This window comes from Rhodococcus sp. IEGM 1318 (assembly GCF_033142465.1).
Lineage (GTDB): Bacteria > Actinomycetota > Actinomycetes > Mycobacteriales > Mycobacteriaceae > Rhodococcus_F > Rhodococcus_F qingshengii_B.
Genome location: NZ_JAWLSC010000012.1, coordinates 1 through 55,544, shown reverse-complemented (window position 1 = coordinate 55,544; position 55,544 = coordinate 1). Strand labels below are relative to the sequence as shown.

Genomic DNA, 55,544 nt, shown 5'->3' with positions numbered 1-55,544 from the left:
AGGGTTACGCCGGGACGGGACGGGTTGGAACGTCGATCCGCTCGGCAGCGTCGACGCGGTCATTCTGGCGGTCCCGGCGCCGCGTGCAGCGACGCTGTTGGCCGGAGTTGATCCGAAGATCGCGAGGATCGCTGCGCGGATCGAACTGGCATCGTCCGCGGTGGTGGCGCTCCGGCTGTCCGGCAAGGTCGATCTTCCGCAGAATTCGGGGATTCTTGTTGCCACCGACGCCGACCTGACCGCCAAGGCGTTCACGTTGTCGAGTCGAAAATGGACGCACCTCGCTGATCGCCGAGAGCATCTCGTTCGGGTGTCGTTCGGCCGATTCGGCGCATCGGAGGTCGTCGACCGGCCGGACGGGGAACTGATCGATCTCGCGCGGGCCGATCTCGAGGTCGTGACCGGAATCACCGAGAGGCCAGGAGCCAGCTTCGTCCAGCGGTGGCACGGAGGTCTTCCCCAGTACGCCCCAGGTCACACGGAAATCGTGGCTGAAATCGAGTCCGAGATGACGCAGTTCGACGGTCTCGAAGTGGCCGGGTCATGGCTGCACGGCGTCGGGGTTCCGGCGTGTGTCGCAGTCGGCACGACGGCGGCTACACGGATATTCGAGCGAGTGGCACGATGGACGCATGGCACGCCTTGATTTCGACAAACTGAACTCTGAAATCCGATACCTCATGTTCTCCGTGTTCCAGGTGGAACCCGGTGTGCTGGGCGATGATCGGGAAGCTGCGGTCAAGGACGCCCGCTTGTTCTTCGAGGGTCTCGAAGACAAGGGCGTCGTGGTTCGCGGCATCTACGACGTCGCCGGCTTGCGCGCCGACGCGGACTTCATGATCTGGACCCACGCGGCCAGCATCGAGGAGCTGCAGGCCGCGTACGCGGATTTCCGTCGCACCACGGTCCTCGGACAGGCGAGTGCCCCGATCTGGAGTAACTCGGCGGTGCACCGCCCCGCGGAGTTCAACAAGAGCCACGTGCCCTCCTTCATCGCGGGTGAGGATCCGGGCGACTACATCTGCGTCTACCCGTTCGTCCGCTCGTACGAGTGGTACCTGCTCCCCGACGAGGAGCGTCGCAAGATGCTCGCCGATCACGGTATGGCTGCTCGTTCGTACAAGGACGTTCGCGCCAACACGGTCCCCGCCTTCGCTCTGGGGGACTACGAGTGGATCCTCGCGTTCGAAGCACCCGAACTCATTCGTATCGTCGACCTGATGCGTGATCTGCGCGCCACCGAAGCTCGCTTGCACGTTCGCGAAGAGGTGCCGTTCTTCACCGGGCCGCGCGTGGACATCGAGAAGTTGGTTCTTTCCCTTCCCTGATCTACCTCGAAAGTAATTTCTGTGACAACTGCACCGAACCGGCGTCGTCAACACATGTCCCATTGGGGAATGTTCACCGCCGAGTCGGTCGCCGGCGAGGTGACCGCAGTGCATCCGTACGAGGGTGATTCGAATCCTTCGCCGATGCTCGGGAACCTCGCCGGTTCGGTGCGCAGTCGAGCTCGCGTTTCGGGCCCGGCGGTGCGCCGAGGTTGGCTCGAGAACGGACCGGGTCCCAGCGACCAACGTGGAGCCGACGAATTCGTCTCGGTCTCCTGGGACGAGCTGACAGAACTGCTATCGCGTGAACTGCGTCGCGTGGTCGACACACATGGAAACAACGCGATCTTCGGTGGCTCGTACGGCTGGGCCAGCGCCGGTCGATTCCATCACGCGCAGAGCCAAGTTCACCGATTTCTGAATCAGCTGGGTGGATACACCAAGTCGGTCCACAGCTACTCGCTCGGCGCCACCGGCGTCATCATGCCGCGTGTGGTCGGAACGCACTGGAAGATCTTCGCGCGCTCCACGTCGTGGGACGTCATCGCGAAGCATTCCGATCTCCTCGTCTCGTTCGGGGGCGTGCCGATCAAGAACACCGGCGTCAATGCCGGTGGTACGAGCGATCATCCGACGCTCGGGGCGCTCGACGCGTTTCGGGCCCGCGGCGGAAAGATCGTTTCGTTCAGTCCGCTGCGTGACGATGTCGATGGCGACTGCGAGTGGGTCGCACCCGTTCCGGGAACCGACGTGGCGATCATGCTTGCACTGGCTTTTGTCCTGGCGTCGGAGAACTTGCACGATCGCGAATTCCTGAACCGCTTTTGCGTCGGCTACGAACGCTTCGAGGAATACCTGCTCGGACGGACCGACGGAGTCCCCAAGGATCCCCGCTGGGCGCAGAAGGTCTCGGGGGTGCCTGCCGAGTTCATCACCGACCTGGCTCGGAGAATGGCGTCGGGCCGGACGCTGGTGACCGTCACGTGGTCGTTGCAACGCATCAAACACGGTGAGCAAGCGCCGTGGATGGGCGTCACACTTGCAGCGATGCTCGGCCAATTCGGTCTTCCGGGTGGCGGTTTCGGGCACGGCTACGGTTCGATGAACGAACCCGGTCTAGCCCCGGTCCCGTACCCGTTGCCGACATTTTCCCAAGGTCTGAATCCGGTGTCGGATTTCATACCGGTAGCCGCGATTTCCGATCTGCTGCTCTCGCCCGGGGAGGAGTTCGACTACGACGGCCGACGCCTGACCTATCCCGACATCCGGTTGGTCTACTGGGCCGGTGGCAATCCCTTCCATCACCATCAGGATCTCCCGCGGCTGCGACGCGCGTTTGCACGGCCGGACACGATCGTCGTTCACGATCCGTACTGGACGCCGATGGCTCGCAGCGCCGACATCGTTGTCCCGTCGACCACCTCGCTCGAACGAAATGACCTGAGCTGCACTCGAAACGACCCGCTTCTGGTCGCGATGCAGCAGGTCGTTCCACCTTTCGAGAACTCGCGTGACGACTACGACACGTTTGCCGATCTGGCTTCTGCGCTCGGATTCGGGGAACAGTTCACCGAGGGGCGATCCTCACAGGAGTGGATCGAGCACCTCTACAGTCAATGGCGGCCGTTTGTCGATGCAGACGGCGGCAACACGCCGACGTTCGAGGATTTCTGGGCAGACGGGCACTACCGGATGCGAACCGAAGACAACCTCGTGCTCTTCGGCGACTTCCGTGAGGATCCCGAGAAGTATCCGCTCTCGACTCCCAGTGGGAAGATCGAGATCTTCTCCGAGACGATCGAGTCCTTCGGCTACGACGACTGCGCCGGCCATCCGCGCTGGTACGAGCCCGACGAGTGGTTGGGTGGCCCGCGTGCCTCGCAGTTCCCGCTTCACCTGATCGCCAACCAGCCCAAGTCGCGGCTGCACAGCCAACTCGATCACGGCGCTGCAAGCCAGGCGTCGAAGATCCAGGGACGCGAGCCGATTCGTATGCACCCCGATGCAGCGGCCGCGCGCGGCGTGTCGGCCGAAGACGTGGTGCGCGTGTTCAACGATCGCGGGGCGTGCCTTGCTGGTGTGATCGTCGATTCGGATTTGCGGAGCGATGTCGTCCAACTGTCCACCGGTGCGTGGTACGACCCGCTCGATCCTGCCGATCCCGACGCCATGTGTGTGCACGGCAATCCCAACGTTCTGACACCGGACATCGGTACGTCGTCACTTTCGCACGGCTGCACTGGACAGCACGTTCTGGTGCAGATCGAGAAATTCGAAGGGGCCCTGCCGCCGGTCAAGGCGTTCGACCCGCCGGTGCTTCGTTCGCGCTGACGGAACCGATCGGCCACCTCTCGCGTCGAACCTCGTGAGCGCCTGAATCAGGTGCCACGATCGATCGAAGGTGGGGGCCATCGTGAGTGCAGCGGATGTTGGTTCGATGCGGGGGCAAGTCGAAGTTCTTCGGGCCCAGATAGATTCGATGCAGGACGTTCTGTTGGAGCGAACGCGATCGCTGGCGGGCTTGCAGGTGAGGATCACCCGATCCACGGCGAGCGCGCGTTCGAGTGACGGCTGCGTGGAAATTGTCGTAGACGCTTCGGGGGCAGTTGTGGGAGTCACCCTGTCGGGGGGTTCTTACGGCAAGCATTCGGCGGCAGCGTTGGGGAATCTGATTCTGGCTACGGCCACGTCTGCGGCAGAAGACATGCGCCGACAGGTTGTCGAGATGACGAAGCCGTTCACGGAGGCGGCCAGAATCGACTTGCCGGACCTGGTTCCGGGTGTGCTCGGATTGCGCGAGATTCTCGAGCCTCGTCCGACGTCTGTACCGGTCTCCGGCGACGAACGCTGGGACCGCACCGTTCTGAGGAGCTCCGGCAATGTCTGAACTGGGTGTGGACGTAGCCGCGATGAAAAGTGCTGCACCAGCCTTCGAGGTGGTCGCTGCCGATCTCGACGAGGCGCGGAGCGCTCTCGACGCAGTGGTCGCCGCCGAAGAGGGTTGCTGGAGAGGCGACGAGTTCGGAACCGCATTCTCGGGCGCATATGTTCCCGGTTCGGCGTCAGCGGTCGGTGGGATGACGCTGGTCGCGGGCGCGCTGCGCGAATTGACCGCCACGCTGATCGAGATCGCCGATCGTTTCGAATCGATCGACTCCTCGCTCGCCGACGACATGGCGGGTGGGCTCTGATGGGACTCGAGATTCCGGGATGGTTACAGGCGGTTGCGTCGGTCGCGGTGGGTAGCGACTGGCCGCAAGGAGACGAAACGGCACTGTGGCGATTGGGGGATGCCTGGTCAGGTGCGGCTGATCGGATCGAGGCTTCGGCCGCTGCCGGTGGTTACGGATTGCAGGCGGTACTGGCATCGATCGACGGTCAAGCCGGCGACTCGTTGTCTCGGTATTGGTCGGAGGCCGGGGGAGTTGCGGAGGTCTTCGAGCGGTTGTCCTCTGCTGCAGCCGAACTGGGCCGGTCGTGCACCGATACAGGCACGGACATCGAGTACACCAAACTGTCGATCCTCGCGGCGCTGAGCGCACTGGCGCTCGAGATTGCGGCCATGGTGGCGGCCGCTGTCCCGACGTTGGGTGTCAGTGCCGCCGGGGTCGTGGCGGCTGAGGTGGCAACAACCCTCACGGTCCGAATGTTGTTGCAGCAATTGTTGATGCGAGTGATCGAGGCCGCGGCAGTGGAAGCTGCGGCAGCCGTCTTCTCAGGTCTCGCCATTCAACTGGGTCAGATGTCGATGGATCACCGCCGGTCGATCGACGGTGGCAAGGTCGTGACCGAAGGACGCGACGGTTTCATCAAGGGACTCGCGAACGGAGGATTGAAGACGACGCCGGATCGTGTCGGGCCGGACCCGAACCCGCTTCCGACCGGTTCGAGGTTGCAGCAAATCGCGCGAGGCGCCTTCGACGACGCGGTCTCGGGAGCGTCCGCTGCGATCGTGACGAAGGAGGTCACGGGCGGCGACGCCTCACTGACGGACATCACGTCCGGCGCGATCGGTGGCGGGATCGGTTCCGTCAAAGACGGTCTTGTCGCTCGCAACGAGGACCTGAATGCGGCCGGTCTGAGCCTGACTGCGCTGAACTGGGACTTCTGAGTCGAAGTCTCGAACCGTGGGCTACTCCCGTACCACGGGGTAGCCCACGGACTGCTTACTCAGCAGGCTTGAGTACCAGCGAGATCGAGTTGATGCAGTACCGCTGATCGGTCGGCGTCGGGTATCCCTCGCCCTCGAAGACGTGGCCCAGGTGGCTGTGGCACTTCTTGCAGATGACCTCGACGCGGCGCATCCCCAGTGAGCTGTCTTCCTTCAGGATCACGGCATCCGAATCCGCCGGATCGAAGAAGGACGGCCACCCGCAGTGCGATTCGAACTTCTCGGTGCTGCGGAACAGTTCGGCTCCGCACGCCCGGCAGGAGTAAACACCTTCCGTGGTGGTGTCGGTGTATTCGCCGACGAAGGGGCGTTCGGTGCCGGCTTGGCGCAGAACCGCGAACTCCTCCGGACTCAGCTTTTCGCGCCACTCGCTCTCGGTGTACGTGACCTCAGGTGTGCTGTCGATGCCATCGTGTGAAGAACTCATGCCTCCACGCTAATGCTTTGTCGCCGTTTCGGCTTCGTCGGCAGGTGAGACGGTATCGAGTGGGGGATCGAGGAGGTACGCGGGATCGATTCCCCGATCCAAGCGGCCCTCTCGACGCGCGACCAGATACCGGTATCCGAGGACACAGAAGATCACGATCAGCAGAAGGCTCCAGCCGAGGGTGCTCTTGGTGTATTCGGCGGCCCGGCCGAAGGTCGGCCAGCGGTTCGACCACCAGCTGTCGAAAGTCATGAAGCCGTAGACGGCGAGCCAGGCCGGCCAGTTCCGCATGACCGAGTTCTTGAGCACCACGGACATCAGGAGCGGGAGCAGCATCATCGAGTAGTACATCTGGCCGAGCGAGGGCAGCAGGAACGATGCGGTCATGATCACACCGGTTGCGGTGGTGAGGAAGAAGAGTTCGTCGTTGCGGTAGTAGCGGTACAGCAGCCACAGAGAGACTGCGACCATGGCGGCGAACACGACGCGAAGCAGCAGGATCAGCCACTCGGGCAGGCCGAAGTAAGCGCCGTTTCCGACAATCGAACTGTTGAAGTAGTCACGCGATTCGAGTAGGTACGGCACGGTGCGGCGGACGAAGTCCATCGGATCCGACGCCAGTGGCCACGCCACGACGGTGAGAATGAACGGGATGCCCAGGGCGGTGACGAACACCTTCCACTGGCCGCGAACGAGTGGCAGTAGGAGCAGCGGCGCGAGAGTGGGTTTCACTGCGATGGTGAGCCCGATCGCGGCGCCGGCCCACAGATCCTTCTTGCGCATCAGCAGCAGGAGGAAGGCAATTTCGCCGAGCAGCACGAGACCATTGATGTTGGTGAACACCAACGTGTTGGTGACCGTCTCCGACATGAAAGCACCGAGCACGAGAATCGGCGCCGCAATGGAACTGATCGTCAGGTCGAACAGGCGCAACAGCAGGTAGAGAGCCACGAGGACGGCGACGGCATTGACACCGATGAACAGCCACCGCGAGCGCTCGGGATCGAGGATCGCCAGGGGCGCCATCAACAACGAACCCGATGGTGGGTACAGGTAATGGGGGTCTACCGAGTTGAAATCTGCGGTGTAGACGTCGCGACCGTTCCAGAACGCCAGCGCGGCGTTGTAGACCGGCCGGAAGTCATCGGTGATGGCGCCGTTGACTGCGGTCACGATGACACGATTGAGCACTGTCATCACGGCGATCGGCCACAAAACGAAGTTGACGACTTGTTGGGTTGTCCGCCCGGTACGCGGCTCGAGCTGTCGAAGGAACACTTCGGCACGGTACACCGGAGCAGGGTGTGATCGGGGGATGCACCCCTTTTCGGTCGTGGTGGACGAGCGCCCGAGTCAGGCCGGGCACACGCTTCCGTTGCTGGGCAGGGAGGCGTCGGTGAGGTATGCCCTCATCGCCTGCTGAGCGCACGTGGATTGTGCCGCGGGGTGACCCGCACCCTGCCAGTCCAGGGTTGCGAAGCGCGACCCCGCGTTGGTCACGACGCCGGTGACGGTCGAGAGTCCGGAGTTCCCGACGGCCGGGTCACCCTGACCGCTCAGTACGAGGACGGCGGGCTTCAACTGGTTGGGCAGGGGAGAGTTGGCGGTCGACGGCCAGCTGGCGCATGCGAGCAATCCGAGCGCGGCTTCTCGACCGAATACCGGATAGTTGGTGCTCCACGTGTCCGCCAGTTCGCGGACACGCCCGATCCCCGGCCATTGCATGCCGTCGGTGCACCGTCCGATGAACTGGCCGTCGCCGTCCACCTCGTTCTCCGCCCGGGCTGCGCGCTCTCGAATCGGCGAAGCATTTCCGGTACCGAGCGCAGCCAGAGCGTCGGCGAGTGAGCGGGTCTCTTGCTCACGATTGGTTCCGGCTGTCCACAGGCTCGCCGAAATCGCGTTCGACACTGCAGCGGCGGACAGTGGCTGGAATTCATCGGCCCGAGCGCGCTCCATCAAGTCGGTGATCGCTTTTTTCGGATCAGGTCCGAGCGAGCACCCCAGCGCCACACATCGCTGAGCAAACGCGGTCAATGCCGCTTCCTCGCCCTGCACGCGGCTCTCGGCTTCGGTGGCAGCGTCAGTGGCTACAGGAGCGGGAGAATCGAGGATCAATCTCGCGAGGTTGTTCGGGTGGGCTGCCGCATAGCTCAGCGCGATGTCCGAGCCGGACCCTGCAGACCACAGAGCGATGGTCTCGACGCCCCACCGAGTGCGCAAGGCGTCGATGTCCTCGGCTGCGGAGTCGGCGCCGAACTTCAGTTCTTGAGGGTCGAGGTAGTCCGTGCAGGCGATGGTTGCGTCGTGACCGAGGGCCGCGACCGCATCGGCCGCGTCACCGGTGGTGTCCGAGTCGAACTGGCCCAGATCGTGAAGTTCGCGCCGAATCTCCGGCGTCATGCAGTCGATTGCGGTGGACCTGTCGATTCCGCGGCGATCGAGGGCAACCACGGGATGTTCTGCGAGAACCGTCGTCAAGCCGGATGCGGCGAGCATGGCGAGCGAGTTTCCCGACGAACGGTCGGTGCCGGATGTGAACACGATCGGATATGCGTTGGCAGGCGTCGACGACGTGCGAGCGCGGGTCAATCCGGCAGTGAAGTTGCCGTCGATCGCGCCGGTCACGTCGATGGGAGCACTGAATTCTGCGCATTCGAGGATGACTCCGGCGCTCGACGCTGTGAGAGCCTGGTCGGCGAGTGACGTGCCGGTGCAGTCTCGCCACGGTAGGTCGTCGGTCGGGACGCCAGGGACAACCGGCGGCGCATCGGGCGACGGGCCCTCGCTCTGGGCCGGGCTGCCGTCGGTACGGCCTTCGACCGCGACGGCGGGCCGAAGCGAAGGTCCGGCGCCGCACGCACAACACGTCGCGAGGACGACGGCCATCAAAGCAACTCTGCGCATGCCGACCAGAGTGCCAGGTTCACCGACGTGGCTGCTGACGAACCCATCGAGTGATGATCGTGCCGTCCGAATCGCCGAGGATGTGCGCGGGGCGCATGGCTGTGGGCATTGCGTTGGGGGAGAGTGAGATTCGGCCGACTTTGCTGCCCACCAGTTGAGGCGAAGTGGTGATGCAGAGTTCGTCGACTGCATTGTCCTCGATCAACTGCCCGAAAAGTGACGGTCCGCCCTCGCACAGCACGCGACGGAGATTGCGAACCGACAAGGCCCTGTCGATGTCGCCGCTGCTGACGTTCGGCGAGTCCGTCACCTCCACCTGCGCTCCGGCAGATCTCAGCGCCGAAATCGCCGCGGAGTTCGCGTCGCGACCGACAACAAGGATCGGTGGAATTTCGGTATCCCGCACGAGTCGACTGTCAGGGTCGATCGACGCGTGCGCCGAGACGACCAGTATCGGTGGCACCGGAGCGAGGCCGCCGGCCGTGCGTCGGGCCCGGGCTGCGTCCGAGATCTGCACACCCCCGTAGTTCTCGGCTCGCGCAGTGCCTGCGCCGACCACGACGACGTCACAGAGTTCGCGCATGATCCCGAATACCGACTTGTCCGCAGGTGTGCCCAGTCCGCCGCTCACTCCGTCGACGGAGACGCACCCGTCGATGCTGGAAACGAAGTTCACACGCATCCAGGGTTGCGAGAGATTCTCCGGATAGGCGTACAGGCTGCGGAGTTCGTCCTCGTGGCCTGGTGTGAAGTAGGTCGCAATATCCATACGGTGCACATGAGAGATCACATCACGTAGATACCCTTGACGGATGCATGAACGTCTTGTCGATCGCAGCCCGGTGGTACCCGCCGATCAACTGGTAGCTCAAATGGTGCCTCCCGCAATGTTCGACGAGGTGAGTTTTGCGTCCTACATTCCTGATCCGAAGGAACCGAGCCAGGCAGCTGCTGTCGCCAAGGCCGAGGAATTCTCCAAGCGCGTCACCAAGATCCGTAGTGGTGGACGCCGCGGCCTGTTCGGCAAGAAGACCCAAGCGACCGGCGCCGGCCTGTACCTCGACGGTGGATTCGGTGTCGGTAAGACGCACTTGCTGGCATCGATCTTCCACAGCGTTCCGTCGCCGAAGGCGTTCGGAACCTTCGTCGAGCTGACACACGTCGTCGGCGCTCTCGGCTTCAACAAGGCCGTCGAAGCGCTCGCCGACCACAGCGTTCTCTGCATCGACGAGTTCGAGCTCGACGATCCGGGCGACACCATGCTCGTCTCCCGCCTCCTCTCGGAGCTTTCCGCGCGCGGCGTGTCCATCGTTGCGACGTCGAACACGCTTCCCGGCCAGCTCGGTGAGGGTCGCTTCGCCGCTCAGGACTTCCTGCGTGAGATCAAGAAGCTCGGTTCGATCTTCGAGACGATTCGCGTCGACGGCCCCGACTACCGTCACCGTGACCTCCCGCCCGCACCGGAGCCCGTCACGTCGGAGGAGTTGGTTTCTCGGGCCGACGCCATCGACGGTGCCACGCTCGACGACTTCGACGAGCTGTGCAAGCACCTCAGCACACTGCACCCGTCGCGGTACAACAAGCTCGTAGAGGGTGTGAAGGCAGTCTTCATCGACGGCGTTCACCCCGCAACGGATCAGTCCGTAGCACTGCGCATCGTGGTTCTCGCCGACCGCTTGTACGACGCGAGCATCCCGGTCACCGTCTCCGGCGCACGCCTCGACGAGATCTTCACTCCCGAGATGCTCGCCGGTGGGTACAAGAAGAAGTACCTGCGCGCTACCTCGCGTCTGCTCGCACTTTCTCGTTTCGAGGTCGCGGCCGGCTGATCGGCACGCCTGTCAGCTGACGGGGCGCTCCATCACGAAATCGTGGTGGAGTTGTGCGCCCACGAGGAAAGTCTTTGTGCCGACCTGGGTGAAACCGTGCTTGGCGTAGAACTTCTGGGCACGCAGATTCTCCTGATTGACACCAAGCCAGATTCCGGCACTTCCGCTGCGTCGTGCGTGGTCGACGACGGCGTCCATCAAGGATGCTGCCGCGCCGGTCCCGTGGTTACCCGGAAGCACGTACAACTTGCTCAGTTCCGTCGTCGGGCGAAGAGTCACAGCAGCTTTGACGTCCGGGTCGGCGGGCTCGTCGTCGACAAGCATCGCGTAGCCCACGATCGAACCGTCGCGAATGACCTTGAGAACGGTTCGCGTCGGATCGGTCAGGTACTCGGAGAACTTGTCGACGGAGAGAACGTTGTCGATGAAGGCGCTGATGTCGTCGTCCGACGCGTCCGGCGGACATGCCAATGGAAATGTCACCGCTGCCACGTCGGCGATTGCTTCGGAATCCCAGATTCCGGCCCGGTCAACGGTGATCGTCACGTCAGCTTCTACCTCTCGCGCACACAGTTCGGTCGATCAAGTACACCACTTTCCTGGAGCGCAATGCTCAAGCGGCGTTCTCGGTGACCGGAGCCGTGGCTCGTTTCGGCGCGAACGCGGGAGCAAGAACTATCAAGATCGCACAGAACGCCAACGGAATCAGGAACCCGATCCGGAGGTCACTGAAGGCAGCGACTGCGCCGACGATGCCACCACCGACCACGGTGCCGACGTAGTTGAAGAGGTTGATGCGTGCGATGACCGCGTCGACCTGATCCGGGGGCGCCATCCGGCCGGCGGCGCTGAAGCAGATCGGAGCGATCACCGGTACCCCGAGCCCGACGATGAGGAAACCGGCGATGGCAACGGCGGGTGATTGCGCGAGCACAACGACTGTCATACCGACTACGCCGATGAGAGAGCCGATCCGCACGACGGTGATCTCACCGAACTTCCCGACCCAGTAGTCGCCGGTCAGTCGTGCGATCAGTGCGGCGATTTGGTACGCCGCCACGGACAGGGCAGCGGTCCCGGCGTCGGCGAGCAGTTCGTCCTTGACGTAGAGAGTCGACCAGTTTCCGACGCTGAAGTCGATCGCATAGAACAAAGCCATCGCGACGCCGAGGAGGACAAAGGCGCGGGTAGGGACGGTGAACTTCGCGGTGCTCGTGATGTTTGCATCGGCAACCGGAGACTCGGACCGATCCAACAGTTGCGGGCCGAAGGCCAGAAGCATCAGTCCGACAACAACTCCCGCAATCACCTGCGTCACGCGGATCGAAATCTCGAGACCGGCGGTTGCTGAGATGAAGAGAGCGCCGACAATCGCTCCGACGCTCCAGGAAGCATGGAACGAGGAGAGAATGAAGCGACCCTTGGCGTGTTGAATCGAGACCGCCTGCATGTTGGCGGCTGCGTCGACCATGCCGAGTCCGATGCCGTAGATCGCCAGGAAGACGAAGAACATCGCCGCATTGGGTGCAATTCCCGTTGCCCCGCCGAAGACTGCGATGACGGCGAGTCCGGTTCGCAGAGTCATCTTGCTCGACGTCCGCACCGCCAGCATCTCGGCGAGCACGCTGCCGAGGCCGGCGATGACGGACACAGTGACAACCGCAACCACCACCAGCGTCTCGCTCAGCTCGAACAAGTCCTTGTACTGCGGAAGCTGCGTCAGAATGGCGGCGAGCAGAAATCCTTGAAGTCCGAAGGCCACCGAAGTGGCGATCCGGGCCCTCGTCAGGGTGCGGGTGTTATCCGTCATCAAGCAGGGCCTTTGTCTCGTCCGTTCGGTTGGGCCGAACGGTACTGGATCTCGATACTGGTCGAGTGTCCAACAAAGCTGCGTGTTTTGCACGGTTCTTTGATTAACTGACCGGCATGACTCGGCAGCCGACACCAGAATTTCCGTCTTCCTTCGTCTGGGGAACCGCCACCGCGGCCTATCAAATCGAAGGAGCTGTGGCGGAAGACGGTCGCGGACCGTCGATCTGGGACGAGTTCTGTGACCGTCCCGGTGTAGTCGTCGGGGGCGACACCGGGACGGTCGCTGCCGATCATTATCACCGCTGGGAATCGGATATCGAGTTGATGAAAGACCTCGGGCTCGACGCTTATCGGCTGTCCCTGTCGTGGTCGCGAATACTCCCCACCGGATCGGGGGCCGTGAATGCGAAAGGGCTCGACTTCTACGACCGCCTGATCGATCGACTGTGTTCGGTGGGAATTACTCCTGCTGTCACTCTCTTTCACTGGGATCTGCCCTTGGCGCTACAAGAGCAGGGCGGCTGGATGAACCGAGACACCTCGTACCGGCTGGCAGAGTACGCGCAGGTCGTCGGCGAACGGTTGTCCGATCGCGTCGGAATGTGGATGCCGCTCAACGAACCGGTAGTGCACACGCTCTACGGCCATGCCTTGGGAGTTCACGCCCCCGGACTGGCCTTGGGGTTCGAGGCTTTCCAAGCCGCACATCATCAGCTGCTCGGGCACGGCCTCGCTGTCGAAGCGCTTCGGGCAACCGGATGCACGAACATCGGAATCGCCTCCAATCATGCTCCGGTGCGGGCAGCTTCGGATTCCCCGAAAGACGTGATGGCTGCCGACATCTACGACCACGTCGTCAATTGGATGTTCGCCGACCCGGTATTGGTCGGAAAGTATCCCGCAGACGAATTTGCACAGCTGCTCAGCGGTCCGGTCGAAGAGGACTTGAAGATCATCGGGGCGCCGCTCGACTGGTACGGGATCAACTACTACGAGCCGACGATGATTGCAGCTCCGGTGGAAGGCCAGGGGACAGAAGGTGTGCTCGAGGTCGACCTACCGCCGGGCCTGCCCTTTGCGCCTGTCGCGATTACCGGTTATCCCATAACCGATTTCGGATGGCCGATCGTCCCTGAGGGACTAGGTGAGATCTTGCGGACGTTCCAAGCACGCTTCGGTGACGCACTGCCGCCGATCTACATCACGGAAAGCGGGTGTTCGTTCCACGACGCTCCGGATGCCGCAGGAGTTGTCGAGGACGAAGCACGAATCGACTATCACGATGCGCACCTTCGCGCCCTCCGATCGGCCATCGACGACGGCGTCGACGTCCGCGGTTATTTTGTGTGGTCACTTCTCGACAACTTCGAATGGGCCGCGGGATACAAGGAGCGTTTCGGCCTGGTGCACGTCGATTTCGACACCCAGAAGCGCACACCGAAGACCTCGTTCGAGTGGTATCGCGCTTTGATCGCCGACCACAAGGCGGCTCAGGTCTGACCTGAAGTGGAGGCGGTCTGGGTTGCTTTGCTAGGCGGTCTGGGTTGCTTTATGGAACCAGGCCGCCTAGCCTCTTCTCTCATGAAGCGAATTCTCGTAGTAAGCCGCCGCAGCGGGGTCTGAATCGGACCGACCCCTCGCTGCGGGTCGTCTTGCTACCAGTTGGTCCTCCACTTCATTCCAGGAAGACCACGACTATGACTTACAACTTCGCCTTCGCTTCTGATTCCTCTTTTACGCCTGCTGATCCTTTCGCAGCGCGCCACGGAAAATCTCTGCCTGCCGGCCTGCGTGCCGAATGCTCTGCGATGTCCTGGACCGAGTTCGAGTCCACGTACGCGGCAATGAGCGGCCCGATCCGTCTGGGCGCGTGGTCATCCGAAAAGATTGCACCGGGTCGTTGGACCTTCGAAGCGACTCTCGGTCTGGGGGAGCGCATCCAGAAAGCGTCCGCCACCTCGACCGGTGCGATCTCGGCTATGACCTCGATGCTGCACGACGCGGGAATCTCTCTCGAGATCCTGTCTTTCCACCAGCACCAGATCGGCCACCGTACTGCGACGTTCATCTTCACCGAGTGCGACGGACGTCGGAGCTGGGCGATGGGTATTGCGGAGTCGTCCACGGAGTCCTCGCTGCGCGCGATGACCTCGGCAGCGAACCGCTTCTCTCACTGATCAGCTCCATCAACCGCAGTGCTGACGCATTCCCTGGGGGGGGGGGCTTGCGTCAGCACTGCGGTTAGTGTGTTCGGTGCTCAAACACAAAAAGCCGGAACCCTGAGGTTCCGGCTTCTTGCATTCTCAAATGGTGCGCGATACTGGGATTGAACCAGTGACCTCTTCCGTGTCAGGGAAGCGCTCTCCCGCTGAGCTAATCGCGCGGGTTCTGGAGAAAAATGGAGCGGACGACGGGATTCGAACCCGCGACCCCAACCTTGGCAAGGTTGTGCGCTACCAGCTGCGCCACGTCCGCATGAGCAATGAACTCCGTTACCGGAACTCAGTACTTTTCTAACTTATCAGACCTGCAAGCAGGCCTTGACCATCAGGCCCGAAGGCCTGACGTGGTGCGCGATACTGGGATTGAACCAGTGACCTCTTCCGTGTCAGGGAAGCGCTCTCCCGCTGAGCTAATCGCGCGAGGTGGAGACGGGAATCGAACCCGTGTGCACGGCTTTGCAGGCCGTTGCCTCACCACTCGGCCACTCCACCGTAAAAGGTTGAGTCACACCTCTCGAGCGGACGACGGGATTCGAACCCGCGACCCCAACCTTGGCAAGGTTGTGCGCTACCAGCTGCGCCACGTCCGCATCGCACCGTGTTGCTTGGGGAGTTGCTCGCTCTCCTCGGTGCGTTGGAAACATTAGCCGACCGTGTCGGATACACACAAATCACCAGCTCAGTGGCGTGTTCGGAGTCGAATCGGCCCGTGGCGCGCGTTGCAACTGTCCATCTTGCCGATGAATACGGTCTGAAATCAGCTCGAATTCGTAGATTTCGGGGTTGCCTGGAGCAAATCGAATGCCAACCTGGTGATTCGTATTCATCGCGCAGCCGTGTTAATGTTCCAACTCGTTCGAGCGCATGCGTTCGGATGACTTACGGTCCCGTGGCTCAGTGGGAGAGCGTCCGCTTCACACGCGGAAGGTCGCTGGTTCGATCCCAGCCGGGACCACAGAAAGACACTGAAGGCGTTCCCGATCATCGGGGACGCCTTCAGTCGTTTGAGAGCGCAGTTGTTCGAGGGCACCGTCGTTTCGGCATGCAGACCGTCGTCGCAGGTGGCCGGGCGACGATTTCGGTAGCCTGGTCGAAGAGACATTTCGCGACGGAAAAGGTGACCGACTTGAGTACCGAAAAGGTCGATTCTCCCGTCGACGATTCAGACCTGTCCGTCTTCCAAGACGCAGAGTCCCGCTGGGAGCGGTGGCGCGCCGGAATTGCCGCGCGGCCCACCCTCAATCTTGCGTATCGCATCGGCGTTGGAGTCGTCGGCGTGATCGTGCTCTCCGCAGGTGTCATAGCTATTCCGTACCCCGGCCCCGGATGGCTCATCGTGTTCGCCGGCCTGGGCATTTTGGCGTCGGAGTTCGCCTGGGCTCATCGACTCCTTCATTTTGCGAAGGCTCGATACGACAGGTTCATGGAATGGTTCGGCAAGCAGTCGCTGTTCGTCAAAGGGTTGGGCGTTCTGTTCACCACAGTGTTCGTCCTGGCGACTTTGTGGGTGCTCGGCACCTTCGGGCTGATCGGGACATGGGTAGGGCTGGACTACTCGTGGCTCGAGTCGCCACTGTGAGCTGAACGAGGTCGGTTTCCTTCACTCGGTTGTCTCGACATGTCGGTAGGGCCGATAACATGATCGTGCGCGTGCTCGCAGTGGGTACGACGCCTGTCTTAACTTGTCGCAATACCTTAGGAGCACATCGCCGTGACCAGTCCCGCGCCAGAGCACTCAGCCGCCCCACTTCGGGTGCCCGCGGGGACGACCGCCGGGACTGCAGTGCGTGAAGCCGGATACCCCACGAAGGGGCCCGACGTGATCGTCGTCGTGCGGGACGGCGAGGGAACGCTCAAGGATCTGTCGTGGACTCCTGAGGTCGATGTCGACGTCGAGCCGGTGGCAGCGTCCACCGAAGACGGTCGCAGCGTCATCCGACACTCCGCGGCCCACGTCCTCGCGCAGGCGGTCCAGAAGGAATTCCCCGATGCGAAGCTGGGCATCGGGCCGCCGATCAAAGACGGCTTCTACTACGACTTCGCGGTGGATCGTCCGTTCACTCCGGAGGATCTGGCCAAGCTCGAAAAGCGCATGAAGCAGATCATCAAGGGTTCGCAGCGCTTCTCGCGTCGAGTGGTCGATTCGATCGAGGACGCCCGGGTCGAGTTGGCCGACGAGCCTTTCAAGCTCGAACTCATCGACGACAAGTCCGGTATCGACGATCCAGAGATCATGGAGGTGGGTGGCAACGAGCTGACCATCTACGACAATCTCGATCCCCGTACCGGCGACAAGATCTGGTCCGATCTGTGCCGCGGTCCGCATATTCCGACCACCAAGCACATTCCAGCGTTCAAGCTGACGCGTAGCTCCGCCGCGTACTGGCGCGGAAATCAGGACAACGCCGATCTTCAGCGTGTCTACGGCACCGCGTGGGAGTCCACCGAGGCTCAGGACGAGTACCTCGAGTTGCTCGCCGAGGCCGAGCGTCGTGACCACCGCAAGCTCGGTACCGAACTGGACCTCTTCAGCTTCCCCGACGAACTCGGCTCCGGTCTGCCGGTCTTCCATCCCAAGGGCGGCATCATCCGTACCGAGATGGAGAATTACTCCCGCAGCCGCCACATCGAGGCCGGCTACGAGTTCGTCAACACCCCGCACATCACCAAGGGACATCTGTACGAGGTGTCCGGTCACCTCGACTGGTACCGCGACGGCATGTTCCCGGCGATGCACGTCGACGAGGAACTCAACGAGGACGGCACCGTGCGTAAGCCGGGCCAGGACTACTACCTCAAGCCGATGAACTGCCCGATGCACAACCTGATCTTCCGTGCTCGCGGACGTTCGTACCGTGAATTGCCGTTGCGGCTCTTCGAGTTCGGCTCGGTCTACCGCTACGAGAAGTCCGGCGTCATCCACGGTTTGACTCGTGTGCGCGGTATGACTCAGGACGACGCTCACATCTACTGCACCCGTGAGCAGATGCGCGACGAGCTGACCACCACGCTGCAGTTCGTACTGAACTTGCTGAAGGACTACGGCCTCGACGACTTCTACCTCGAGCTGTCCACCAAGAACCCGGACAAGTTCGTCGGTAGCGACGACGTCTGGGAAGAGGCGACCGCAACGCTCGCCGAGGTCGGCGAAGCCTCCGGCCTTACACTGGTGCCGGACCCGGGTGGAGCTGCGTTCTACGGTCCCAAGATCTCGGTTCAGGTCAAGGACGCACTCGGCCGTACATGGCAGATGTCGACCATCCAGCTCGACTTCAACCTGCCCGAGCGGTTCGAACTCGAATACACCGGCAACGACGGCGTCAAGACTCGACCGGTCATGATCCACCGCGCTCTGTTCGGCTCGATCGAACGGTTCTTCGGCGTCCTGACCGAGCACTACGCCGGCGCTTTCCCGGCGTGGCTGGCGCCGGTGCAGGTCGTCGGAATCCCGGTGGCGGAGGCATTCGCCGATCACCTGTTCGACGTCACGAAGAAGCTCAAGGCTGCCGGTGTGCGCGCCGAGGTCGACTTCAGTGACGACCGCATGCAGAAGAAGATCCGCAACCACACCACGCAGAAGGTCCCGTTCATGCTCCTGGCGGGCGAGCGTGACGTCGAAGCCGGCGCGGTCAGTTTCCGCTTCCGCGACGGCACACAGATCAACGGAATTCCGGTCGACGACGCCGTCCGGATCATCACCGAGTGGATCAGCCGTCGCGAGAATGCCTCGCCGACAGCCGAACTGGTGCAGCCAAGCGTGGCGCAGTGAGCGCCCCCGGTGACGAGGGACCAGGTTCGCTGATCGACCACGGCGTCGGCGACCCTGACCATTTGCAGCGCATTTGGTCGCCGCATCGGATGTCGTACATCACCGAGGCGCCCAACACCCCGGGTACGACGGGTGAGCCATTCATCGACATCCCGAAGATGTCGGACGAAGAAGGGCTCATCGTTGCCCGCGGTGAGCATGTCTACGCGGTTCTGAACCTGTACCCGTATAACCCCGGGCATCTCATGGTGGTTCCGTATCGCAAGGTCGCGGCTCTCGAAGACCTGACGCCGGAGGAGAGCGCCGAGTTGATGGCGTTCACCCAGCAGGCGTTGCGGGTGATCAAGAGCGTGTCGAATCCTCACGGATTCAACGTCGGCCTGAATCTCGGTGCCGCTGCAGGCGGTTCGCTGTCCGAGCACCTTCACCAACACGTAGTGCCCCGCTGGGGTGGCGACGCCAACTTCATCACCGTGCTCGGTGGGGTGAAGGTGATGCCGCAACTGCTGCGGGAGACCAGGGGACTACTCGCCGGTGCCTGGCAACAATAGATCGATGCGTCCGGCTTCATGGCAGGATGCTTTGTTGCGACGAGTTCCAATCCGGAACTCACGACGGGGAGGTTTCCTGCGGTGTTGAGCTTCTTCGGACGCGAATCGGTGTCCAAGGTGACGGCACCTATGGGGAAGGCGCTGGTCAAGACCGGCCTGACGCCAGACACGGTGACGGTGATCGGCACGGTGGCGAGTGTCGCCGGGGCGGTGACTCTGTTTCCGTCCGGACACCTGTTCTGGGGAACCCTGTTCATTTGGTTCTTCGTCATGTTCGACATGCTCGACGGCGCCATGGCCCGCGCTCGCGGTGGTGGAACGCGATACGGGGCCGTCCTGGACGCCACCTGTGATCGCGTGGCCGACGGTGCGATTTTTGCCGGCCTTGCGTGGTGGGCGGTTTACCACGAGAACAGCAAGTGGCTTCTCGTGGCGACGCTCATCTGCCTCGTCACCTCGCAGGTCATCTCGTACGCTAAGGCACGCGCCGAGGCGAGCGGGCTGACTGCCGACGGTGGGTGGATAGAGCGTCCGGACCGGCTGATCATCGTGTTGGTCGGATCAGGCCTTACGGGCATGGGTCTACCGTGGGCAATCCACATCGCGATGTGGGTATTGGCCGCCGGAAGTATCGTCACTGTCTTCCAGCGAGTGCTCGCGGTGCGCAATTCCCCTGGCGCCCGGGAACTTCTGCCGATCGCCCCGGCGTCATCAACGGCCGAAGGCGGGTCGAAGCCCGATGGCGAGCCCGAAACAGATGGTGGGCCCAAGACGGAAGGCGAGGCAGATCAATGAGTTTTGCCGAGCGTGCAACCGATCTGGGATACGCCGCGGGATGGCGGTTGGTGCGAAGCCTGCCGGAATCGGTGGCAGTCAAGCTGTTCGACGCTGGAGCGGATTTCGCGGTACGCAAGGGCGGACCCGAACAACTCAGGAAGAACCTCGCGAGAGTTCTGGGGACGACACCGGAGGAAGTCCCGGATCAGCTGATCAAGGATTCGATGCGCTCGTACGCCCGGTACTGGCGTGAGGCGTTCCGTCTTCCGTCGATGGACCTGGTCGCCACCGGTAAGGCGTTGCATGCGCTGGTCGAGGGCCAGGAACATCTGGAAAAGGCGATGGCGGCAGGTCATGGCGCAGTGCTGGCGCTGCCCCACAGCGGCAACTGGGACATGGCCGGCGTGTGGTGCGTTCAGCAGTGGGGTGGATTGACCTCGGTGGCCGAGCGGCTCAAACCCGAATCCCTGTACGAGCGGTTCGTCGAATATCGCGAGAGTCTCGGTTTCGAGATCTTCCCGCTCAGCGGCGGAGAGCATCCTCCGTTCGTCGAACTCTCCAAGCATCTGCGTGAGAACAAGATCGTGTGTCTTCTGGGGGAGCGCGATCTGGCGAAGAAGGGTGTGCCTGTCACGTTCTTCGGAGAACCTACTCGCATGCCCGCAGGCCCGGCGAAGCTCGCGATCGACACCGGAGCGCCGCTTCTACCGGTCCACTGCTGGTTCACTCCCGACGGGTGGGGTTTCAAGATCGACCCGCCGATCGACGTTTCCGGGGGCGTCGGCCCGGCCACGCAGGCACTGGCCGACCGATTCGCGGTCAACATCGCAGCGCACCCCGCTGACTGGCACATGCTTCAGCCGCTGTGGCGCTCGGATCTCTCCGAATCGCGGCTCGCCCGCATGGAGGGTGAATGAAAATCGGGATGATCTGCCCGTACTCCTTCGACGTCCCCGGCGGGGTGCAGGCGCACGTGGTGGATCTGGCCGAGGTGCTGATCGAACGTGGCCACAAGGTGAGCGTGCTTGCGCCATCGTCCGACGATGACGAGTTACCGGATTTTGTGGTCTCCGCTGGTAAAGCCGTCGCGATTCCTTACAACGGTTCTGTTGCGCGGTTGTCCTTCGGCCCGACGGCGAACGCCCGCCTCCGCAAGTTCATCGCGGAAGGTGGCTTCGACGTTCTGCACATCCACGAACCCAATGCGCCGAGTCTGTCCATGCTCGCGTTGCGTATCGCGGAAGGCCCGATCGTGGCGACCTTCCACACGTCGACCACGAAGTCGTTGGTGCTGAGCACTTTTCAGGGTGTCCTGGCCCCGTATCTCGAGAAGATCAGCGGCCGGATCGCAGTCTCGGAGTTGGCGCGTCGTTGGCAGGTCGAGTCCCTAGGATCCGACGCCGTCGAAATACCCAACGGCGTCGACGTCGCCGCGTTTGCCGAGGCCGACATGTTGCCCGGCTATCCGCGCGAGGGTGGAACCATTCTGTTCCTCGGGCGTTACGACGAACCGCGCAAGGGTATGGCCGTCCTCCTCGGTGCACTGCCGGAGTTGGTCGAGCGTCATCCTGATCTCGAAGTGATCGTGGTCGGGCGCGGCGACGAGGAAAAACTCCGCAAAGAGGCGGGCAAGTACTTCAAGCATCTCCGACTGCTCGGGCAGGTCAGCGACGAGGAGAAAGCGTCTGCACTTCGCAGTGCGGACGTCTACTGCGCGCCCAACCTCGGCGGTGAGAGCTTCGGGATCGTTCTGGTCGAGGCCATGGCGGCCGGTACCGCCGTCGTCGCGAGTGAGTTGGACGCCTTCCGTCGGGTACTTCGCGACGGCCAGGCCGGCTTGCTGGTCCCCATCGGGAGCTCCGATGCCCTGGCCGAGGCAATCGATTCCGTTCTCGGTGATCCGGACCGACGCCGTGCTCTGGTCAACACCGCGACAAGCGTTGTCGCCGAATACGACTGGCCGGTGGTGGCGGAGCAGATCCTGCGTGTCTACGAGACCGTCACGGTCGGCGGCACCGGCGTTCGTGTGGTGGGATCATGACCTTTTCCGCTCTGACGATCTTCATTCTCGGACTTGTCGCTGCCGTCGTCCTGGTCGTCGGACTGTGGGCGTACGGGACGGCGAATCGACTCGATCGGCTGCATGTGCGTTCGGATCAGTCCTGGCTGGCGCTCGATGCGGCGCTGTCCCGCCGTGCAGCGGTGGTCCGCGCGGCGGCCGTGGACATGAGCGCCGACGACGCCCGCAGATTCGTCACCTTGGCCGACGCCGCTGAACGGGCGGATCGTCAGGACCGAGAACTCGCGGAGAATCGGTTGTCCAACGCTCTTGCCGCCTACGGCACGACGTCGCTGCGACCTCAACTGGTGGCCGAGCTGGCCGACGCCGAAGCGCGGGTTCTGATCGCCAGGCGGTTCCACAACGACGCGGTGCGAGACACCCTTGCACTCCGTACGCGTCGACTTGTTCGCTGGCTTCACCTCGGCGGAACGGCGCCGCTGCCTCAGTATTTCGAGATCTCCGAGCGGACCACCGCGGCCGCGGTGCCCGAGGGCATCACTGTCGATACGTCGCGGACCTCCGCTCGCGTGGTGATGCTGGACGAGGACGATCGGGTGCTGCTGCTGCGCGGGCACGATCCTCAGATCCCGAACACTTACTTCTGGTTCACCGTCGGCGGCGGGCTCGAACGCGGTGAACATCTGCGGGCGGCTGCCGTTCGTGAGATCGAGGAGGAGACCGGATTCGTCGTGGCGCCGGAGAATCTGCGAGGTCCGCTCTGGCGTCGAGTGGTGATTTTCCCGTTCGACGGTGAGCTGATCCGTTCGGAAGAGCTGTTCTTCGCCACGCGCACTCACGGCTTCGAGCCGGTCTTCCAAGGCCACACGGAGTTGGAGCAGCGTGCGATTACGGGCCATCGCTGGTGCAGTGCCGACGAGATCCGCCGACTGGCCAAGTCCGGTGAGCCCGTCTACCCGTTGGATCTGGCAAACCTCCTGGTGGAAGCAGCGACGATCGCGGACGGTAGCGAGGATCCGGAAGTGCGTTCCATCCGCTGATGAGTTCGGCCGATCAGGCGTCGCGGCTATTTAAGGCCAGCAATGGCAAATTGGATACGGAATCGAAGGCCGGTTGGTCCTAGAGTTCTGGCCAGAGGCCTCCGAGCGAATGAACTCGTGTGTTCGTCGTGCCTCGTTTCTTTTGTCACGCCACTACTGCAGGAGTTTGCTGTGAGCACCCCCGACTCTGCCCCCACCACCGCCATCGGCACCGCACGCGTCAAGCGCGGCATGGCTGAAATGCTCAAGGGCGGTGTGATCATGGACGTTGTCACCGCTGAGCAGGCCAAGATCGCCGAAGACGCAGGCGCCGTCGCCGTCATGGCACTCGAGCGGGTCCCCGCGGACATTCGCGCACAGGGCGGCGTCTCGCGCATGAGCGACCCGGACATGATCGACAGCATCATCTCCACCGTCAGCATTCCCGTCATGGCAAAGGCACGCATCGGTCACTTCGTCGAAGCGCAGATCCTGCAGAGCCTCGGCGTGGACTACATCGACGAGTCCGAGGTCCTGACCCCGGCCGACTACGCCAACCACATCGACAAGTGGAAGTTCACCGCTCCCTTCGTCTGTGGCGCCACCAACCTCGGTGAAGCGCTCCGTCGCATCAACGAAGGTGCGGCCATGATCCGCTCGAAGGGTGAAGCCGGTACCGGAGACGTCTCCAACGCCACCACTCACATGCGCACCATCCGCGGCGAGATCCGCCGGTTGACCTCGCTGAGCGAAGACGAACTGTACGTCGCTGCCAAGGAACTGCAGGCACCGTACGAGCTGGTCGTCGAGGTCGCCAAGGCCGGCAAGCTGCCGGTCACCATGTTCACCGCCGGCGGCATCGCCACCCCGGCAGACGCTGCGATGATGATGCAGCTCGGCGCCGAAGGCGTGTTCGTCGGATCGGGCATCTTCAAGTCCGGCAACCCGAAGCAGCGCGCCGAGGCCATCGTCAAGGCCACCACGTTCTACGACGACCCGGACGTGCTCGCCAAGGTCTCGCGCGGACTCGGCGAGGCAATGGTCGGCATCAACGTCGACGACCTGCCGGTTGGACACCGCCTCGCAGAGCGCGGTTGGTGACACCAGGTCTGATGACCGGGCCCAGTGCCTGAAGGTTTTCGACAACGAAGGGGCGGCGAGTTGCAGAAGCAACCCGCCGCCCCTTCGTCGTGTGGGGGGTCAGACCGTCAGATGCTTTCGGAGACCTCGAATACGAATTCCACCTCGACGGCACTGTTTCGGGGGAGTTCGGCGACGCCGATCGCAGAGCGTGCGTGTTGCCCTGCAGTACCGAAGATCTGGGCCAGCAGGTCGGACGCGCCGTTGATCACCTGGGGTTGCTGTGAGAATCCGGATCCGGAAGCAACAAATCCAACGACCTTGACGACGCGAACGATGCGGTCGAGCCCGACCAAGGCGTCGACGGCCGCGAGTCCGTTGAGAGTGCACAACCGCGCAGCCTGGGCTGCGTCTTCGACGGAGACACCTTCACCCAACTTGCCGATGCACGTCGTGGTGCCGTCGACGAGCGGCAATTGCCCCGACGTGTAGACGTATGCCCCCGTCTGAACGGCGGGAAGGTAGGAGCCTGCCGGGGTAGCGACCGGCGGAAGCGTCAGGTCGAGTGCGGCGAGTCGTGCAGTCCAGGTACTGGCGTCGTTCATCGAGTTCCTCAATGGGTTCTTCTGTCTGGGAATGATGTTCGAGTCTGGCATCGGGAGTCTCGGCAAGTCCAAGTCGTATTTGCGCCCACCCCATCACTTTTGGTGATACTCAGTGTCGTCGGATTCAAAATGGTGTTCGATTTGGCCACCTAAGCTTTGTTGTATGTCGTCAATTCGCAACATCTCACTGGGGCTACCTGTCCGTTGCGGTCACGTACTCATGCTCGACGGCACGGACTCTGTCACGGGGGAGAACTTCCATCGATTGATCGGTGGCAGTATCGAGTTCGGTGAGACGGCCGAGGCAGCGCTGCGACGCGAGTTCGCGGAGGAACTCGGCGTCACGTTGGGAAGTGTCGAGTTGCTCGAGGTTGTCGAGAATATCTTCGAGTTCGAGGGGAGACTTGGGCATGAGATTGTCCATGTCTTTGCAGTCGACTCAGCCGAATTCGATGCGTTTCCGCTCGACGTGCAACTCCGAGTCCTCGACGAAGGTAATCCAGTCCACTGGGTATTGACAGGTGGGTCCGACCGCCCCATCTACCCGGCCGAAGCCGCCCGCATTGTCAACGCCCTGGTTCAGTAGTCGAATCCGTTGCCGAAACAAGAGTGGTCGCAAAGGTTGCTCCGCAACAATTTGCGGTCAATCGGGATTCTTCGGACTGATTTCTGGAAACCGTAGATCGTCGAACATAGTTTCGAATATTATGGAGGAATGTTCGATGACGGAGTAGGAAGTTCGAGTGCCGCAGCGCAGCTGTTCGGTGCTGAATCCGACTGCGCCCTCATCGATCTCATTGCCGAACTGCATGCGCGCGAGTCGATGCTCGTGGAACGGAAACTCGCTGCCATTGCCGAGTTTTTCGAGCGTCGCAGCGCTGGACACTCCGATGCCGGCGCGTGGTCGTCCACTGCGCACGAACTAGCTGAAGCGGAGCTCGGCGCAGCGTTGACCATGGGCCGTGCCGCGGCGGGAAAGTTGATCGGCCTCGGCTTTTCTCTCAAGACTCGACTACATCGCACGCGTGCCGCTATGGCACGCGGAGAACTGGATTTGTATCGAGTCGGGTTGATCGACTCCGCCACAGCCAACGTCGATGACGATTTGATCGACGAGGTGGAACGGCAGCTCCTCGAGAAGATTTCAGCACCACCGATACATGGCGGTACCGGCTTGACCGGCCGCCGATTGACGGCGGCCATCGACCGTATCGTCGCTGTGGTGGATCCGGAGGGGATGCGGGAGCGTCGACGCCGCGCCCTGGCTGATCGGTTCGTAGGTGTGAGCGCTGCCGAAGACGGTATGGCGCGGATCTTGGGGAGCATTCCGGCGGAGGATGCACGGGCTTTCGACGGTCGCTTGCGGGAGTTGGCGATGTCGGTGTGCCGACACGATTCTCGTAAATACGAGCAGCGACGAGCCGACGCCCTAGGAGCGTTGGTGGTGGGGTCGACGATTCTGCCGTGCGATTGTGGCCGGGGCGACTGCCCACAAGACCGCAGTGGGATTGTCGTGGTGCGTCGGCCGTTAGTTCACGTGGTCATGCTGGAAAGCGCGCTCCAGGGCGGTGACTCACCAGGTGCAGACGAACCCGCTCACCTCGACGGTTATGGAGTGATCAGTGCAGAGCATGCGCGTGACATCGCCGCGGGAGCGCTGCTTCGGAAGGTGAAGGTACCAGCCGATGCGGCGCTCGAGTCTGCCGATGAGGGCGAGCCAGTTCCTTCGCCTGTAGTTCCTCCGCCCGTCATTCCTTCGGCGTTGGTGTACCGCCCGGGCGCTGTCCTCGACACGTGGGTGAGGGTGATCTCGGGTAGCTGTCAGTGGCTGCACTGCGGTGTTGCGGCATGGAATTCCGATCTCGATCACACTGAACCTTTTGATCATCGTGATCCAGCGCGTGGTGGAAAGACCGTGGCCTCGAACTTGAGTACCGACTGTCGAAATCATCACCGCCTCAAACATTCCGGTCAGTGGGTGCACACCTCGAATCCGGACCGGAGCGTCACGCTGACGTCGATTACCGGACATTGTTACCGAGCTCGGCCGTCAGGTCTGCTGGCAGGAATGCTCGAGCCTGTACTGCCCGAGGGTGGTCGGCGTCGACGTACACGTTTGGAGAACAAGGCGGCCCGCGTGCGGGGTGAACGCCGGCGCCAGCGGATACGGATGCACCTGCGGGTGAAGAAGAAGGTCCAGAGGAGGACCGTCGATCGAGGAGACGATCCACCGCCGTTCTGAGCAGATGCACCCCGTCTCTCAGTGTTCTCGGATGCCCAGTTTTCGGATGCCCACTTTGGTGGCCGGGGGTGCGTCAGGCATTGTGTGAAGGTCGGTAGACGTCGGTACATGGGAAGATGTGGAGCATCGATGGCGAGGATCGAAGAAATTCTGGAGTTGGAACGCCTCGAGCGTGACATCTTTCGAGGAATCATCGCGGAGACCACCCTGACCCGTACTTTCGGCGGCCAGGTCGCCGGCCAGGCATTGGTGTCGGCAGTACGAACGGTCGATCCGGCCTACTCAGTTCATTCGTTGCACGGATACTTCCTGCGTCCGGGAAATCCGATGGAACCGACCGTCTTTCTGGTGGATCGTGTTCGGGACGGTCGTTCATTTGCGACCCGCCTGGTCACCGGAATTCAAGACGGACAAGCCATTTTCACGATGTCGGCATCCTTCCACGTCCAGGACGAAGGCATCGAGCACCAGGACGAGATGCCGCCCGTCCCTGACCCCGAGACCTTGGCCATCGCCCAGGATTCGGAAGACCCCGAGACCGCGTGGTTGGCTCGCGAGTGGTCCGACTGGGACCTGCGAATGGTGCCGAAGGCAGACATCGACAAGCGGCCGGGTGCTGCCGCGCAGCAGCAAGTCTGGTTCCGTTCCCGCGAGGCGCTCCCGGACGACCCGGTATTCCACGTCTGCACGCTTGCATACATGAGTGACATGACGTTGCTCGGATCTTCCCGCGGCCCCCACATGGACGTCGCCATGCAAAGCGCCTCGCTCGATCACGCGATGTGGTTCCTGCGGCCGTTCCGGGCCGACGAGTGGCTGTTGTACGACCAGACGTCGCCGTCAGCGGGCTTCGGCCGGGCACTGACGCAGGGGCGCATCTTCGACAGCCGAGGAAACATGGTTGCCGCGGTGGTCCAGGAAGGCCTGACCAGGCTCTATCGCCCGAAGTGAGATCAACCGCTGTGAAATCAAACGCGGCGAGAGCGCACCGCAGGCCGGGCCGGATGGTCGTACCTGACCTCGAAATCGACCTCCTCGGACACCGCTGAGCGGTGTTCGAGGAGCGCGTCGACTGTCCACAGATCCGCCTTCGGTGTGTGCCTCCGCATGGCAGCTTCGCTCATGTCCAGGCGGACGGTGACGTCGAACTCCAGTCCGCGCCCGAGCAACATCGGACCTGCGATTACGATGACCGCGCGCTCGTGGACAGGGATACGGGTCGAGCGAGCCGAGCGATCAGTGGTTTCGTCCCAGAGTTTCGGCAACAGCGTCCGTTTGGTGCGAGCCGCTGTGATCACTTCACGATCGAGTGCCGGATAGTCGAACCAGATGGCGCGGTAACTCAGCGCATCCTCGTGGCCGAACTCGTATCGTAGCGAAGCCGGCCGCACGTAGTCGTGCAGTGACACAACGGCACTCGGCCTGCTGTGCGATTCGACTGCAACCCCGACCAGTTCCGCGAGCCGCGACGGTTGCGCGCAATCCGGTCCGTCGATCGCTACTACCACCACCGATGGAAATAGTCCGCTCAGCGTTGCGATCTGCTCGGCCAGAGCGAGGGGAGTGGACGGGATGAATGTACTCACGCCCACCATGGTGCCGTGCCCGCTCGCCAAGGCGATATTGTGAACCGTCATCGCGCCTAGTGCGGCGGTCTGTGTATGCGGTCAATGTTTCCGGAGGACTCATGGTTGGTATCGAGGAGATCCTCGCGCTCGAACACCTGGAGAAGGACATCTTCCGCGGTGCGGTCCATCCCACTGCACTTCAACGGACGTTCGGTGGGCAGGTTGCCGGGCAGTCGTTGGTTTCTGCCGTGAGCACCGTCGACGAGAGCTACCACGTGCATTCGTTGCACGGATACTTTCTGCGCCCGGGCAACCCGAAGATTCCGACGGTCTACCTGGTCGACCGTATTCGCGACGGGCGTTCGTTCTGCACGCGTCGGGTCAATGCAGTCCAGGATGGTAAGACGATCTTCACGATGTCGGCCTCGTTCCACGTCGACGACGACGGTATCGAGCACCAGGATCGGATGCCCTCCGTTCCGGCGCCGGAGGACTTGCCGGATGCGCAGACCGTACCCAAGTTGGCGGAATCGCAGTTCTACCAGGAGTGGAAGAACTGGGACATCCGAATTGTGCCGGCCGAGCAGAGTGCGTCAGCGCCGGACCTGGCCGCCCAGCAGCGTGTATGGATGCGCTACCGCGAGGCTCTGCCGGATCGTCCGCTGCTGCACATCTGCACCCTCGCGTACCTCAGTGACATGACCCTGCTCGGAACTTCCAAAGTCCCGCACCGGGGTGTGAAGACGCAAACGGCTTCGCTCGATCACGCGATGTGGTTCCTACGGCCCTTCCGGGCCGACGAGTGGTTGCTCTACGACCAGACATCACCGTCGGCAGGTTTGGGTCGCGCGCTCACTCAGGGGCGTATCTACGATCGCGATGGCAACATGGTGGCAGCGGTGGTTCAGGAGGGTTTGACGCGGCTGGAACGCGAACCCGACAACCGTGAGAACAAGACAGGAACTGTGTGATGACGCGTCCGTTGATCGGTGTACTCGCCCTCCAGGGTGATGTTCGCGAACACCTTGCCGCACTCGATGATTCGGGAGCGGACGCAGTCGGTATCCGGCGCCCGGAGGAGCTCGACAAGATCGACGGCATCGTGATCCCGGGTGGCGAATCCACCACTATGAGCCGGCTTCTGCAGGTTTTCGAGCTGCTGGAACCGCTTCGTGATCGACTCCGCGGCGGGCTGCCGGCTTACGGATCGTGTGCAGGCATGATTCTGCTCGCCAGCGAGGTACTCGACACCCGGCCGGACGCCGAGCATCTCGGCGCCATCGATATGACGGTGCGCCGCAACGCTTTCGGTCGTCAGGTCGATTCCTTCGAGTCCGACCTGGAGTTCGAGGGAATCATCGGTGATCCCATCCGCGCAGTCTTCATCCGCGCACCGTGGGTCGAGCGGGTCGGTCCGGGTGTGGAGGTGCTCGCGCAAGTTCCCGCCGCGGCGGGGGAGGCCGCGGGTCGCATCGTCGCTGTCCGGCAGGGCTCGGTGATCGCCACTTCGTTCCATCCCGAGGTCACCGGGGACCGTCGAGTCCACGAGATGTTCGTCGATCTCGTGCGCGGCTAGGGCGCTAGTTCACTTCGGCTGAACTACAGCTCCAGTTCGCGGGCAAGGATCGCCGCCTGGACGCGTGAGGTGAGGTGCAGCTTCGACAGAACTCGCGACACATGCGACTTCACCGTCGGAGCACCGACACCGAGTTCACGCGACAGTTCGGCGTTGGACAGACCCATACCCAGTAGAACGAGCACTTCGCGCTCGCGATCGGTGAGCTCGCTCAGTCCGAGCGGTTCGGCGGGTTTGGGAGTGCGCTGAACGAACGCGCCGATCAGTGCGCGTGCGGCTCGGGGAGCGAGCACGGCATCGCCGGCCGCGACATTGCGGATGGCGCTGATCAGCTCGTCCGCTGTCGCGGTCTTGAGGAGGAAGCCCGCTGCGCCGGCGCGCAGAGCTGCGAAGACGTATTCGTCGAGGTCGAAGGTGGTCAACACCAGAACGTGGCTGCGGGTCGTACCGATGATCTGGCGTGTCGCTTCGATGCCGTCGGTGCCCGGCATCCGGATGTCCATCAGCACGACGTCGGGTTGATGTGTGCGAGTGACGGTGATCGCCGACGCTCCGTCTCCCGCTTCCGCAACGACATCGATGTCGTCGTGCTGCCGCAGGATCATCGACAGGCCGGAGCGGATCGCGGCGTGGTCGTCGACCAGGGCGACGGTGATCATCGATCCGTTCCGTTCGGTGTGTGGACCGGTAGCTGCGCGCATACCGTCCATTCTCCGTCGACCGGAAGTGCGTCGAGTGAACCGCCCAGCAGCTCAGCACGATGACGCATGTTTGCAAGCCCGCGCGTTCGTGCCCGCGGACTGGCTATGTCGGGACCGACGGGGTTTCGGATCTCGATCTGTAATGCATTGTGCTGGAGAGAGATCGACATCGAGATCGGCGCGCCGGGGGCATGCTTGAGCGCGTTGGTCAACGCCTCTTGAGCGATCCGGTACGCCGTGTGATCGACGACGCTCGGCAGCTCGGCGGCATCGACGTCGATCGCTACTTCCACTGTGCTGCCGGCGGCCCGAGCTGCGTCCAGGACGACGGGCAACTCGGTCAGCCGCGGGGGAGAGGAACGCGGGTCAGGCGTCTCGCCGTCCCCCGCGTGGAGCAGTTCGATCATCGACCGCATCTCGGAAAGGCCCGCGAGACTGCTCGATCTGATCGCCCCGATCATCTCCCGCAATCCAGTTTGTCGTTCATCGTATGGTTCACCCTGCTCTGCGGAGAGAGCTGTGGTGGAGAGTGCAGCTTCGGAGTGGATTGCGATGGCAGAGAGGTGGCTTGCGATCACGTCATGCAGATCCCGCGCCATGGTTGCCCGTTCGTGAGCAACCGCGGCCTCGCGATCCAGAGTGGCGAGTGCTTCGTGGACTCTGGAACGCTCGCGTTCGGCCTCGGTCAATTCGACTTGTCGACGGATGACCAGTGCCCACCACACCGGCGTACCGAAGAACAGAGCGGTCACGACGCCCGCCCCAGCCGCAGCGCGGACGTCCCTGGTGGACAGGTAAACGAGTGCGGTGAGCGCGGCAACCGTCACCGCGGTCAGAGAACACACCACTCGGCCCAGCCGCGCCGTCCCGTACAGAACTGCGGCGTAGGTGAGATCCGAGAGGACAAGCCACATCGGCAGAGAGGGGCCAAGGGCGCCGTCGACCACGACGATGACGGCCCCCGCCGCCAAGGCCGTTGCCGGACGCACCCGCCGAAGCGAGTCGATCGCACACAGCAGAGCCAGCATCCCGATCCGAACCCCGACGGGAACGTCGGCGACACCTCCGACATCGGTCCACATTTGGTACAGGCCGACCAGGTAGAGGAGTACCCCGATCGCGAACAGGCCGAAGGCGATGAGCGGATCGTTCCACTTGCCGACACTCCGACTTCTGGTCACCACAGACTTATCAGAGCACATCGGGGCGCCTGACTTGTCATACCAAATGATGAGGTCGGCGTTGTTCCGATGACTGATGTGCGGATTCGATAGAGAAGACAGGCTCGACGTATGAAAATTCGTTTCGAGTTGATGATCGGCATTCTCTTGGTCGTCGGTGGCGGCTGTCTGTGGCTGTTCGCGCGTGACGCCGAGTTCTTCTGGTTTCGCGGCGGGCCACTCGGCGTGATCCTGGCGATCATCGGTGCTTTCGACATCGTGAATGCAGTCCGAACGAGGGAGGCAGCGATACCCGAGCGCCGAAACGACTGACGTGGAACTCGTCCTGCTCACGACCCTGGGCGGGCTCGCCCTGCTGGACAGTACGAGCATCGGAACATTGGTCGTCCCGGTCTGGATGTTGTTGATGCCGGGACGACCGCAGGTTCGCAGGCTGCTGACGTATCTGGTGGTCATCACGACGTTCTATTTTGTTGTCGGGGTGGCAGTCTGGACGACGGCGCGGGCAGGTATGCCTGTCGTCGCCCCGCTGCTCGAAACCCCCGCCGCCCGCGTTACGCAGTTGATACTCGGTATCGTTTTGTTCGCGTGGAGCTTTCGATTCGATTCCGAGAAGAGGCGCACATCCGGTCAGGCCGATCGAACTCATGTTTGGCGAGAGCGGGTGCTCGGCTCGGCCAGTTCCGCGAGAAGTGTCGTACTTCTGGCAATTGCTGCCGGGACCGCCGAGTTGGTGACGATGCTGCCCTACTTGGCGGCGATCGCGATGATCACCGCTGCTGGGCTGTCCGCAGTCACGTCTGCGTCGATACTTGCCGGTTACTGCCTGATCATGGCCGCGCCGGCAGTGCTTCTGTTGTGCGGGAGGATCGTGGCCGGCAACCGCCTCGACAAGCCGCTGCGCGGGGTGGACTCGTTCATCTCTCGCCACGGCGACAGCGCGATGGGTTGGGTGTTCGGCATTGCCGGCTTCTACCTCGCCGGCAATGCCGCTGCCGTGTTGTTCGTGAATTGACGTTGTTCGTGAATCAACCAGCCTGAACCAACGAATTGATCAGCTTCACACCGTCTTCCGGGTGATCGACGGTCACGGCGAACAGTCGTCCGTTCTCGAGAGTGACCACGATCGCCTCACCCGAGCGGAGAGTGACGGCCGTTCCGCGCGGTGTGATCCGGTAACCCCATCCACCCCATTCGGCCGGACGTATCGAATCGACCGATGCGGACTTCACCTTCGAGATGGGGATTTTCTTCCATCGAACGCCCCAGGAACTGATGCCGAGACCGTGACGGTCGACGCGCACGGTGACCGACGCGAATGCTGTGACGGCGAGGGTGGACACACCCAGGATCGCGGCAACCCACCAATCCGAGTACGCGGCAGTCGCGATCACGAGAACTACGAGGCCGGCGGTAGCGATCCACGGCCAGATGCTGCGGACCTGCCCGACCCACACTGCACGTTCGGAGGCCGTGAGCGGAGTATCGAGCGTCGGGGTCGGCAGTGCCGACTCCGGGCCGTTTCGTTGCTGGTCAGGCAGCGCGTATGCCAGAACTCCTACGAGTACCGCAGCGATCGGCGCAAGAATCCACCAGCCGATACGTGCGTCTTCCGGCGTTCCGGCGTCGATCGTCAGGGCGACGCTCAGGATCCAGATCGTCGCCAGCGTCGCACTCGAGATCGAGGTGACGGCGAGAAACAGGGGCGCGTTGGCGCTCGAACGGGCCGCGACAACACACGCGAAAACGCCTGCCACCAGTGAAAGCGCCAGCGCGATGGCGAAGAATGTCGTCGTGGTGCTGAACCCGTCCGGGTTCGATCCGGACCAATGGCTCGCGACGGTCTCGGGTAGCTGGTCGCCCCACGCGAAGCGCGCGAGAACCAGGATCAGGGTCGGGATCAGAGTCAGCGAAGCCGCTGTCCAGAGTCGGATCTTGCTGGTCGTCATTGTGTGCTGGTCTCCTTGATGAGGTCGAGCATGTGCGCGGTGTCGAGTCCCAGATTTCGGGCCTGCCGAACGAACTCGCGTGCAGATTCGTTGAGAGCCGTTCTTCCCGAGTCGAATTCGGCGCGAATGACGGCGCCACGTCCGCGTCGGAGGTCGATCAGGCCTTCGTCGCGGAGTGTTGCGTACGCACGAAGGACCGTATGGAGATTGACGTCGATCGACTCGGCGAGAGCGCGAGCGGACGGCAGTCGATCGCCCGGGCCGATTTCGCCGCGGATGACCGAGCCACGAACCCCGGCGGCAATCTGTTCCGCGAGTGGAGTTGTGGAGGCGTGATCTATTCGGACCGACATGTTTGCATTCTATGCGAACAATGCGGTGTTTGGTCAATTCGTGTCGGGGGATGCAGCGAGTTGTGACGTGGGACGGGTAACATCGGCAGAGCTGAAAGACGCGCATTCGGCGTGCGCAACGCAGCAGGAAAGGGGCTTGAATCGCATGAGCGGCCACTCAAAATGGGCCACCACCAAGCACAAGAAGGCTGTGATCGACGCACGTCGTGGCAAATCCTTCGCGAAGCTGATCAAGAACATCGAGGTGGCGGCACGAACCGGCGGTGGCGATCCCACGGGCAACCCCACCTTGTTCGACGCCATCCAGAAGGCGAAGAAGACGTCAGTTCCCAACGACAACATCGAGCGTGCGCGCAAGCGCGGCGCCGGTGAAGAAGCGGGCGGCGCAGACTGGCAGACCATCATGTACGAGGGCTACGGACCCAACGGCGTCGCCGTTCTGATCGAGTGCCTCACCGACAACCGTAACCGCGCAGCCGGTGAAGTTCGCACCGCGATGACCCGCAACGGTGGCAACCTCGCTGACCCGGGTTCGGTCTCCTACCTGTTCGCTCGCAAGGGCGTCGTCACACTGGAGAAGAACGGCCAGTCGGAGGACGACGTCCTGATGGCTGTGCTCGACGCCGGTGCCGAAGAGGTCACCGATCTCGGTGAAACCTTCGAAATCGTCAGTGAGCCACAGGATCTGGTTGCCGTACGTTCGGCACTCCAGGAAGCTGGCATCGACTACGACTCCGCCGAAGCCGATTTCCGCGCTTCCGTCGAGGTTCCCTTGGATGTCGACGGCGCACGCAAGATCTTCAAGCTCGTCGACGCGCTCGAAGATTCTGACGACGTGCAGAACGTCTACACCAACATCGATCTGTCCGACGAGGTTCTCGCGGCTCTCGAAGACTGATTGCTTTTCAACTCAACCCGGCCCTGACGTCCGCGTCTCGGCCGGGTTGCGTGTTGATGCGGGGTAGTAGGCCCGCGCACCGCTAAGCTATCGAACAGCTGTTCGGTATGGAGAGGTGTGACAAAGTGCGCGTGCTCGGAGTGGACCCAGGCTTGACTCGCTGCGGGTTGGGTGTGGTCGACGGGAGCAACGGCAGGAAAGTGCGCCCGATTGCTGTCGACGTGGTGCGGACCCCGCCCGAGATGGACCTCGGGTCTCGGCTACTGCGGATCTCCGATGCGGCTGAACTGTGGATCGAGCAGTACAAGCCGGAGGTCGTCGCGATCGAGCGCGTATTCGCGCAGCACAACGTCAGTACGGCGATGGGGACGGCGCAAGCAGGCGGAGTTGTCGCGCTCGCTGCCGCCAGACGCGGCATCCCGGTGTGTTTCCACACGCCCAGCGAGGTGAAGGCCGCCGTTACCGGCAGCGGTAACGCAGACAAGGCGCAGGTCACCGCGATGGTGACGCGAATCCTGAACTTGAAGACGGCGCCGAAACCGGCTGACGCCGCTGATGCTCTGGCGCTCGCGATCTGTCACTGCTGGCGAGCACCGATGATCGAGCGAATGGCCCGCGCCGAGGCGATGGCCGCTGAACAAATGCGTAAGTATCAGGCAAAATTGGCCGAGATGAAGAAGGCAGGTTCGCGATGATCGCGTCGGTACGCGGCGAGGTACTCGATATTGCGCTCGACCACGCGGTCATCGAAGCGTCAGGTGTCGGCTATCGGGTCAATGCCACCCCCGTGACGCTCGGTGCGCTCCATCGCGGAAGTGAAGCGCGCCTGTTCACGACGATGATCGTTCGCGAAGATTCGATGACGCTGTACGGCTTTTCCGATACAGAGTCGAAGGACCTGTTCAGCCTCCTGCAGACGGTCTCGGGAGTCGGGCCGCGCCTGGCGATGGCAACTCTCGCAGTTCTCGAACCCGACGCACTACGGCGTGCTCTGTCGGAAGGCAACCTGACGGCGTTGACGAGAGTCCCCGGTATCGGAAAACGCGGCGCTGAGCGCATGGTCGTCGAATTGCGCGACAAAGTGGACGCCGTCGCTACGACGGCCGGCGCGGCTTCCGGTGTCGTCGTCGGCAGTTCGATCCGTGATCAGATCGTCGAAGCTCTCGAAGGATTGGGTTTCCCGATCAAGCAGGCCGAGCAGGCCACGGATTCGGTTCTGGCGGAATCGCCCGAGGCCACTACGGCGGTAGCACTGCGTTCTGCCCTGTCGCTGCTCGGTAAGACTCGATGAACTTCGATCCGATCGACGATTTCGAAGACGAATCGCAGGTCTCTGCCGAATTGGTGGCAGGAGACGGCGACGTCGAAGCGAGTTTGCGCCCCAAGAGTCTCGACGACTTCATCGGTCAACCCCGAGTCCGCGAGCAATTGCAGCTCGTGCTCACCGGCGCAAAACTTCGTGGCAGCACGCCTGACCACATCCTGATGTCCGGTCCGCCCGGACTCGGTAAAACGTCGATGGCGATGATCATCGCGGGGGAGTTGGGCTCCTCCCTGCGGCTGACGTCCGGGCCGGCGCTCGAACGCGCCGGGGACTTGGCGGCGATGCTGAGCAATCTCGTCGAGGGCGACGTGTTGTTCATCGACGAGATTCACCGAATCGCTCGTCCGGCCGAGGAGATGTTGTACCTCGCGATGGAGGACTTCCGCGTCGACGTCGTCGTCGGTAAGGGGCCCGGCGCCACGTCGATTCCTCTGGAGGTCGCACCATTCACGCTGGTCGGTGCGACAACCCGATCCGGTGCCCTTACCGGTCCGTTGCGTGACCGCTTCGGGTTCACCGCGCACATGGATTTCTACGAACCCGAAGAGTTGCAACAGATTCTGATGCGCTCGGCGGGAATTCTGGGAGTCAATCTCGAAGTTGACGCCGGCGCCGAAATCGCGAGACGCTCGCGGGGGACGCCGCGTATCGCGAACCGATTGCTGCGACGGGTTCGCGACTTTGCGGAGGTTCGTGCCGACGGAATCGTCACCATGGACGTCGCTCAGGCCGCCTTGGCTGTCTACGACGTGGACCAGTTGGGCTTGGACCGACTCGACCGATCCGTTCTGAGTGCGTTGGTGCGTTCATTCGGCGGCGGGCCCGTCGGCGTGTCGACGCTGGCTGTGGCCGTGGGCGAGGAACCGTCAACGGTGGAAGAAGTGTGTGAGCCGTTCCTGGTCCGTGCCGGGATGATCGCCCGGACGCCGCGAGGACGTGTGGCTACCGCCGCTGCCTGGACTCAACTCGGAATGACACCGCCGCCGGATGCCGCCGCGGGCGGTATCGAGGTTCGTGTCAACGAACCGCAGGCCATGTTGTTCGATCCGAACAGAGAGTGAATTTCGACTGGAAAGGCCTACTTGAACGGCCGATCTGTCAGGAATCCTCAGCAACTAATGGCACACTGGTGTATTGCGTAGGTCCATCCGGGACCATCGCGGCGTAAAACGTGCAACACAACCGAGGTTGATCAACACATGTCGAGTTTGCTTTTCCCACTCTTGATCCTCGCACTGCTGGTGCCCATGTTCCTGGGCATGCGCAAGCAGAAGAAGGCTTTGGCTGCCACTTCCGAGATGCAGGACTCGCTGCAGGTCGGCGATCGGGTGCAGACCACAGCCGGGCTCTACGCCACGATCGCTTCTCTAGGCGACGACACCGTGGACCTCGAGATCGCCGACGGTGTCATCACCACCTGGTCTCGTCTGGTCATCCGTGAGCGCGTCGTCGAGACGACCGAGACCGACGAGTACGACGACGACTCGATTTCCGAGATCGAAGAGTCTGCTACCGACACCGAAATCCGGCTCACCAAGGAGTCCTGACTTCGTCGACCTGGTACGTGTTCTAGAGTTGTGAACTCGGACACACGTCCAGATCGGTTTGTCCGTTCTTTCACCAGCAGCTCAGTTCACCCCGTTGATCAATCGTTGCAGTTCGAACGCCGCAGCTCGGGTGGTCGTCGACCACCCGAGCCGTGCACTTACTGAAGCTCTGCACCTACTGAGGAGACTTAAAGATCGTGGCACCTTCCACCGGAACGGTGCATCCGGTCCGCTACCTGGCCCTTTTCGGGGTCTTGGTGGTGGCACTGTATGCCCTGGTGTTCTTCACTGGAGACAAGTCGGCCACGCCGAAACTCGGCATCGACCTGCAGGGTGGAACGCGGGTCACGTTGACCGCTCGTACCCCGGACGGCAGTGCTCCGAGTCAGGACAGTCTCAAGCAGGCGCAGGAGATCATCGAGACCCGCGTCAATGGTCTCGGCGTTTCCGGCTCCGAGGTCGTCATCGACGGTGACAACCTCGTCATCACGGTTCCCGGCGACGACAGCGCACAGGCTCGCTCGCTCGGTCAGACCGCCCGCCTCTACATCCGGCCGGTGACCGGTTCGATCGATGTCGCCACCCGTGACGCGAGTCGGACAGCTACCCCTGAGGCGCCGGCGGCCGAAACCCCGGCCACTGATGCTCCGGCCACTGATGCTCCGGCCCCCGAGGCACCCGCCGACGGGACCCAGACTCCGCAGAATCGTCCGTTCCTGGCTCAGGACCCGACCACTCCGGAGACAACTCCGGCGCCGGAGACGACAACGCCGGCTCCCAGCGGGGACGCATCGAGTGACGGCACCGACGAAGGCGACGCAGCAGCAGCGGAAATCGCCGCAGCGCGCGCCCTCCGACAGAGCACCGATCCGACCGTGCAGCAGCAAGCAGTGGCGAACCTCGACTGCTCCGTCGCAGATCCGCTTCGTGGAAACGACGACCCCACGCTGCCGCTGGTCGCGTGCTCGCAAGACGGACTGAACATCTATCTCCTCGGTCCCTCGATCATCGATGGCCAGGAGATCGCCGACGCCTCGTCGGTCTTCAACTCACAGCAGTCGCGTCACGAGATCAGCCTCTCGTTCAAGACGACGGGCAGCAACACCTGGGCCGCGTTCACCTCAGCCAACATTGGCAAGCAGGCAGCCTTCACGCTCGACTCGAAGGTCGTCAGCGCTCCCACGATTCAAGGCGCAACGCCCGCGGGCAGCGCCACCTCGATCACCGGCAGCTTCACCGCTGACAGTGCCAAGGAATTGGCCAACACGCTCAAGTACGGTTCGCTTCCGCTGTCGTTCGCGGCCTCGGAAGCCGAGACGGTCTCGGCCACGCTCGGCCTGGCGTCACTGCAGGCGGCACTGATCGCCGGCGCGGTGGGTCTTGTGCTCGTTCTGCTGTACTGCCTGGTCTACTACCGCATGCTCGGCGTCCTGACTGCGTTGTCGCTGATTCTCTCGGGAGTCATGGTTTACGCAATCATGGTTCTGCTCGGTAGATACATCGGCTTCACACTCGACTTGGCCGGTATGGCAGGTCTGATCATCGGTATCGGTATGACCGCCGACTCGTTCGTCGTGTTCTTCGAACGCATCAAGGACGAAATGCGTGAGGGCCGTAGCTTCCGCTCGGCGGTGCCACGCGGTTGGGCGCGAGCGCGTCGGACCATTCTTTCCGGCAACGCGGTCAGCTTCATCGCCGCTGCAGTTCTGTACGTGCTGGCGGTCGGACAGGTGCGAGGCTTCGCCTTCACCTTGGGCCTGACCACCATCCTCGACGTGATTGTCGTGTTCCTCGTGACGTGGCCACTGGTCAGCATGGCGTCCCGTTCGGCGTTCTGGTCCAAGCCCAGCGTCAACGGTCTCGGCGCAGTGCAAGAGGTTGCCCGCGAACGTAAGGTTGCCGCCGCTGCGTCGGCTAAGGAGACACGAGCATGAGCGAGTCCAACAACTCCCCGGTGGGGCCTTCCAACAATTCCTCGGCCGAGTCCGCAGACGCCGCCGCCCGCTCGGAGATCACCGACTCAGGCGTCGATCAAGGCGCGATGCCCAAGCACAGCTGGCTCTCACGGCTGTACACCGGAACGGGTGCGTTCGAGGTCGTCGGCAAGCGTCGCTTCTACTACGGACTGACCGGCGCTCTGGTCGCGATCGCGCTGCTGAGCATCATCCTGCGCGGGTTCACCTTCGGTATCGATTTCGAGGGTGGATCGCGCATTCAGTTCCCGGCCGAGGGTGGAGTCGAGACGTCGGCGGTCGAAACCGTCTACTCAGACACGCTCGGATTCGAGCCGGTAACCGTGCAGACGGTCGGCTCGGGCGCCAGTGCTACCGTGCAGATTCGGTCGGAGACGCTGAACGCGACGCAGATCAACGAACTGCAGTCGGCCCTCTTCGACGAGTTCCAGCCCAAGGACAAGGACGGGAACCCGTCGGCGCAAGCCATCAGTTTCGCGGACGTGAGTGAAACCTGGGGCGGTCAGATCACCAAGAAGGCGCTGATCGCGCTGATCGTGTTCCTGGTGATCGTGAGTATCTACATCGCAGTCCGCTTCGAGAGAGACATGGCGGTAGCCGCGATCGTCGCGTTGTTCTTCGACATCATCGTCACCGCCGGCGTCTACTCGCTCGTCGGTTTCGAGGTGTCGCCCGCGACGGTGATCGGTTTGCTCACCATTCTCGGCTTCTCGCTGTACGACACGGTGGTCGTGTTCGACAAGGTCGAAGAGAACACCCGCGGTGTTCTGCACCTGACGCGCCGGACGTACGGCGAGCAGGCCAACCTCGCGGTGAATCAGACCTTGATGCGTTCGATCAACACGACCGTCATCAGTGTGCTTCCCGTGATCGCACTGATGGTGGTCGCGGTCTGGATGCTCGGCGTCGGCACACTCAAGGACCTTGCGCTCGTTCAGCTCGTCGGAATCATCGTGGGTGCGTACTCCTCGATCTTCTTCGCGACGCCGCTCCTGGTGTCGATGAAGGAACGCTGGGGACCCGTCGCCGCGCACACTCGTAAGGTGCTCGCCCGCCGGGCTACGCTGGCCGAGAAGGGTACGCAGGCGGTTGCCGTCGGCGCACCAGTTGCACGCCGTGCGTCGGTTGCTCCGCAGCCGGGTGCGCGGCCGACCGGAAAGCGAAACAAGAAGGGGCACTGAACATGCTCCCAAGAACACGCACACTGGTTCGATCGATGACGTTCGTTGCAGCCACCGCGGTGGCTGCGGGTTCGTTGGCGGCCTGCTCGGAAAGCGCCGAGCAGGTTCCGTCCATCGGATACGCCATCGACAACTCCATCACCACGTACAACGCCAACACGACAGCTGGGTCGGTGTCCGGAGCGATGGCCGCGTTCGGCCGGGTGCTTCCCGGTTTCACGTTCACCGGTCCGGCGGGGGCGCCCGTGTCGGACACCGACATCGGAACGGCGTCGGAGTTGCCCGGTGACGTGCTCACCGTCTCGTACAAGCTCAACCCGTCTTCCGTGTACTCCGACGGGATTCCGATGTCCTGCGACGATCTGGTCCTCACGTGGGCGGCGTCGAGTGGCAAGTTCACCAAAGATGTCGACGGTTCCGTGAAGCCCATGTTCGATACGGCGAACAATCTCGGTTACGCGGACATCGACCGGATCGACTGCCAGAGCGGGTCGAAGGATGCGACGGTGTTCTTCAAACCCGGGCGATCGTTCACCGATTGGCGGTCGTTGTTCGGTGCGACTGCGTTGATGCCTTCACACATCGTGACGCAGCGCACGGGTGTCAGCGACGCGGTGAGCGCGGTGAATGCCGGTGACACCGAAGCATTGTCGAAGATCGCGGACTTCTGGAACACCGGGTGGAACCTGACTCCAGGTCAGGTGGACACTTCGGTACTGCCTTCCGCCGGACCGTATCGAATCGACTCGTACAGTGCCGACGACGGTCTGGTGCTGGTCGCGAACGAGCGGTGGTGGGGTAACCAGCCGGCGACCGATCGCATCGTCGTTTGGCCACGTGGTGTGAATCTGAACGAGGATCTCGACAAGAGCTCGATCGAGGTCGTCGACGTCGCCTCCGGGTCTGCCGGCCAGCTCGGTACTCCGTCCGGTTTCGACGTCCAACAGATTCCGTCGCGGTCGATCGAGCAGTTCGTTCTCGCGACGTCGGGTTCTTTGGGCGACGAAGCCGCGCGGCGAGCGTTCGCGCATTGTGTTCCGCGGACAGCGTTGTTCGAGAAGTTCGGTCAGACGGAGAACGCGCCGCAGGCCGGTCTGGGCTCCGGCGTGGTCGATTCGCGACTGATGGCGCCGGATTCACTGGTCTACAGCGACGCCGCTGCGGTTGACGGTGATCGGTACGCCAATTCCGACGTCGAGGCTGCGAAGACCTCGTTGTCGGAAGCTGACCTCGAACAGTTGACCGTCCGAGTCGGCTACCTGGCGCCGGACCCGGTGCGGGCGCAGATCGTCTCCGAAGCAAAAGCAGCGTGCGCTCCGGCGGGAATCACGATCGAGGACGCGAGCAGCGACAGCTTCGATCCTACGAGTCTGCAGTCCGGGGGAGTCGACGCTGTGCTTTCCGGCATGGCCGGCAAAGTCGGGGCGGGCGGAACAGCGAGCATGATCGACGCGCGCGGAGCGTTGCGATCGGGCAACGGTGCAAACCTCGGCAATTATGGAAACGCGAGGATCGATCAGATCATCGATCAGCTGAACGTGGATGCGAGCACGAGTGCGCAATTGGGACTCTCGGTGGAGGCGGAGAACATCCTCTGGACTCAGGTGCCTACGATTCCACTGTTCAATCAACTACGAACTGTCGCTGTAGCTCCAGGCATGTCGGCAGTCTTGGTCAATCCGACTCGTGCCGCTAGCGGCTGGAACATGGACAGATGGGTATTACGCAGATGACCGTCTCGAATGGCGTTGCCTTGCACACGCCTGAAGAATTGATCGCAATCCACCGGGCCGCCGGAGACGCTGTTGTTCGGCTGACCCGCTGGGCAGACAACTTCCCGGGCCCTGGAGTGCGGTTCGCCGATCTGACTCCGGTGTTCGCCGACGCAGAGGGGTTCGGCGCCGTGCTCGACGCCCTTGTCGCCTGTGCCCCGGACGCCGACACGATCGCAGCCGTCGATGCCCGCGGATTCCTGCTCGGTGCCGGCGCAGCTGCGAAGATGGGCGCTGGGGTGGTGGCCGTGCGTAAGGTCGGCAAACTGCCGCCGCCGGTGCTCTCTCGCTCGTACAGCCTCGAGTACGGATCGTCGACTCTCGAGATCCCGGCGAACGGCTTCGATCTCGCCGGGCGGAATGTTCTCGTGATCGACGACGTTCTGGCTACCGGAGGGACACTCGAGGCGGCTGTACAGTTGGTTGAGTTGGGTGGAGCGAACGTCGTCGGCGTCGCAGTGGTGCTCGAGATCGAGGAATTGCGCGGTCGAGATCGCTTCTTGAAGTACCCACTGACATCCCTGGTGAAGGTCTGAGTATTAAAGTTGTCTCCTGGGGGTCGAGTTAGACCTCCAGGGCAATTACCCGATGCAGGGCGGTTGCCTCATCCAACTCGGTGGTAGGAGGTGGCGACATGACGTCGAATCTTGATCGATCACAGAACTCGGGTGCAGTGTCGCAGGAGACGGGTGCAGTTCCGTCTCCGGAGACGACACCATCGAAGTCCGCGGTGCCCGACGATTCGGGATCTGCGCAAACTACCGGCAATCGGGGTGGGCAGAACCTGGCCGTGCCCGCTTCCGCCTCTCGTAGGGTGCGCGCTCGGCTTGCTCGGCGCATCACCGGTCAGCGCAATGCCACCATCCGCCCGGTGCTCGAGCCGTTGGTCAGCCTTCACCGTGAGCTGTATCCGAAGGCCGACCTCGCGCTGCTCCAGCGTGCATACGACGTCGCCGAGGACAGACATTCGAGCCAGCGGCGCAAGTCCGGCGATCCGTACATCACGCATCCGTTGGCCGTCGCAAGCATTCTGGCCGAGTTGGGAATGGACACCACCACCCTCGTCGCGGCTCTTCTGCACGACACGGTCGAGGACACCGGTTACTCACTCGAGGAGTTGACCAAGGATTTCGGTGACGAGGTCGCTCACCTCGTCGACGGAGTCACCAAACTCGACAAGGTCGTTCTGGGCACCGCAGCCGAGGGCGAAACCATCCGCAAGATGATCATCGCGATGGCGCGGGATCCGCGCGTGCTCGTGATCAAGGTTGCGGATCGTCTGCACAACATGCGCACGATGCGATTCCTGCCGCCCGAAAAGCAGGCGCGCAAGGCACGGGAAACTCTCGAAGTCATTGCGCCACTTGCGCATCGACTCGGTATGGCTACCGTCAAATGGGAACTCGAAGACCTCTCGTTCGCGATCCTTCACCCGAAGAAGTACGACGAGATCGTTCGACTTGTTGCAGATCGCGCGCCGTCTCGTGACACCTATCTGGCCAAGGTTCGGGCCGAGATCAACTCGACGCTGTCCGCCTCACGGATCAACGCCATCGTCGAGGGCCGGCCCAAGCACTACTGGTCGATCTATCAGAAGATGATCGTAAAAGGCCGCGACTTCGACGACATCCATGATCTGGTCGGCGTCCGCATTCTGTGCGAAGAAGTGCGTGACTGTTACGCCGCGGTCGGCGTTGTCCACTCACTGTGGCAGCCGATGGCCGGTCGCTTCAAGGACTACATTGCACAGCCGCGCTATGGCGTCTACCAGTCGCTGCACACCACCGTCGTGGGACCGGAAGGCAAGCCCCTGGAGGTCCAGATCCGGACCCAGGACATGCACCGGACCGCGGAGTTCGGTATTGCCGCGCACTGGCGGTACAAGGAGACCAAGGGCAAGCACGCGGGTGACATCGCCGAGGTCGACGACATGGCGTGGATGCGTCAGCTACTCGATTGGCAACGTGAAGCGGCCGATCCGGGGGAGTTCCTCGAATCGCTGCGTTACGACCTCGCGGTCAAGGAGATCTTCGTCTTCACACCGAAGGGTGACGTCATCACGTTGCCTGCCGGATCGACTCCGGTCGATTTTGCATATGCCGTGCACACCGAGGTCGGGCACCGATGCATCGGTGCCAGGGTCAACGGCCGATTGGTCGCGCTGGAGCGAACTCTCGAGAACGGCGAAGTGGTGGAGGTCTTCACGTCGAAGGCCGCAACCGCCGGGCCGAGTCGCGATTGGCAGACGTTTGTCGTCTCCCCGCGCGCCAAGGCGAAGATCCGACAGTGGTTCGCGAAGGAACGGCGCGAGGAGGCACTCGAGTCCGGTAAGGACCAGATCGCAAAGGAGGTCCGCCGTGTGGGACTTCCGTTGCAGCGCTTGATGAATGCCGAATCGATGAGCACCATCGCGCACGAACTTCGTTATCCCGACGTCTCCGCGTTGTACACGGCTGTAGGCGAGAGTCAGGTGTCGGCGCACCACGTCGTGCAGCGCCTGGTTGCTCATCTGGGCGGCGTCGGCGCCGTCGAGGAGGAACTGGCCGAGCGTTCGACGCCGTCGACCATGCCGGTGCGCACCCGCAGCACGGGTGACTCCGGAATCCTGGTTCCCGGGGCTCCCGGCACGGTGGCAAAACTTGCGAAGTGTTGCACGCCGGTTCCGGGCGATTCGATTCTGGGCTTCGTCACGCGCGGCGGAGCAGTCAGTGTGCACCGTACCGACTGCACCAACGCCAACTCGCTCCACGATCAGTCGGAGCGAATCATCGACGTCGAATGGGCACCGTCAGCGACGTCGGTGTTCCTGGTCGCGATCCAGATCGAGGCGCTCGATCGTCATCGGTTGCTTTCCGACGTCACCAAGGCGTTGGCCGACGAGAAGGTGAACATCCTGTCCGCCTCGGTCACCACGTCCGGCGACCGAGTGGCGATCAGCAAGTTCACCTTCGAGATGGGTGACCCGAAGCACCTGGGTCATGTGCTCAACGTGGTTCGTAACGTGGAAGGTGTCTACGACGTCTACCGGGTGACTTCTGCCTCGTAAACTGCTGTGCGCCTTTATTAACCGCGGGCGGTTAATAAAGGCGCACAGGGTCAGGCGACTACTGCAGTCTCGATGGTGATCGGCGTGTTGGGTGCACCGCCGCCGGTTGCTCCCATGCCACCGTCGTCGCCGTCGGCCGCGATCTTCTCGATTGTCGCGAGGCCGGCGTCGTCGATGGTGCCGAAAACCGTGTAGTCAGGCGGCAGCATCGAATCCTCGTAGACGAGGAAAAACTGGCTGCCGTTGCTGTCAGGTACGGACGAATGAGCCATCGCCAGAGTGCCACGGGGGTAGACGACCGGCAGCGACAGCGCCGGGTCGTTCCCGGCGTATGTGGTCGTGGGGTACTCGTTTGCAAACTGGTACCCCGGTCCACCGGTGCCCTTACCCGACGGGTCGCCGCATTGGAGAATCTGCAGACCCGGCATCGTCGAGAGTCGATGGCACGGGGTGTCGTCGAAGAATTTCTGCTCGGTCAGGCTCACGATGCTGTTGACCGTGCAGGGGGCTGCTGCGCGATTCAGTTCCATCCCGATCGGGCCGGCCGTCGTCGTCAAGGCCACGGTGACGTTGCCCTCGGTGGATACGCCGGTGGAGCTCGGCGGATTGACGGTCTTTGCTGCGCCCGCCGCGCTCGGATACGAGCAGTCGACGGTTGCAGCGGACGGCGCCGGGACAGGCGGGAGTGCCTCGAACTGTGACATGTCGAGCGGCGGCATGGCAGCCGTTGTCGTCTTCACCTTGGAGGTACTGGACGGCGAATCCGAGCTACCGGAATCACTGGAACAACCAGCCAGAAGCAGCGCCGCGGCGCTTGCAGCGGCAATAACTACAGGAAAGCGCATCACAGGATTACGTCGCATCAGTCGAGCCTTACTGTCTTGATGTCGGTGGTCAGATTCGGCTTGCCGTCACCCTCTGGAGTCGATCCGCCGGCCGCGACCTTGTCCAAAGTGGCGAGACCGGTCTCGTCGATCGTGCCGAAAACCGTGTACTGCGGCGGAAGTTGCGAGTCGCCGTAGACGAGGAAGAACTGACTGCCGTTGCTACCGGGTGCCCCGGTGTTGGCCATCGCAACCGTGCCGCGCGCGTAGGTGACGGGCTCTTGCGCCGCCGGGTCGGTGGTGGCGTACGCCGTGGTGGGGAACTCGTTGTCGAATCCGTATCCCGGGCCGCCGGAGCCAGTGCCGGAGGGATCACCGCACTGCAGAACCTGGAGCGACGGGCTCGTTGTCATGCGGTGGCATGTGGTGTCGTTGAAGTAGTCCTGCTGCGCCAAACTCACGAAGCTGTTGACCGTGCACGGAGACTTCGTTCCGTCGAGCGTGAGCCCGATGTTCCCCTGTGACGTCTCGACGCTGATGCTCGGTGTCGCGTCCGGGGCGGTGGTGGGAATCCCGTCGGTACGAGGCGGGTTGTTGGCCTTGGACGCGGTAGCACTGTCCGCCGGGTAAGAGCAGGAAACCGTGTCGGCCAGTGGCGTCGACAGACCGGCCGGCATCGCACCCGCAGTTTGCGGCGTGAGGCTCGAGTCGTCGGCTGCAGTGTTGGTGGTGTTCGCGTCGTCGTCGCTGCGGTTGCTGAACCAGATGAGGCCGCCGACGACACCGACTACGACAACAACGCCGAGTGCAGTTCCGGCTATCGTCATCTGCTTGCGCTTGCGGGCACGTTCTGCGCGACGTTCGAGCTGACGCTCGAGCTTGCGTTTCGCCGCCTCGCGGCGTTGCTCGTTACTCGGCACTGCTGTAGTCCTCCGTATCGCGGGTGGATCGTGGTCGGCCGGCCGAGCGACACCCTGGGGTCGGCTTCGGCAAGCGGCTCTACTCGTCGTCAGAGTCTCCCATTGCAACCTGAGAACTTACTGGCGGGGCAGCAGCTTAGGCTGTAACCGACACCGTGTTGTTCGTTTCCGCCTTTCGAAGAGGAGTTGCCCCCGTGCTCGTCACTGGTTTTCCGGCCGGGATGTTCCAAACCAACTGCTACATACTCGCCCAGGTCGACGCGTGCGAATGCGTAGTCGTCGACCCGGGACAGGATGCGGCCGAGCCGCTCTTCGAATATCTCGACTCGAAGGACATGACGGTCAACGCGGTCCTCCTGACACACGGTCATCTCGATCACGTGTGGTCGGCCCGCGAGGTCTGTGAGCGATATTCCGTACCCGCGTACATCCATCCCGAGGATCGCTACATGCTCAGCGATCCGGCACGGGGGATAGGCCCGACGATGAAGGAATTCATTCAAGGCATGACGTTCGTGGAGCCGGACGAGGTGATCGAACTGGCCGACGGCGACAAGATCACCGAGGCCGGAATGACGTTCGTCGTCGACCACACGCCCGGGCACACACAGGGATCCGTGGTGTTCCGAACCCAGGCGAACACCGAGGACGGACCCGTGGACTTGGCGTTCACCGGTGACACCCTGTTCCAGGGTTCCATCGGGCGCAGCGACCTGCCCGGCGGAAATCACGAGCAGTTGCTCGCCTCGATCGCCCGCAAGCTACTGGGACTCGGTGACGAGACAGTGCTCCTGCCCGGGCACGGCGGCAACAGTTCGATCGGCGCCGAGCGAAGCTCGAACCCGTTTCTCGTTGGACTCAGCGCACAAGAATAAGGAAAAGTACCTCTCGTGAGTAAAGTCAGCACCTTTTCTGCACCCAAAGGCATTCCGGACTACGTTCCGCCGCAGTCAGCCGAATTCGTCGCCGTTCGTGACGGTTTGACGCGCGCCGCCAGGTTGGCCGGGTACGGCCACATCGAGTTGCCGATATTCGAAGACACCGGCCTGTTCGCGCGCGGCGTCGGCGAGTCCACCGACGTCGTCAGCAAGGAGATGTACACGTTCGCCGACCGTGGCGATCGTTCGGTGACGTTGCGTCCCGAGGGAACTGCCGGCGTCATGCGTGCCGTCATCGAGCACAGCCTCGACCGTGGACAGTTGCCGGTAAAGGTCAGCTACGCGGGCCCGTTCTTCCGCTACGAGCGCCCGCAGGCCGGTCGCTACCGTCAGTTGCAGCAGGTCGGCGTCGAGGCCATCGGGATCGACGACCCCGCACTCGACGCTGAGGTCATCGCGATCGCCGACGCCGGATTCCGGTCGTTGGGGCTCGACGGCTTCCGCCTCGAAATCACCTCTCTGGGCGACGACACCTGCCGACCGCAGTACCGCGAACTGCTGCAGGAGTTTCTCTTTGCACTCCCGCTCGACGAAGACACGCGTCGACGCGCCGAGATCAACCCGCTTCGGGTGCTCGACGACAAGCGCCCAGATGTACGCGAGATGACAGCCGGCGCACCGCTCATGCTCGATCACCTGTCGGAGAGTTGCAAGGCTCACTTCGACGAGGTGCTCGCGCACCTCGACGCCTTGGGCGTTCCCTATGTCGTCAACCCGCGCATGGTTCGCGGCCTCGATTACTACACCAAGACGACCTTCGAATTCGTGCACGACGGACTGGGCGCGCAGTCCGGAATCGGCGGCGGTGGTCGTTACGACGGTCTGATGGAACAACTGGGCGGACAGCCGCTCTCGGGGATCGGGTTCGGGATCGGCGTCGACCGCACGGTTCTGGCTCTCGAAGCCGAGGGAAAGTCGGTCGCACCACCGGCACGTGTCGATGTCTTCTGTGTGCCAATGGGCGCCGAGGCGAAGGCGGCGCTGGTCAAGATCGCGCATCAATTGCGTGCCAACGGAATTCGTGTCGATCTGGCGTACGGAAATCGGGGCGTGAAGGGCTCGATGAAAGCAGCTGATCGATCGGGTGCCGCAATCGCATTGGTTCTCGGCGAGCGTGAGCTCGAAGAGGGCGTCGTCGTTGTCAAACAGTTGGCAACAGGTGAGCAGGAGACAGTGGCGCTCGACCAGGTTGTCGACAAGCTCGGGGATCTCGTTGAGCACTGAGGCCGAACCGGTTTCGCTCGATCTGGTTCCCGTGGCGTTGATCGCGCCGCGGCTGAAGAAGTTCGCCGTTGTTGTCGTGGTGTTCGGTGTGGTCGTCGGGTTGATCGTCAGTGTGTTCTCGACGGCGACCGTTGGAGTGATCGTCGGTGCCGTCATCGCGGTGCCGACGTCACTGGCGATCCTGATGACGCTACGCCGACATATCACGTTGTACGGCAACAGAGTTCGTGCGCAAGCTGGTTTTCGAACCAACGACGTCGACGTGGCCGAGGTTCTCACGGCGGCGTTGACGGTGCGATCCGGCCGGATCAGCGAGGTCAGCCTGACACTCGGCGACGGACGGTCCACCGTGCGGATACCGCTCGCGCTGTACACGGCAGGAGGCGGGCGCGAGTTGGAGATCCTTGCACTCCGCAAGCTCGCCGACGCCCTCGCTGCCAGCGAGTTGGTGCCGGCTGCCGCGTTGTCCTCGGTGCTGATCGAACAGTTGCGTGCCGAAGCCCGCGGCGCCGGACTGGCCGAGCGTCCACTGTACCGCGCCGTCGAACTCGTGACGGCGGAGGGACGAGTGCCGAGAACCACACTGACAGACCACGAAGTGGCCGGATTACTCGACTAGCGTGGAAACCGTTCTTACAGCGTTGTAGAACGGACAGTCGTGAAAACGGCAGGTGAGGAGTCGGCAATGAGTATTGCGCCCGTAACCGTCACGGTAACTGGAGCGTCGGGTCAGATCGCATACGGAATGCTTTTCCGCATTGCTGCGGGGGAGATGCTCGGCGCGGACGTCCCGATCAAACTTCGACTGCTCGAGATTCCTGCCGCTGTGTCCGCTGCCGAAGGCGTTGCGATGGAACTCGAAGACGGCGCCTTTCCCTTGCTGAGTTCCATCGACATCACCGACGATCCAGATGTCGCCTTCTTGGGCGCCAACGTCGGGATGCTGGTCGGTGCACGTCCGCGGAGCAAGGGGATGGAGCGCGCCGACTTGCTGAGCGCGAACGGCGCGATTTTCACAGCGCACGGCAAGGCGATCAACAACAACGCAGCCTCGGACGTCAAGGTGCTGGTCGTCGGAAACCCGGCCAACACCAACGCTCTCATCGCGATGAACAACGCGCCGGATGTACCCGATACTCGGTTCAGTGCGCTGACGCGTCTCGACCACAACCGAGCGATTGCGCAGGTGGTGAAGAAGACCGGCGTTCGTGCATCGTCGGTGCGCAAGGTTTCCGTCTGGGGAAACCATTCGGCGACGCAGTACCCGGACCTGTCCCACGCGACCGTCGCGGGTAATCCTGCGCTCGCGGTGATCAACGACCGCGACTGGGTGGAGAACGATTTCATCCCGACTGTGCAGGTACGAGGCACCGCCATCATCGCTGCGCGTGGATCGTCCTCTGCGGCAAGTGCGGCTAGTGCGTCGATAGACCACGTCCGTGACTGGGTGATCGGGACGGCCGAGGACGACTGGGTATCCATGGCCGTGTGTTCGGACGGTTCCTACGGCGTGCCCGAAGGGTTGATCTCCTCCTTCCCGGTGACCTGTGCCGATGGTGAATTCACTATCGTTCCGGACCTCGCGATCGACGATTTCTCACGCGAACGGATCGACCTGTCCGTCAGCGAATTGGAGCAGGAGCGTGCGTCGGTTCGGGAGCTGGGCTTCGTCTGAACTGAGCTTTGTCTGGGATTGTCATGCCGCCCCGCCCGGGAGACCCGATCAGAGATCTCGGTACAGGTACTGATCGGGATCCTCGGCGCCGAGCACGGGCGGGGATACCATCGGTAAATCGTCGACCATCGAATTTTCGTCGCCGGCATTGACGAGATACCCCGCAGTGGTGCGTGACGACTCGTCCCGCGATCCGCGAGGTCCGCCGCCTATCATGCCCCCGGGCGTCATACCGCCGCCGCTGACCGCCGAAGATGTTGCACCCAGGGCGGGCGTTGCTACCGGAACCGGTTGAACTGCAGCAACTCCCACTGCGCCTCTCATAGTTCCACCGCTCGCGCCGTTCCCGCCCACCCACGCTCCACCGGAGTTCGCTGTCGTACCGGGTGACTGCGATCCGCCAGCTGCGAGTGACGTCGACGAATTGCCCGCGCCCCACAGCTTGTCGACGCCGGTCGCGAGTCCGGCGCCTGCCTGCGCTGCCGAGGTCCGAACTGCGTCGGTGCCTGACTGCGTGGAGTCCGGGTGGGTGGAGTACGCATCACCGGCATCGGTTGATGCAGAAAGAGGTTGGGCGATCTGACGGGCGGCGTTGTTGATTGCCTCCGGAGTGACCAGGTTGGAGAGTGCCTCACTGGTCGGTGGAGTCGGAACGGGGATCGACCCGGCAAGGGCGTTCATGGCAGCGGTGTGCCCGAGCATCTCCCCACGAGTCCGAGTCACCGCCGCGACGGCTGCCTGCATGTGTTCAGCTGCGGAGGCAAGCAACATCGCCTGCCCGGGTGGTGTCCACACGATCGGTGCAGCAGCCGCAACCGTGGCGGCGAAGGACTGCGCGATCGCCGCGAGATTTGCATTGCCTCGCTGCACCGATTCCGCGGCGGCAGCAGTGGTTTTCGATATCGCGGTTCCGCGTTCGCTCAATTCTGCACCGCTTTTCTGTGCGGATCGCGACAGTTCGGTCGCGGCGTCACGGCCGGTGCTGTGCCAGGTCTGCCCCACCTGGGCGACTGCGCTGTTGGACAGTCCCATGGCTTGGTCGATCAGCGTGGACGCCTGGCTGAAGATGCCGACGGGATCGATGCCGGCAAAAGCGCCTGTGCCGAGACTCTTCCCGAGTTCGATCAACGGCGCGAATAGATCCTCGATTCCGGGGAGCGCCGGAACCGGTACGCCGGCGAGCATCGAGTCGACCGCGTTGTTCGGCAGTGCCGGGACTGGACTACCACCTTGAAGGAGTTCGAGGACCGTCGTCGAGTCGTCTTCGGTGTCCATGCGATCGGTGTTCACGCGGTCATGTCCGTCGATCCAGCCACGCCGGTTAAATCTGACGCGATTGCATGATCTGTCGTGTCATAGGCCTGCGCGGCTGCAACGGCAATTGCGGCATTGCCGGCGTAGAACGTGGCGAGTGCTGCAACATCTTTGGTGTGTGTGGCCTGAGCGCGCGCGAATGCGTCGAGAAATTCGATCCCGACGGGGCCCACGGCCGGTGCGACTGCCGCGATGTTGGCTCCCAGATCGACGACGGCGGCCTGCGCGATGTGTCCTGCCGCTTCGGCCGACGTCGAGCCGTACTTACGGATGTCGTCAGTGACGACAGTCAATTCGCTCATCATTACCCCCCCAGTTGGTAAGCGTCGTGAGAACTGTATCGGACCACAGTCCGCCCTTGCACGGAGAGAACACGACTTCCCCAGCGGTTCCGGACAACCTGGACGAAGTGGCAGAGATTACATTCGGATCCGGTGTTGGTATTGCGGGCGCGATCGATTTGGCACACTCGAACCATGCGAACCGCTTCGGACGTCATCCTCCGACTCACGTCCGATCCAGCTCGTTCTGGACTGGTGATGGATTTCGACGGTGTGCTTGCACCCATCGTCGATGATCCGTCGGCGAGTGCACTCCTGCCCGGCGCCGAGGACGTGCTCGCGACTCTGACGAAGCATCTCGGTGTAGTCGGCCTGCTTTCGGGGCGGCCGGTGTCGTTTCTGCGAGAACGGCTGAGTCTGGATTCGGTTGTACTCATGGGTTCCTACGGTGTCGAGACCTGGACGGAGAACGGAATCGACGTGCTTCCGGCTGTCGCGGCGTTCAGTGATGCCGTTGCTGAAGCAGAAGCCGAACTGCGCCGCTTGTTCGATTCTCAGGCAGTTCCTGGTATCCATGTCGAGAGCAAAGGCCTTGCGGTGGCCGTGCATTGGCGTCGGGCTGCAGATCGAGCGGCCGCGCAGCGCCTGGTAGAAGCAGCGACAACTGAAATCGCGAGCCGGACCGGGTTGCATCGTGAGCCCGGCAAGCTGGTCGAAGAATTGCGTCCACCCGTCAGGGAGAACAAGGGGACAGGTCTTCTTCGTGCGATCGAGGCCGCGGGAGTCGACGTCGTCGCGTACGCAGGTGACGACCGCGGAGATCTACCAGCATTTGCTGCGGCCATCGCGTCCGGGGGAGAAGCGCTGGTGGTCAAGGGCGATGACATTGCACCAGAAGTTGCCGCAGTCGACGGCGTCCAGTTCGACGGCCCGCAGGCATTCCTGGATTGGATGAAGGATCTTGCCGCGCAACTGGAACGCTGACGCGTAAGGTCAGTCTGCCAAGAACTCGACCGGCGCCAGGTTGACTTCTTCCGTGTTGTCCGGTGTGCATTGATGTCCGACGCCGGTGATCACTACCCGCCGGGTGAGGTCGGGTAGTCGGTCACTCAGTGCGTTGTAGATTCGATCGAGTTGCGCGGCATGTCGACCTCTCTCCGCATCAGCATCGTCTTCTTGCAAGGTGCCGCGTCTACGGGACAGAGCGACGCGAATCCGCGTGTGTTCAGATCCAGCGATGTTCGCCGCCCGGCTGCCAGCATGCAGTCGGCAACGTATCTGCGGGTTCTGTCAACGCAAAACTGGCCGCACCGGAAGGGCTCCGGTGCGGTCAGTTTTGGTCGTGGTCAGTTTGTGTCTCGGTCAGGCGTCGCGCTTGTTGACGACGGCGATGCTGATTCCGAATATCACGAGCACAAATGCTGCGAAGTAGAACAGGCTTCCCCAAGGGCCCCAATGGAAATTGATGCTCGAACCCGAAGAGAGGAAGTGGTCGGCGTTGGCGAACGGGAGGAACGGTGAGACGTTTCTGCCGAAGGATCCGAACATCCCGAACAGGCTCTCGATGAGCAGTGGCCACAGCAGCAGTAGTGCAATGGCGCCGGCGGACTGACGAAGGAGTGCTCCGACGGCAATAGCAAGGGCGACGCAGAGGAACGCGAAGATCGGTACGCCGTAAACGGCGCGCCAGGCATCGGCGTTGTCCAGTGCCAGATTGGTGGAACCTTCAGATCCTGCAGCAGCTTTGGTGACGAATACCGCGCCGAGCATGAGAACGAAGGACAGCACCGCGCCGAAAGCCCCGATCAGGCCGGCTTTGGCGATCAGAACCGAAGCCCGACTCGGGATGGCCTGGAAGGTAGTACGGATGATGCCGAAGCGGTACTCGCTGGTGATCGCGAGCGCCGCCATGATCATCAGGACCATGACGCCGAATCCGGATACTCCTAGCCCCGCGTCGTTGAACGTGGGGAGGAATTTCTCGAAATCAGGAGTTCCTGATTCGGCTTCATCGTTGTACGCCTGAATGCTCGAACTCGACGAACGCCCGATCATCCAGGCGACGCCCAACCCTAGGACGATGATGGTGATCGTGCACCACAGCGGCGACTTGGTCGTGGTGATCTTGATACGTTCAGCACTGATAACAGCCATTACAGTGCACCTCCCATAGCCTGCTGTGTGTTTGCCTGCTGTGCATTTACATGGTGGGCTCCGGCACCCGGATCGATACCGGACGCGTGGTACTGGACATCGTCTCCGGTCAACTTCATGAACGCATCCTCGAGCGATCCCTACTGGGACGCCAACTCGTACAACACGATTCCCTGCGAACCCGCCAAACCGCCGATCACATCAGTGGTCGAATCCACCACCACCAACACCGGCTCCGATCCTGAATGCTCCTCGCGGACAGTCAGTCCGTGGGCAGTCAATGCGGCATGGAGAGCGTCCAATTGTGGGCTGCGCACGCGCACCGTCGACTCCGACGAACGATCCACGAACTCCGCCACCGTCGAATCCGAAATCAACCGACCCCG

The 55,544-nt window shown here is 62.7% G+C and carries 57 protein-coding genes, 6 tRNA genes and 1 pseudogene (1 of these 64 running past the window's edge); 40 read left to right on the top strand and 24 right to left on the bottom strand.

Annotated elements, in window-relative coordinates; genetic code table 11:
- From R4P65_RS25000 to R4P65_RS24975, 6 genes are all read left to right on the top strand, one after another.
- A protein-coding gene (locus R4P65_RS25000) for a protoporphyrinogen oxidase (RefSeq protein ID WP_317828532.1) crosses the window boundary here: on the top strand, positions 1–646 show its final stretch. Its footprint begins 734 nt before the window's first position; only the last 646 of its 1,380 coding nucleotides appear in the window; its start codon lies off the left edge, out of view; it ends in the stop codon at positions 644–646.
- Positions 633–1,328 (top strand): hydrogen peroxide-dependent heme synthase, encoded by a 696-nt coding sequence (gene hemQ / locus R4P65_RS24995; protein ID WP_019748269.1) that lies wholly within the window; start codon positions 633–635, stop codon positions 1,326–1,328. The genes R4P65_RS25000 and hemQ overlap by 14 nt, the downstream gene beginning before the upstream one ends.
- Before the next feature lie 54 nt (positions 1,329–1,382).
- A complete protein-coding gene (locus tag R4P65_RS24990; protein WP_317828627.1) occupies positions 1,383–3,659 on the top strand; it encodes a molybdopterin guanine dinucleotide-containing S/N-oxide reductase in 2,277 nt (758 codons plus the stop codon).
- Positions 3,660–3,741: 82 nt separating this feature from the next.
- Positions 3,742–4,215: a YbaB/EbfC family nucleoid-associated protein gene (locus tag R4P65_RS24985; protein ID WP_317828531.1), complete on the top strand. Its 474-nt coding sequence runs from the start codon at positions 3,742–3,744 to the stop codon at positions 4,213–4,215.
- Positions 4,208–4,519 (top strand): hypothetical protein, encoded by a 312-nt coding sequence (locus R4P65_RS24980; RefSeq protein WP_317828530.1) that lies wholly within the window; start codon positions 4,208–4,210, stop codon positions 4,517–4,519. The genes R4P65_RS24985 and R4P65_RS24980 overlap by 8 nt, the downstream gene beginning before the upstream one ends.
- Positions 4,519–5,439: a hypothetical protein gene (locus R4P65_RS24975; RefSeq protein ID WP_317828529.1), complete on the top strand. Its 921-nt coding sequence runs from the start codon at positions 4,519–4,521 to the stop codon at positions 5,437–5,439. The genes R4P65_RS24980 and R4P65_RS24975 overlap by 1 nt, the downstream gene beginning before the upstream one ends.
- A gap of 55 nt (positions 5,440–5,494) precedes the next feature.
- On the opposite strand, the gene msrB is transcribed toward R4P65_RS24975, so the two are convergent.
- The 4 genes from msrB to R4P65_RS24955 are packed head-to-tail and all read right to left on the bottom strand — an operon-like array spanning position 5,495 to position 9,602.
- The gene (gene msrB / locus R4P65_RS24970) at positions 5,495–5,926 is read right to left on the bottom strand and encodes a peptide-methionine (R)-S-oxide reductase MsrB (RefSeq protein ID WP_214886482.1); all 432 of its coding nucleotides are present in this window, start codon (positions 5,924–5,926) and stop codon (positions 5,495–5,497) included.
- A 9-nt stretch (positions 5,927–5,935) separates the two neighbouring features.
- Complete coding sequence (locus R4P65_RS24965) at positions 5,936–7,219, bottom strand: glycosyltransferase family 87 protein (protein ID WP_317828528.1); 1,284 nt, start codon at positions 7,217–7,219, stop codon at positions 5,936–5,938.
- A gap of 60 nt (positions 7,220–7,279) precedes the next feature.
- Positions 7,280–8,833 (bottom strand): alpha/beta hydrolase, encoded by a 1,554-nt coding sequence (locus R4P65_RS24960; protein ID WP_317828527.1) that lies wholly within the window; start codon positions 8,831–8,833, stop codon positions 7,280–7,282.
- A gap of 19 nt (positions 8,834–8,852) precedes the next feature.
- Positions 8,853–9,602 carry a pyrimidine reductase family protein gene (locus R4P65_RS24955; protein ID WP_317828526.1) on the bottom strand — a complete coding sequence of 250 codons (750 nt, stop codon included), beginning with the start codon at positions 9,600–9,602 and terminating at the stop codon, positions 8,853–8,855.
- A 43-nt stretch (positions 9,603–9,645) separates the two neighbouring features.
- On the opposite strand from R4P65_RS24955, the gene zapE reads away from it, so the two are divergent.
- Entirely contained in the window at positions 9,646–10,662 is a 1,017-nt protein-coding gene (gene zapE / locus R4P65_RS24950) for a cell division protein ZapE (protein WP_230817231.1), read from the top strand.
- Between the two features lie 12 nt (positions 10,663–10,674).
- On the opposite strand, the gene R4P65_RS24945 is transcribed toward zapE, so the two are convergent.
- Both R4P65_RS24945 and R4P65_RS24940 read right to left on the bottom strand, forming a co-directional pair.
- Entirely contained in the window at positions 10,675–11,208 is a 534-nt protein-coding gene (locus R4P65_RS24945; RefSeq protein ID WP_003942603.1) for a GNAT family N-acetyltransferase, read from the bottom strand.
- Positions 11,209–11,275: 67 nt separating this feature from the next.
- On the bottom strand, positions 11,276–12,472 hold the full coding sequence (locus R4P65_RS24940; RefSeq protein ID WP_317828525.1) for an MFS transporter: 1,197 nt from the start codon (positions 12,470–12,472) through the stop codon (positions 11,276–11,278).
- Between the two features lie 116 nt (positions 12,473–12,588).
- Between R4P65_RS24940 and R4P65_RS24935 the strand changes: the two genes are divergently transcribed.
- Together R4P65_RS24935 and R4P65_RS24930 are read left to right on the top strand one after the other, a co-directional pair.
- Positions 12,589–13,974: a GH1 family beta-glucosidase gene (locus tag R4P65_RS24935; RefSeq protein ID WP_317828524.1), complete on the top strand. Its 1,386-nt coding sequence runs from the start codon at positions 12,589–12,591 to the stop codon at positions 13,972–13,974.
- A 197-nt stretch (positions 13,975–14,171) separates the two neighbouring features.
- On the top strand, positions 14,172–14,651 hold the full coding sequence (locus R4P65_RS24930; RefSeq protein ID WP_317828523.1) for an alpha-isopropylmalate synthase regulatory domain-containing protein: 480 nt from the start codon (positions 14,172–14,174) through the stop codon (positions 14,649–14,651).
- A 131-nt stretch (positions 14,652–14,782) separates the two neighbouring features.
- Here the strand turns inward: R4P65_RS24930 and R4P65_RS24925 are convergent.
- The 5 genes from R4P65_RS24925 to R4P65_RS24905 all read right to left on the bottom strand — a co-directional run bounded on the left by R4P65_RS24925 (position 14,783) and on the right by R4P65_RS24905 (position 15,286).
- A tRNA-Val gene (locus tag R4P65_RS24925) sits at positions 14,783–14,857 on the bottom strand.
- A gap of 16 nt (positions 14,858–14,873) precedes the next feature.
- A tRNA-Gly gene (locus R4P65_RS24920) sits at positions 14,874–14,949 on the bottom strand.
- 92 nt (positions 14,950–15,041) lie between these two features.
- A tRNA-Val gene (locus R4P65_RS24915) sits at positions 15,042–15,116 on the bottom strand.
- 1 nt (position 15,117) lies between these two features.
- Positions 15,118–15,188: transfer RNA gene (locus R4P65_RS24910), tRNA-Cys, on the bottom strand.
- A gap of 25 nt (positions 15,189–15,213) precedes the next feature.
- Positions 15,214–15,286 (bottom strand) — tRNA-Gly (locus tag R4P65_RS24905).
- 293 nt (positions 15,287–15,579) lie between these two features.
- Here R4P65_RS24905 and R4P65_RS24900 point away from each other — a divergent pair.
- From R4P65_RS24900 to pdxS, 9 genes are all read left to right on the top strand, one after another.
- Positions 15,580–15,651: transfer RNA gene (locus R4P65_RS24900), tRNA-Val, on the top strand.
- A gap of 171 nt (positions 15,652–15,822) precedes the next feature.
- Entirely contained in the window at positions 15,823–16,275 is a 453-nt protein-coding gene (locus R4P65_RS24895) for a TIGR02611 family protein (RefSeq protein WP_317828522.1), read from the top strand.
- Positions 16,276–16,407: 132 nt separating this feature from the next.
- Positions 16,408–18,465 carry a threonine--tRNA ligase gene (thrS, locus tag R4P65_RS24890; RefSeq protein ID WP_230817237.1) on the top strand — a complete coding sequence of 686 codons (2,058 nt, stop codon included), beginning with the start codon at positions 16,408–16,410 and terminating at the stop codon, positions 18,463–18,465.
- A complete protein-coding gene (locus R4P65_RS24885; protein WP_095970499.1) occupies positions 18,462–19,016 on the top strand; it encodes an HIT family protein in 555 nt (184 codons plus the stop codon). The genes thrS and R4P65_RS24885 overlap by 4 nt, the downstream gene beginning before the upstream one ends.
- A gap of 81 nt (positions 19,017–19,097) precedes the next feature.
- Positions 19,098–19,811 carry a phosphatidylinositol phosphate synthase gene (pgsA, locus tag R4P65_RS24880; protein ID WP_317828521.1) on the top strand — a complete coding sequence of 238 codons (714 nt, stop codon included), beginning with the start codon at positions 19,098–19,100 and terminating at the stop codon, positions 19,809–19,811.
- The gene (locus R4P65_RS24875; RefSeq protein ID WP_042919909.1) at positions 19,808–20,710 is read left to right on the top strand and encodes a phosphatidylinositol mannoside acyltransferase; all 903 of its coding nucleotides are present in this window, start codon (positions 19,808–19,810) and stop codon (positions 20,708–20,710) included. Before pgsA ends, R4P65_RS24875 begins: the two co-directional genes overlap by 4 nt.
- Positions 20,707–21,834: a glycosyltransferase family 4 protein gene (locus R4P65_RS24870; protein WP_230817239.1), complete on the top strand. Its 1,128-nt coding sequence runs from the start codon at positions 20,707–20,709 to the stop codon at positions 21,832–21,834. Before R4P65_RS24875 ends, R4P65_RS24870 begins: the two co-directional genes overlap by 4 nt.
- The gene (locus tag R4P65_RS24865; protein ID WP_317828520.1) at positions 21,831–22,853 is read left to right on the top strand and encodes an NUDIX hydrolase; all 1,023 of its coding nucleotides are present in this window, start codon (positions 21,831–21,833) and stop codon (positions 22,851–22,853) included. The genes R4P65_RS24870 and R4P65_RS24865 overlap by 4 nt, the downstream gene beginning before the upstream one ends.
- 171 nt (positions 22,854–23,024) lie before the next feature.
- Positions 23,025–23,933: a pyridoxal 5'-phosphate synthase lyase subunit PdxS gene (pdxS, locus tag R4P65_RS24860; protein ID WP_003943338.1), complete on the top strand. Its 909-nt coding sequence runs from the start codon at positions 23,025–23,027 to the stop codon at positions 23,931–23,933.
- Positions 23,934–24,040: 107 nt separating this feature from the next.
- On the opposite strand, the gene R4P65_RS24855 is transcribed toward pdxS, so the two are convergent.
- A complete protein-coding gene (locus tag R4P65_RS24855) occupies positions 24,041–24,517 on the bottom strand; it encodes a RidA family protein (RefSeq protein WP_317828519.1) in 477 nt (158 codons plus the stop codon).
- A gap of 163 nt (positions 24,518–24,680) precedes the next feature.
- Here R4P65_RS24855 and R4P65_RS24850 point away from each other — a divergent pair, with 163 nt between their 5' ends.
- The 3 genes from R4P65_RS24850 to R4P65_RS24840 all read left to right on the top strand — a co-directional run bounded on the left by R4P65_RS24850 (position 24,681) and on the right by R4P65_RS24840 (position 27,710).
- Positions 24,681–25,103 (top strand): NUDIX domain-containing protein, encoded by a 423-nt coding sequence (locus R4P65_RS24850; protein WP_317828518.1) that lies wholly within the window; start codon positions 24,681–24,683, stop codon positions 25,101–25,103.
- Between the two features lie 129 nt (positions 25,104–25,232).
- Complete coding sequence (locus tag R4P65_RS24845; RefSeq protein WP_317828517.1) at positions 25,233–26,759, top strand: HNH endonuclease signature motif containing protein; 1,527 nt, start codon at positions 25,233–25,235, stop codon at positions 26,757–26,759.
- Positions 26,760–26,888: 129 nt separating this feature from the next.
- Positions 26,889–27,710, top strand: coding sequence for an acyl-CoA thioesterase (locus R4P65_RS24840; RefSeq protein WP_003943337.1), 822 nt, complete (start codon positions 26,889–26,891; stop codon positions 27,708–27,710).
- A 17-nt stretch (positions 27,711–27,727) separates the two neighbouring features.
- Here the strand turns inward: R4P65_RS24840 and R4P65_RS24835 are convergent, their stop codons facing one another.
- Positions 27,728–28,396 carry a hypothetical protein gene (locus R4P65_RS24835; RefSeq protein WP_317828516.1) on the bottom strand — a complete coding sequence of 223 codons (669 nt, stop codon included), beginning with the start codon at positions 28,394–28,396 and terminating at the stop codon, positions 27,728–27,730.
- A 50-nt stretch (positions 28,397–28,446) separates the two neighbouring features.
- Here R4P65_RS24835 and tesB point away from each other — a divergent pair, with 50 nt between their 5' ends.
- Positions 28,447–29,298 carry an acyl-CoA thioesterase II gene (gene tesB, locus R4P65_RS24830; RefSeq protein ID WP_317828515.1) on the top strand — a complete coding sequence of 284 codons (852 nt, stop codon included), beginning with the start codon at positions 28,447–28,449 and terminating at the stop codon, positions 29,296–29,298.
- Positions 29,298–29,903 carry a pyridoxal 5'-phosphate synthase glutaminase subunit PdxT gene (pdxT, locus tag R4P65_RS24825; RefSeq protein ID WP_317828514.1) on the top strand — a complete coding sequence of 202 codons (606 nt, stop codon included), beginning with the start codon at positions 29,298–29,300 and terminating at the stop codon, positions 29,901–29,903. The genes tesB and pdxT overlap by 1 nt, the downstream gene beginning before the upstream one ends.
- A 23-nt stretch (positions 29,904–29,926) precedes the next feature.
- On the opposite strand, the gene R4P65_RS24820 is transcribed toward pdxT, so the two are convergent.
- Together R4P65_RS24820 and R4P65_RS24815 are read right to left on the bottom strand one after the other, a co-directional pair.
- Positions 29,927–30,604, bottom strand: coding sequence for a response regulator transcription factor (locus tag R4P65_RS24820; RefSeq protein ID WP_317828513.1), 678 nt, complete (start codon positions 30,602–30,604; stop codon positions 29,927–29,929).
- Positions 30,559–31,785, bottom strand: coding sequence for a sensor histidine kinase (locus R4P65_RS24815; protein WP_317828512.1), 1,227 nt, complete (start codon positions 31,783–31,785; stop codon positions 30,559–30,561). The genes R4P65_RS24820 and R4P65_RS24815 overlap by 46 nt, the downstream gene beginning before the upstream one ends.
- 111 nt (positions 31,786–31,896) lie before the next feature.
- On the opposite strand from R4P65_RS24815, the gene R4P65_RS24810 reads away from it, so the two are divergent.
- Positions 31,897–32,097, top strand: a complete 201-nt coding sequence (locus tag R4P65_RS24810; protein WP_047269316.1) for a hypothetical protein — start codon at positions 31,897–31,899, stop codon at positions 32,095–32,097.
- Between the two features lies 1 nt (position 32,098).
- Positions 32,099–32,800 carry a GAP family protein gene (locus R4P65_RS24805; protein ID WP_230817249.1) on the top strand — a complete coding sequence of 234 codons (702 nt, stop codon included), beginning with the start codon at positions 32,099–32,101 and terminating at the stop codon, positions 32,798–32,800.
- Positions 32,801–32,813: 13 nt separating this feature from the next.
- Here the strand turns inward: R4P65_RS24805 and R4P65_RS24800 are convergent, their stop codons facing one another.
- Complete coding sequence (locus tag R4P65_RS24800; protein WP_317828511.1) at positions 32,814–33,734, bottom strand: hypothetical protein; 921 nt, start codon at positions 33,732–33,734, stop codon at positions 32,814–32,816.
- Complete coding sequence (locus R4P65_RS24795) at positions 33,731–34,087, bottom strand: GntR family transcriptional regulator (RefSeq protein WP_317828510.1); 357 nt, start codon at positions 34,085–34,087, stop codon at positions 33,731–33,733. Before R4P65_RS24795 ends, R4P65_RS24800 begins: the two co-directional genes overlap by 4 nt.
- A 145-nt stretch (positions 34,088–34,232) precedes the next feature.
- Between R4P65_RS24795 and R4P65_RS24790 the strand changes: the two genes are divergently transcribed.
- The 10 genes from R4P65_RS24790 to R4P65_RS24745 all read left to right on the top strand — a co-directional run bounded on the left by R4P65_RS24790 (position 34,233) and on the right by R4P65_RS24745 (position 45,828).
- Complete coding sequence (locus R4P65_RS24790; RefSeq protein WP_230817251.1) at positions 34,233–34,985, top strand: YebC/PmpR family DNA-binding transcriptional regulator; 753 nt, start codon at positions 34,233–34,235, stop codon at positions 34,983–34,985.
- Between the two features lie 125 nt (positions 34,986–35,110).
- Positions 35,111–35,680, top strand: a complete 570-nt coding sequence (gene ruvC, locus R4P65_RS24785; protein WP_020907638.1) for a crossover junction endodeoxyribonuclease RuvC — start codon at positions 35,111–35,113, stop codon at positions 35,678–35,680.
- A complete protein-coding gene (ruvA, locus tag R4P65_RS24780) occupies positions 35,677–36,276 on the top strand; it encodes a Holliday junction branch migration protein RuvA (protein WP_317828509.1) in 600 nt (199 codons plus the stop codon). The genes ruvC and ruvA overlap by 4 nt, the downstream gene beginning before the upstream one ends.
- Positions 36,273–37,370 (top strand): Holliday junction branch migration DNA helicase RuvB, encoded by a 1,098-nt coding sequence (gene ruvB / locus R4P65_RS24775; protein ID WP_317828508.1) that lies wholly within the window; start codon positions 36,273–36,275, stop codon positions 37,368–37,370. The genes ruvA and ruvB overlap by 4 nt, the downstream gene beginning before the upstream one ends.
- A gap of 138 nt (positions 37,371–37,508) precedes the next feature.
- Positions 37,509–37,856: a preprotein translocase subunit YajC gene (yajC, locus tag R4P65_RS24770; RefSeq protein WP_230817254.1), complete on the top strand. Its 348-nt coding sequence runs from the start codon at positions 37,509–37,511 to the stop codon at positions 37,854–37,856.
- Positions 37,857–38,053: 197 nt separating this feature from the next.
- Complete coding sequence (gene secD, locus R4P65_RS24765; protein ID WP_317828507.1) at positions 38,054–39,790, top strand: protein translocase subunit SecD; 1,737 nt, start codon at positions 38,054–38,056, stop codon at positions 39,788–39,790.
- Positions 39,787–41,010, top strand: coding sequence for a protein translocase subunit SecF (gene secF / locus R4P65_RS24760; RefSeq protein WP_317828506.1), 1,224 nt, complete (start codon positions 39,787–39,789; stop codon positions 41,008–41,010). The genes secD and secF overlap by 4 nt, the downstream gene beginning before the upstream one ends.
- Before the next feature lie 2 nt (positions 41,011–41,012).
- A complete protein-coding gene (locus R4P65_RS24755) occupies positions 41,013–42,743 on the top strand; it encodes an ABC transporter substrate-binding protein (RefSeq protein WP_317828505.1) in 1,731 nt (576 codons plus the stop codon).
- Positions 42,740–43,318, top strand: coding sequence for an adenine phosphoribosyltransferase (locus tag R4P65_RS24750; RefSeq protein WP_269068758.1), 579 nt, complete (start codon positions 42,740–42,742; stop codon positions 43,316–43,318). The genes R4P65_RS24755 and R4P65_RS24750 overlap by 4 nt, the downstream gene beginning before the upstream one ends.
- 98 nt (positions 43,319–43,416) lie before the next feature.
- Entirely contained in the window at positions 43,417–45,828 is a 2,412-nt protein-coding gene (locus R4P65_RS24745; RefSeq protein WP_230817258.1) for a RelA/SpoT family protein, read from the top strand.
- A 50-nt stretch (positions 45,829–45,878) separates the two neighbouring features.
- Here R4P65_RS24745 and R4P65_RS24740 read toward each other — a convergent pair whose 3' ends face one another.
- Both R4P65_RS24740 and R4P65_RS24735 read right to left on the bottom strand, forming a co-directional pair.
- The gene (locus R4P65_RS24740) at positions 45,879–46,691 is read right to left on the bottom strand and encodes a peptidylprolyl isomerase (RefSeq protein ID WP_411742586.1); all 813 of its coding nucleotides are present in this window, start codon (positions 46,689–46,691) and stop codon (positions 45,879–45,881) included.
- Complete coding sequence (locus R4P65_RS24735; protein WP_317828504.1) at positions 46,691–47,572, bottom strand: peptidylprolyl isomerase; 882 nt, start codon at positions 47,570–47,572, stop codon at positions 46,691–46,693. Before R4P65_RS24735 ends, R4P65_RS24740 begins: the two co-directional genes overlap by 1 nt.
- A gap of 194 nt (positions 47,573–47,766) precedes the next feature.
- Between R4P65_RS24735 and R4P65_RS24730 the strand changes: the two genes are divergently transcribed.
- From R4P65_RS24730 to R4P65_RS24715, 4 genes are all read left to right on the top strand, one after another.
- Entirely contained in the window at positions 47,767–48,447 is a 681-nt protein-coding gene (locus tag R4P65_RS24730) for an MBL fold metallo-hydrolase (protein WP_230817260.1), read from the top strand.
- A gap of 15 nt (positions 48,448–48,462) precedes the next feature.
- A complete protein-coding gene (gene hisS / locus R4P65_RS24725) occupies positions 48,463–49,734 on the top strand; it encodes a histidine--tRNA ligase (RefSeq protein WP_317828503.1) in 1,272 nt (423 codons plus the stop codon).
- Positions 49,724–50,353 (top strand): hypothetical protein, encoded by a 630-nt coding sequence (locus R4P65_RS24720; protein ID WP_042919891.1) that lies wholly within the window; start codon positions 49,724–49,726, stop codon positions 50,351–50,353. Before hisS ends, R4P65_RS24720 begins: the two co-directional genes overlap by 11 nt.
- A 66-nt stretch (positions 50,354–50,419) precedes the next feature.
- Entirely contained in the window at positions 50,420–51,409 is a 990-nt protein-coding gene (locus R4P65_RS24715) for a malate dehydrogenase (protein WP_317828502.1), read from the top strand.
- A 48-nt stretch (positions 51,410–51,457) separates the two neighbouring features.
- Here the strand turns inward: R4P65_RS24715 and R4P65_RS24710 are convergent, their stop codons facing one another.
- A complete protein-coding gene (locus R4P65_RS24710; RefSeq protein ID WP_317828501.1) occupies positions 51,458–52,699 on the bottom strand; it encodes a hypothetical protein in 1,242 nt (413 codons plus the stop codon).
- Positions 52,696–53,025, bottom strand: coding sequence for a type VII secretion target (locus R4P65_RS24705; protein WP_317828500.1), 330 nt, complete (start codon positions 53,023–53,025; stop codon positions 52,696–52,698). The genes R4P65_RS24710 and R4P65_RS24705 overlap by 4 nt, the downstream gene beginning before the upstream one ends.
- A 174-nt stretch (positions 53,026–53,199) precedes the next feature.
- Here R4P65_RS24705 and otsB point away from each other — a divergent pair, with 174 nt between their 5' ends.
- A complete protein-coding gene (gene otsB, locus R4P65_RS24700; RefSeq protein ID WP_317828499.1) occupies positions 53,200–53,988 on the top strand; it encodes a trehalose-phosphatase in 789 nt (262 codons plus the stop codon).
- Between the two features lie 9 nt (positions 53,989–53,997).
- Here otsB and R4P65_RS24695 read toward each other — a convergent pair whose 3' ends face one another.
- The 3 genes and pseudogenes from R4P65_RS24695 to R4P65_RS24685 all read right to left on the bottom strand — a co-directional run.
- Positions 53,998–54,186 (bottom strand): hypothetical protein, encoded by a 189-nt coding sequence (locus R4P65_RS24695; RefSeq protein ID WP_317828498.1) that lies wholly within the window; start codon positions 54,184–54,186, stop codon positions 53,998–54,000.
- Between the two features lie 180 nt (positions 54,187–54,366).
- A complete protein-coding gene (locus tag R4P65_RS24690; protein WP_317828497.1) occupies positions 54,367–55,158 on the bottom strand; it encodes an ABC transporter permease in 792 nt (263 codons plus the stop codon).
- Positions 55,158–55,544 (bottom strand): annotated as a pseudogene (locus R4P65_RS24685) (ABC transporter ATP-binding protein); the annotation flags it as partial. The gene R4P65_RS24690 and the pseudogene R4P65_RS24685, both read right to left, overlap by 1 nt.

Excerpts from the sequence above, each read along its gene's own strand:
- hemQ (WP_019748269.1), top strand. The coding sequence starts at position 633 with ATGGCACGCCTTGATTTCGACAAACTGAACTCTGAAATCCGATACCTC.
- R4P65_RS24990 (WP_317828627.1), top strand. The coding sequence starts at position 1,383 with ATGTCCCATTGGGGAATGTTCACCGCCGAGTCGGTCGCCGGCGAGGTG.
- R4P65_RS24980 (WP_317828530.1), top strand. The coding sequence starts at position 4,208 with ATGTCTGAACTGGGTGTGGACGTAGCCGCGATGAAAAGTGCTGCACCA.
- R4P65_RS24975 (WP_317828529.1), top strand. The coding sequence starts at position 4,519 with ATGGGACTCGAGATTCCGGGATGGTTACAGGCGGTTGCGTCGGTCGCG.
- msrB (WP_214886482.1), bottom strand. The coding sequence starts at position 5,926 with ATGAGTTCTTCACACGATGGCATCGACAGCACACCTGAGGTCACGTAC.
- R4P65_RS24960 (WP_317828527.1), bottom strand. The coding sequence starts at position 8,833 with ATGCGCAGAGTTGCTTTGATGGCCGTCGTCCTCGCGACGTGTTGTGCG.
- R4P65_RS24955 (WP_317828526.1), bottom strand. The coding sequence starts at position 9,602 with ATGGATATTGCGACCTACTTCACACCAGGCCACGAGGACGAACTCCGC.
- zapE (WP_230817231.1), top strand. The coding sequence starts at position 9,646 with ATGCATGAACGTCTTGTCGATCGCAGCCCGGTGGTACCCGCCGATCAA.
- R4P65_RS24940 (WP_317828525.1), bottom strand. The coding sequence starts at position 12,472 with ATGACGGATAACACCCGCACCCTGACGAGGGCCCGGATCGCCACTTCG.
- R4P65_RS24935 (WP_317828524.1), top strand. The coding sequence starts at position 12,589 with ATGACTCGGCAGCCGACACCAGAATTTCCGTCTTCCTTCGTCTGGGGA.
- R4P65_RS24930 (WP_317828523.1), top strand. The coding sequence starts at position 14,172 with ATGACTTACAACTTCGCCTTCGCTTCTGATTCCTCTTTTACGCCTGCT.
- R4P65_RS24875 (WP_042919909.1), top strand. The coding sequence starts at position 19,808 with ATGAGTTTTGCCGAGCGTGCAACCGATCTGGGATACGCCGCGGGATGG.
- R4P65_RS24870 (WP_230817239.1), top strand. The coding sequence starts at position 20,707 with ATGAAAATCGGGATGATCTGCCCGTACTCCTTCGACGTCCCCGGCGGG.
- R4P65_RS24865 (WP_317828520.1), top strand. The coding sequence starts at position 21,831 with ATGACCTTTTCCGCTCTGACGATCTTCATTCTCGGACTTGTCGCTGCC.
- R4P65_RS24855 (WP_317828519.1), bottom strand. The coding sequence starts at position 24,517 with ATGAACGACGCCAGTACCTGGACTGCACGACTCGCCGCACTCGACCTG.
- R4P65_RS24850 (WP_317828518.1), top strand. The coding sequence starts at position 24,681 with ATGTCGTCAATTCGCAACATCTCACTGGGGCTACCTGTCCGTTGCGGT.
- R4P65_RS24845 (WP_317828517.1), top strand. The coding sequence starts at position 25,233 with ATGTTCGATGACGGAGTAGGAAGTTCGAGTGCCGCAGCGCAGCTGTTC.
- R4P65_RS24840 (WP_003943337.1), top strand. The coding sequence starts at position 26,889 with ATGGCGAGGATCGAAGAAATTCTGGAGTTGGAACGCCTCGAGCGTGAC.
- R4P65_RS24835 (WP_317828516.1), bottom strand. The coding sequence starts at position 28,396 with ATGACGGTTCACAATATCGCCTTGGCGAGCGGGCACGGCACCATGGTG.
- tesB (WP_317828515.1), top strand. The coding sequence starts at position 28,447 with ATGGTTGGTATCGAGGAGATCCTCGCGCTCGAACACCTGGAGAAGGAC.
- pdxT (WP_317828514.1), top strand. The coding sequence starts at position 29,298 with ATGACGCGTCCGTTGATCGGTGTACTCGCCCTCCAGGGTGATGTTCGC.
- R4P65_RS24820 (WP_317828513.1), bottom strand. The coding sequence starts at position 30,604 with ATGCGCGCAGCTACCGGTCCACACACCGAACGGAACGGATCGATGATC.
- R4P65_RS24810 (WP_047269316.1), top strand. The coding sequence starts at position 31,897 with ATGAAAATTCGTTTCGAGTTGATGATCGGCATTCTCTTGGTCGTCGGT.
- R4P65_RS24800 (WP_317828511.1), bottom strand. The coding sequence starts at position 33,734 with ATGACGACCAGCAAGATCCGACTCTGGACAGCGGCTTCGCTGACTCTG.
- R4P65_RS24795 (WP_317828510.1), bottom strand. The coding sequence starts at position 34,087 with ATGTCGGTCCGAATAGATCACGCCTCCACAACTCCACTCGCGGAACAG.
- R4P65_RS24790 (WP_230817251.1), top strand. The coding sequence starts at position 34,233 with ATGAGCGGCCACTCAAAATGGGCCACCACCAAGCACAAGAAGGCTGTG.
- ruvA (WP_317828509.1), top strand. The coding sequence starts at position 35,677 with ATGATCGCGTCGGTACGCGGCGAGGTACTCGATATTGCGCTCGACCAC.
- ruvB (WP_317828508.1), top strand. The coding sequence starts at position 36,273 with ATGAACTTCGATCCGATCGACGATTTCGAAGACGAATCGCAGGTCTCT.
- yajC (WP_230817254.1), top strand. The coding sequence starts at position 37,509 with ATGTCGAGTTTGCTTTTCCCACTCTTGATCCTCGCACTGCTGGTGCCC.
- secF (WP_317828506.1), top strand. The coding sequence starts at position 39,787 with ATGAGCGAGTCCAACAACTCCCCGGTGGGGCCTTCCAACAATTCCTCG.
- R4P65_RS24755 (WP_317828505.1), top strand. The coding sequence starts at position 41,013 with ATGCTCCCAAGAACACGCACACTGGTTCGATCGATGACGTTCGTTGCA.
- R4P65_RS24750 (WP_269068758.1), top strand. The coding sequence starts at position 42,740 with ATGACCGTCTCGAATGGCGTTGCCTTGCACACGCCTGAAGAATTGATC.
- R4P65_RS24745 (WP_230817258.1), top strand. The coding sequence starts at position 43,417 with ATGACGTCGAATCTTGATCGATCACAGAACTCGGGTGCAGTGTCGCAG.
- R4P65_RS24740 (WP_411742586.1), bottom strand. The coding sequence starts at position 46,691 with ATGCGACGTAATCCTGTGATGCGCTTTCCTGTAGTTATTGCCGCTGCA.
- R4P65_RS24715 (WP_317828502.1), top strand. The coding sequence starts at position 50,420 with ATGAGTATTGCGCCCGTAACCGTCACGGTAACTGGAGCGTCGGGTCAG.
- R4P65_RS24705 (WP_317828500.1), bottom strand. The coding sequence starts at position 53,025 with ATGAGCGAATTGACTGTCGTCACTGACGACATCCGTAAGTACGGCTCG.
- otsB (WP_317828499.1), top strand. The coding sequence starts at position 53,200 with ATGCGAACCGCTTCGGACGTCATCCTCCGACTCACGTCCGATCCAGCT.
- R4P65_RS24690 (WP_317828497.1), bottom strand. The coding sequence starts at position 55,158 with ATGGCTGTTATCAGTGCTGAACGTATCAAGATCACCACGACCAAGTCG.